At 66.5% G+C, this 56,199-nt stretch carries 50 protein-coding genes (2 of these 50 running past the window's edge); 23 read left to right on the plus strand and 27 right to left on the minus strand.

Features of this window, described 5'->3' with window-relative positions; translation table 11 throughout:
• The 3 genes in view from AC3WOB_RS20625 to AC3WOB_RS20635 are tightly spaced (at most 5 nt apart) and all read left to right on the plus strand, a layout consistent with a single transcriptional unit that may run on beyond the window.
• Window positions 1-71 carry the 3' portion of an efflux RND transporter periplasmic adaptor subunit gene (locus AC3WOB_RS20625; protein ID WP_492276038.1) on the plus strand. The gene continues 1,114 nt to the left of window position 1, outside the view, so 71 of the gene's 1,185 nt are visible here — the last part of the coding sequence; its start codon lies off the left edge, out of view; its stop codon occupies window positions 69-71.
• 1 nt (window position 72) lies between these two features.
• Window positions 73-2,031, plus strand: a complete 1,959-nt coding sequence (locus AC3WOB_RS20630) for a MacB family efflux pump subunit (protein ID WP_492276039.1) — start codon at window positions 73-75, stop codon at window positions 2,029-2,031.
• Between the two features lie 5 nt (window positions 2,032-2,036).
• Entirely contained in the window at window positions 2,037-3,473 is a 1,437-nt protein-coding gene (locus AC3WOB_RS20635; protein ID WP_013391667.1) for an efflux transporter outer membrane subunit, read from the plus strand.
• Window positions 3,474-3,840: 367 nt separating this feature from the next.
• Here AC3WOB_RS20635 and AC3WOB_RS20640 read toward each other — a convergent pair whose 3' ends face one another.
• Window positions 3,841-4,677, minus strand: coding sequence for an IclR family transcriptional regulator (locus AC3WOB_RS20640; protein ID WP_492276040.1), 837 nt, complete (start codon window positions 4,675-4,677; stop codon window positions 3,841-3,843).
• 62 nt (window positions 4,678-4,739) lie between these two features.
• Between AC3WOB_RS20640 and AC3WOB_RS20645 the strand changes: the two genes are divergently transcribed.
• The 4 genes from AC3WOB_RS20645 (at window position 4,740) to AC3WOB_RS20660 (ending at window position 9,343) form a co-directional block, all read left to right on the plus strand.
• The gene (locus tag AC3WOB_RS20645; protein ID WP_492276041.1) at window positions 4,740-5,987 is read left to right on the plus strand and encodes a CaiB/BaiF CoA transferase family protein; all 1,248 of its coding nucleotides are present in this window, start codon (window positions 4,740-4,742) and stop codon (window positions 5,985-5,987) included.
• On the plus strand, window positions 5,987-7,219 hold the full coding sequence (locus AC3WOB_RS20650) for a CaiB/BaiF CoA transferase family protein (protein ID WP_492276042.1): 1,233 nt from the start codon (window positions 5,987-5,989) through the stop codon (window positions 7,217-7,219). The genes AC3WOB_RS20645 and AC3WOB_RS20650 overlap by 1 nt, the downstream gene beginning before the upstream one ends.
• An 82-nt stretch (window positions 7,220-7,301) precedes the next feature.
• Window positions 7,302-8,078 carry an enoyl-CoA hydratase/isomerase family protein gene (locus AC3WOB_RS20655; protein ID WP_492276043.1) on the plus strand — a complete coding sequence of 259 codons (777 nt, stop codon included), beginning with the start codon at window positions 7,302-7,304 and terminating at the stop codon, window positions 8,076-8,078.
• Window positions 8,079-8,500: 422 nt separating this feature from the next.
• Entirely contained in the window at window positions 8,501-9,343 is an 843-nt protein-coding gene (locus AC3WOB_RS20660) for a tRNA threonylcarbamoyladenosine dehydratase (protein WP_492276044.1), read from the plus strand.
• 9 nt (window positions 9,344-9,352) lie between these two features.
• On the opposite strand, the gene AC3WOB_RS20665 is transcribed toward AC3WOB_RS20660, so the two are convergent.
• From AC3WOB_RS20665 to AC3WOB_RS20675, 3 genes are read right to left on the minus strand one after another with little or no spacing between them, the layout of a single operon-like run.
• Window positions 9,353-9,664: a non-heme iron oxygenase ferredoxin subunit gene (locus AC3WOB_RS20665; RefSeq protein WP_013391673.1), complete on the minus strand. Its 312-nt coding sequence runs from the start codon at window positions 9,662-9,664 to the stop codon at window positions 9,353-9,355.
• Between the two features lie 17 nt (window positions 9,665-9,681).
• Window positions 9,682-10,155 carry an aromatic-ring-hydroxylating dioxygenase subunit beta gene (locus tag AC3WOB_RS20670; protein WP_013391674.1) on the minus strand — a complete coding sequence of 158 codons (474 nt, stop codon included), beginning with the start codon at window positions 10,153-10,155 and terminating at the stop codon, window positions 9,682-9,684.
• Window positions 10,156-10,157: 2 nt separating this feature from the next.
• Window positions 10,158-11,417: an aromatic ring-hydroxylating dioxygenase subunit alpha gene (locus tag AC3WOB_RS20675; protein WP_492276045.1), complete on the minus strand. Its 1,260-nt coding sequence runs from the start codon at window positions 11,415-11,417 to the stop codon at window positions 10,158-10,160.
• Window positions 11,418-11,628: 211 nt separating this feature from the next.
• On the opposite strand from AC3WOB_RS20675, the gene AC3WOB_RS20680 reads away from it, so the two are divergent.
• Complete coding sequence (locus AC3WOB_RS20680; protein ID WP_013391676.1) at window positions 11,629-12,531, plus strand: LysR family transcriptional regulator; 903 nt, start codon at window positions 11,629-11,631, stop codon at window positions 12,529-12,531.
• Here AC3WOB_RS20680 and AC3WOB_RS20685 read toward each other — a convergent pair.
• The 3 genes from AC3WOB_RS20685 to uvrA form a co-directional block, all read right to left on the minus strand.
• Window positions 12,528-13,160 (minus strand): aminotransferase class IV family protein, encoded by a 633-nt coding sequence (locus AC3WOB_RS20685; RefSeq protein WP_013391677.1) that lies wholly within the window; start codon window positions 13,158-13,160, stop codon window positions 12,528-12,530. The two genes, AC3WOB_RS20680 and AC3WOB_RS20685, sit on opposite strands and share 4 nt — an antisense overlap.
• Window positions 13,161-13,249: 89 nt before the next feature.
• Entirely contained in the window at window positions 13,250-14,386 is a 1,137-nt protein-coding gene (locus tag AC3WOB_RS20690; RefSeq protein ID WP_492276046.1) for an aminodeoxychorismate synthase component I, read from the minus strand.
• A gap of 5 nt (window positions 14,387-14,391) precedes the next feature.
• Window positions 14,392-20,154 (minus strand): excinuclease ABC subunit UvrA, encoded by a 5,763-nt coding sequence (gene uvrA / locus AC3WOB_RS20695; protein ID WP_492276047.1) that lies wholly within the window; start codon window positions 20,152-20,154, stop codon window positions 14,392-14,394.
• 242 nt (window positions 20,155-20,396) lie between these two features.
• On the opposite strand from uvrA, the gene AC3WOB_RS20700 reads away from it, so the two are divergent.
• The 4 genes from AC3WOB_RS20700 to AC3WOB_RS20715 all read left to right on the plus strand — a co-directional run bounded on the left by AC3WOB_RS20700 (window position 20,397) and on the right by AC3WOB_RS20715 (window position 23,134).
• On the plus strand, window positions 20,397-21,182 hold the full coding sequence (locus AC3WOB_RS20700) for an IclR family transcriptional regulator (RefSeq protein ID WP_492276048.1): 786 nt from the start codon (window positions 20,397-20,399) through the stop codon (window positions 21,180-21,182).
• 22 nt (window positions 21,183-21,204) lie between these two features.
• Window positions 21,205-21,855 carry a bifunctional 4-hydroxy-2-oxoglutarate aldolase/2-dehydro-3-deoxy-phosphogluconate aldolase gene (locus AC3WOB_RS20705; RefSeq protein ID WP_207470297.1) on the plus strand — a complete coding sequence of 217 codons (651 nt, stop codon included), beginning with the start codon at window positions 21,205-21,207 and terminating at the stop codon, window positions 21,853-21,855.
• Window positions 21,848-22,780 carry a sugar kinase gene (locus AC3WOB_RS20710; RefSeq protein WP_492276049.1) on the plus strand — a complete coding sequence of 311 codons (933 nt, stop codon included), beginning with the start codon at window positions 21,848-21,850 and terminating at the stop codon, window positions 22,778-22,780. Before AC3WOB_RS20705 ends, AC3WOB_RS20710 begins: the two co-directional genes overlap by 8 nt.
• Window positions 22,781-23,005: 225 nt before the next feature.
• Window positions 23,006-23,134, plus strand: coding sequence for a hypothetical protein (locus AC3WOB_RS20715; RefSeq protein ID WP_006226408.1), 129 nt, complete (start codon window positions 23,006-23,008; stop codon window positions 23,132-23,134).
• A 122-nt stretch (window positions 23,135-23,256) separates the two neighbouring features.
• Here AC3WOB_RS20715 and AC3WOB_RS20720 read toward each other — a convergent pair whose 3' ends face one another.
• Window positions 23,257-24,225 (minus strand): LysR family transcriptional regulator, encoded by a 969-nt coding sequence (locus AC3WOB_RS20720; RefSeq protein ID WP_013391683.1) that lies wholly within the window; start codon window positions 24,223-24,225, stop codon window positions 23,257-23,259.
• A 223-nt stretch (window positions 24,226-24,448) separates the two neighbouring features.
• Between AC3WOB_RS20720 and AC3WOB_RS20725 the strand changes: the two genes are divergently transcribed.
• The gene (locus AC3WOB_RS20725) at window positions 24,449-25,384 is read left to right on the plus strand and encodes a glycosyltransferase family 2 protein (protein WP_013391684.1); all 936 of its coding nucleotides are present in this window, start codon (window positions 24,449-24,451) and stop codon (window positions 25,382-25,384) included.
• Between the two features lie 36 nt (window positions 25,385-25,420).
• On the opposite strand, the gene AC3WOB_RS20730 is transcribed toward AC3WOB_RS20725, so the two are convergent.
• From AC3WOB_RS20730 to AC3WOB_RS20795, 14 genes are all read right to left on the minus strand, one after another.
• Window positions 25,421-26,170, minus strand: a complete 750-nt coding sequence (locus AC3WOB_RS20730) for an ABC transporter ATP-binding protein (RefSeq protein WP_492276050.1) — start codon at window positions 26,168-26,170, stop codon at window positions 25,421-25,423.
• A complete protein-coding gene (locus tag AC3WOB_RS20735; protein ID WP_013391686.1) occupies window positions 26,170-27,963 on the minus strand; it encodes a branched-chain amino acid ABC transporter ATP-binding protein/permease in 1,794 nt (597 codons plus the stop codon). Before AC3WOB_RS20735 ends, AC3WOB_RS20730 begins: the two co-directional genes overlap by 1 nt.
• A complete protein-coding gene (locus tag AC3WOB_RS20740; RefSeq protein ID WP_207470307.1) occupies window positions 27,960-29,000 on the minus strand; it encodes a branched-chain amino acid ABC transporter permease in 1,041 nt (346 codons plus the stop codon). The genes AC3WOB_RS20735 and AC3WOB_RS20740 overlap by 4 nt, the downstream gene beginning before the upstream one ends.
• Window positions 29,001-29,256: 256 nt before the next feature.
• Window positions 29,257-30,408: an ABC transporter substrate-binding protein gene (locus tag AC3WOB_RS20745; RefSeq protein ID WP_013391688.1), complete on the minus strand. Its 1,152-nt coding sequence runs from the start codon at window positions 30,406-30,408 to the stop codon at window positions 29,257-29,259.
• A 176-nt stretch (window positions 30,409-30,584) separates the two neighbouring features.
• Window positions 30,585-31,313 (minus strand): SDR family NAD(P)-dependent oxidoreductase, encoded by a 729-nt coding sequence (locus AC3WOB_RS20750; RefSeq protein WP_013391689.1) that lies wholly within the window; start codon window positions 31,311-31,313, stop codon window positions 30,585-30,587.
• 50 nt (window positions 31,314-31,363) lie between these two features.
• Window positions 31,364-32,149 (minus strand): cyclase family protein, encoded by a 786-nt coding sequence (locus AC3WOB_RS20755; protein WP_013391690.1) that lies wholly within the window; start codon window positions 32,147-32,149, stop codon window positions 31,364-31,366.
• A gap of 45 nt (window positions 32,150-32,194) precedes the next feature.
• The gene (locus AC3WOB_RS20760; protein ID WP_207470320.1) at window positions 32,195-33,436 is read right to left on the minus strand and encodes an SDR family NAD(P)-dependent oxidoreductase; all 1,242 of its coding nucleotides are present in this window, start codon (window positions 33,434-33,436) and stop codon (window positions 32,195-32,197) included.
• Window positions 33,433-34,602, minus strand: coding sequence for a thiolase family protein (locus AC3WOB_RS20765; RefSeq protein ID WP_013391692.1), 1,170 nt, complete (start codon window positions 34,600-34,602; stop codon window positions 33,433-33,435). The genes AC3WOB_RS20760 and AC3WOB_RS20765 overlap by 4 nt, the downstream gene beginning before the upstream one ends.
• Window positions 34,599-36,233 (minus strand): AMP-binding protein, encoded by a 1,635-nt coding sequence (locus tag AC3WOB_RS20770; RefSeq protein WP_492276051.1) that lies wholly within the window; start codon window positions 36,231-36,233, stop codon window positions 34,599-34,601. Before AC3WOB_RS20770 ends, AC3WOB_RS20765 begins: the two co-directional genes overlap by 4 nt.
• A 9-nt stretch (window positions 36,234-36,242) precedes the next feature.
• Window positions 36,243-36,734 (minus strand): aromatic-ring-hydroxylating dioxygenase subunit beta, encoded by a 492-nt coding sequence (locus tag AC3WOB_RS20775; protein ID WP_492276052.1) that lies wholly within the window; start codon window positions 36,732-36,734, stop codon window positions 36,243-36,245.
• Window positions 36,731-38,050: an aromatic ring-hydroxylating dioxygenase subunit alpha gene (locus AC3WOB_RS20780; protein ID WP_013391695.1), complete on the minus strand. Its 1,320-nt coding sequence runs from the start codon at window positions 38,048-38,050 to the stop codon at window positions 36,731-36,733. Before AC3WOB_RS20780 ends, AC3WOB_RS20775 begins: the two co-directional genes overlap by 4 nt.
• Window positions 38,051-38,072: 22 nt before the next feature.
• Entirely contained in the window at window positions 38,073-39,050 is a 978-nt protein-coding gene (locus AC3WOB_RS20785) for a PDR/VanB family oxidoreductase (RefSeq protein WP_492276053.1), read from the minus strand.
• A gap of 26 nt (window positions 39,051-39,076) precedes the next feature.
• On the minus strand, window positions 39,077-40,621 hold the full coding sequence (locus tag AC3WOB_RS20790; RefSeq protein ID WP_492276054.1) for an indolepyruvate oxidoreductase subunit beta family protein: 1,545 nt from the start codon (window positions 40,619-40,621) through the stop codon (window positions 39,077-39,079).
• Between the two features lie 13 nt (window positions 40,622-40,634).
• Window positions 40,635-42,857, minus strand: a complete 2,223-nt coding sequence (locus tag AC3WOB_RS20795) for a thiamine pyrophosphate-dependent enzyme (protein WP_492276055.1) — start codon at window positions 42,855-42,857, stop codon at window positions 40,635-40,637.
• A 370-nt stretch (window positions 42,858-43,227) separates the two neighbouring features.
• Between AC3WOB_RS20795 and AC3WOB_RS20800 the strand changes: the two genes are divergently transcribed.
• From AC3WOB_RS20800 to AC3WOB_RS20825, 6 genes are all read left to right on the plus strand, one after another.
• Window positions 43,228-43,725, plus strand: a complete 498-nt coding sequence (locus AC3WOB_RS20800; protein WP_492276056.1) for a MarR family winged helix-turn-helix transcriptional regulator — start codon at window positions 43,228-43,230, stop codon at window positions 43,723-43,725.
• A 188-nt stretch (window positions 43,726-43,913) separates the two neighbouring features.
• A complete protein-coding gene (locus tag AC3WOB_RS20805; protein WP_013391700.1) occupies window positions 43,914-45,485 on the plus strand; it encodes an ABC transporter substrate-binding protein in 1,572 nt (523 codons plus the stop codon).
• An 84-nt stretch (window positions 45,486-45,569) separates the two neighbouring features.
• Entirely contained in the window at window positions 45,570-46,559 is a 990-nt protein-coding gene (locus AC3WOB_RS20810) for an ABC transporter permease (RefSeq protein WP_013391701.1), read from the plus strand.
• The gene (locus AC3WOB_RS20815; RefSeq protein WP_013391702.1) at window positions 46,559-47,473 is read left to right on the plus strand and encodes an ABC transporter permease; all 915 of its coding nucleotides are present in this window, start codon (window positions 46,559-46,561) and stop codon (window positions 47,471-47,473) included. Before AC3WOB_RS20810 ends, AC3WOB_RS20815 begins: the two co-directional genes overlap by 1 nt.
• 7 nt (window positions 47,474-47,480) lie before the next feature.
• On the plus strand, window positions 47,481-48,461 hold the full coding sequence (locus AC3WOB_RS20820) for an ABC transporter ATP-binding protein (protein ID WP_492276057.1): 981 nt from the start codon (window positions 47,481-47,483) through the stop codon (window positions 48,459-48,461).
• Complete coding sequence (locus tag AC3WOB_RS20825) at window positions 48,458-49,453, plus strand: ABC transporter ATP-binding protein (RefSeq protein WP_492276058.1); 996 nt, start codon at window positions 48,458-48,460, stop codon at window positions 49,451-49,453. The genes AC3WOB_RS20820 and AC3WOB_RS20825 overlap by 4 nt, the downstream gene beginning before the upstream one ends.
• A gap of 60 nt (window positions 49,454-49,513) precedes the next feature.
• Here the strand turns inward: AC3WOB_RS20825 and AC3WOB_RS20830 are convergent, their stop codons facing one another.
• Together AC3WOB_RS20830 and AC3WOB_RS20835 are read right to left on the minus strand one after the other, a co-directional pair.
• Entirely contained in the window at window positions 49,514-50,047 is a 534-nt protein-coding gene (locus AC3WOB_RS20830; RefSeq protein ID WP_492276059.1) for a hypothetical protein, read from the minus strand.
• Between the two features lie 137 nt (window positions 50,048-50,184).
• The gene (locus AC3WOB_RS20835; protein ID WP_013391706.1) at window positions 50,185-50,982 is read right to left on the minus strand and encodes an AraC family transcriptional regulator; all 798 of its coding nucleotides are present in this window, start codon (window positions 50,980-50,982) and stop codon (window positions 50,185-50,187) included.
• A 99-nt stretch (window positions 50,983-51,081) separates the two neighbouring features.
• On the opposite strand from AC3WOB_RS20835, the gene AC3WOB_RS20840 reads away from it, so the two are divergent.
• The 4 genes from AC3WOB_RS20840 to AC3WOB_RS20855 all read left to right on the plus strand — a co-directional run bounded on the left by AC3WOB_RS20840 (window position 51,082) and on the right by AC3WOB_RS20855 (window position 54,815).
• Window positions 51,082-52,002: a DMT family transporter gene (locus tag AC3WOB_RS20840; protein WP_492276060.1), complete on the plus strand. Its 921-nt coding sequence runs from the start codon at window positions 51,082-51,084 to the stop codon at window positions 52,000-52,002.
• A 106-nt stretch (window positions 52,003-52,108) separates the two neighbouring features.
• The gene (ettA, locus tag AC3WOB_RS20845; RefSeq protein ID WP_013391708.1) at window positions 52,109-53,782 is read left to right on the plus strand and encodes an energy-dependent translational throttle protein EttA; all 1,674 of its coding nucleotides are present in this window, start codon (window positions 52,109-52,111) and stop codon (window positions 53,780-53,782) included.
• A gap of 83 nt (window positions 53,783-53,865) precedes the next feature.
• A complete protein-coding gene (locus AC3WOB_RS20850) occupies window positions 53,866-54,399 on the plus strand; it encodes an isochorismatase family protein (RefSeq protein WP_492276061.1) in 534 nt (177 codons plus the stop codon).
• 191 nt (window positions 54,400-54,590) lie between these two features.
• Window positions 54,591-54,815, plus strand: coding sequence for a YMGG-like glycine zipper-containing protein (locus AC3WOB_RS20855; RefSeq protein WP_332014222.1), 225 nt, complete (start codon window positions 54,591-54,593; stop codon window positions 54,813-54,815).
• 87 nt (window positions 54,816-54,902) lie between these two features.
• Here the strand turns inward: AC3WOB_RS20855 and minE are convergent, their stop codons facing one another.
• The 3 genes from minE to minC form a co-directional block, all read right to left on the minus strand.
• Complete coding sequence (gene minE, locus AC3WOB_RS20860) at window positions 54,903-55,160, minus strand: cell division topological specificity factor MinE (protein WP_006217654.1); 258 nt, start codon at window positions 55,158-55,160, stop codon at window positions 54,903-54,905.
• A 3-nt stretch (window positions 55,161-55,163) separates the two neighbouring features.
• On the minus strand, window positions 55,164-55,979 hold the full coding sequence (gene minD, locus AC3WOB_RS20865) for a septum site-determining protein MinD (RefSeq protein ID WP_041652327.1): 816 nt from the start codon (window positions 55,977-55,979) through the stop codon (window positions 55,164-55,166).
• 140 nt (window positions 55,980-56,119) lie between these two features.
• Window positions 56,120-56,199: the 3' portion of a septum site-determining protein MinC gene (minC, locus tag AC3WOB_RS20870; protein WP_492276062.1), read on the minus strand. Its footprint extends 799 nt past the window's final position; the window shows 80 of its 879 coding nt (coding positions 800-879); the start codon falls outside the window, past its right edge; its stop codon occupies window positions 56,120-56,122.

Below are 56,199 nucleotides of genomic sequence, written 5' to 3' on the forward strand. Positions count from 1 at the left end.
TGGAAGGGCTGGAGGTGGGCGAGCGCGTCGTGGCGGCGGACGCCGCGCCGGCCGTGGCGCCGGGGGCCTGACATGAGCGGGCCTCTGATCTCGCTGACGGGCGTACGCCGCGAGTTTCCCGCGGGCGAGCAGACCATCGCGGTCCTGAAGGACATCAACCTGACCATCGAGGCCGGCGAGATGGTGGCGATCGTGGGCGCGTCCGGTTCGGGCAAGTCCACGCTCATGAACATCCTGGGCTGCCTGGACCGGCCGACCCGCGGCGAGTACCGGGTCGACGGGCGCAGCACGGGCGAGCTGGATCCGGACGAACTGGCTGAATTGCGCCGCGAACATTTCGGCTTCATCTTCCAGCGCTATCACCTGCTGTCCGACCTGACGGCGCAAGGCAACGTCGAGGTTCCGGCGGTGTATGCCGGCAAGCAGCGCGAGGCGCGCCTGGCGCGCGCCGACGAACTGCTCAAGCGGCTGGGCCTGGGCGACAGGTCCAGGCACCGTCCCGGCCAGCTGTCCGGCGGCCAGCAGCAGCGCGTGAGCATCGCGCGGGCGCTGATGAACGGCGGCGACATCATCCTGGCCGACGAGCCGACCGGCGCGCTGGACACGCACACCGGCCAGGAAGTGCTGCGCATCCTGGAAGAACTGAACGCCGCCGGCCACACCATCATCATCGTCACGCACGATATGAACGTGGCCCGCCATGCCCAGCGCATCATCGAGATCAGCGACGGCGAGATCGTCGCCGACAAGCGCAACCCCGATGCGCCGCGGACCGAGCGCATCAAGGAAGACGCGCCGGCGCTGGCCGCGCGGCCTGTCTGGCAGGCCTATCTGGACCGTTGCCGCGAGGCGCTGCGCATGGCGCTGCTGGCCATGAACGCGCACCGGCTGCGCACCTCGCTGACGATGCTGGGCATCATCATCGGCATCGCGGCCGTGGTGTCGGTGGTGGCCCTGGGCGAGGGCTCGCGCCGCAAGATCCTGGACGACATCAGCGAAATCGGTACCAACACGGTGGAGATCTTTCCCGGCAAGGATTTCGGCGACGAGAAGGCCGTCAACATCCGTACGCTGGTGCCAGCCGACGCCGATGCCCTGGCGCGCGAATCCTATGTGGACAGCGTGACGCCGGAAGTTTCCACCAGCAACACGCTGCGCTACCGCAACGTGTCGGTGAACGGCGTGATACAGGGCGTGGGCGAGCAGTATTTCCGCGTGCGCGCCATCAAGCTGGCCCAGGGCAAGTTCTTCGACGAAACCAGCGTGTTGCGGCGCGCCCAGGAAGTGGTGATCGACGACGCCACCCGGCGCAAGCTGTTCGGCTCGCATACCGAGCCCATCGGGCAGGTGGTGTTCCTGGGATCGATGCCGGCGCGCGTGATCGGGGTGACGCAGAAGAAGGACACCGTCTTCGGCAGCAACGACACGCTGAACGTGTGGGTCCCCTATACCACCGCGCTGTCGCGCGTGCTGGGCCAGCAGCATCTGAAGAGCATCACGGTGCGCGTCAATGACGCTTCGCCGCCCGCCGCGGCGGAACAGGCCATCGTGCGCGTGCTGACGCGGCGCCACGTGACCAAGGATTTCTTCGTGTTCAACACGGACGCGATCCGCAAGACCATCGAACGCACCACCGCCACCATGACTTTGCTGGTGTCCATGATCGCGCTGATCTCGCTGATGGTGGGCGGCATCGGCGTGATGAACATCATGCTGGTGTCCGTGACCGAGCGCACCCGCGAGATCGGCGTGCGCATGGCGGTGGGCGCGCGGCGCAGCGACATCATGCAGCAGTTCCTGATCGAAGCGGTGCTGGTGTGCCTGATCGGCGGCGCCATCGGCATCGTCCTGTCGCTGGGGCTGGGCGTGCTGGTGTCCAAGGCCACGCGCGGTTCGTTCCAGATGGTTTATTCCACGGCATCGATGGTGGCGGCATTCAGTTGCTCGACCTTGATCGGTGTGCTTTTTGGCTATTTGCCGGCGCGCAATGCGGCGCGCCTGGATCCCGTCGAGGCCTTGGCCCGGGAATGAGGAAGATGAAAGCGGTTTCCCCGATCTGCAAACCTGCCGTCCTGGCCTTGCTGCTGGCCCTGGGCGGCTGCGGCAGCCTGCTGCACACCGACTTCGAGCCGCCGTTGACCTCCACGCCCGCGGCCTGGTCCCATGCGCCGGCTGGCAGCGCCCAGCCTGAGCCGCTGGCCGATGGCGGCGAGTGGTGGCGCAACTTCAGCGATCCTACGCTCAACGGTCTGGTCGATGCCGCACTGGCGCGCAACAACGATCTGGCCGCCGCCGCGATCCGGGTGCGCCGGGCCCAATACCAGGCAGGGATTACCGAGGACAAGCTGTTGCCGCAACTGGGCGGCAGCGCCGATGTGACGCGCAACCGCAACCTGTACGGCGATCGAGCTATCTCCCGGACCAATGCGGCGCAGCTCACCGTCAGCTACGAAGTAGACCTGTGGGGCAAGCTGTCCAGCCAGCGCGACGCGGCGCAATGGGACGCGCTGGCGACCGAGCAGGACCGCCAGAGCGCCGCGTTGTCGCTGGTGGGCACCACCGCCACGCTGTACTGGCAGACCGCCTTCATCAACCAGCGTATCGCCAGCAGCGCCGAGAGCATCGCCTACGCGCGCAAGACGCAGGACCTGGTGCGGGCGCAATACGCGGCGGGCGGCGCGTCGGCGCTGGAAATGGCCGAGGCCGAACAGACCGTAGCCAGCCAGGAAGCCGCGCACGCGCTGCTGGTGCAGCAGCGGGTGGAATACGCGAATGCGCTGGCCATCCTGTTCGACGGCCCGCCGGACCGCATGATGGCCGATCCCGCACGGCTGCCGCAGTATCCGCTGCCGCAAGCCCGCGCCGGCGTGCCAGCGGAACTGCTGGGCCGCCGCCCCGATCTGCGCGCCGCCGAGCTGCGGCTGCGCCAGTCCCTGTCCACGGTCGACGCGACCCGCGCGAGCTTCTACCCGCCGTTGACGCTGACCGGCGCGTTGGGAAGTTCGAGCCCGACGCTGTCCGATGTACTCAAGAACCCGGTCGGTTCGCTGGGCGCGGCGCTGACGCTGCCGTTCCTGCAATGGAACCAGATGCAGCTCAACATCAAGATCTCCAAGGCCGACTACGAGGAGCGCGTGGTGAACTTCCGGCAGGCGCTGTACCAGGCGATGGCGGATGTCGAGAACGCCTTGTCGAACCGCACCCAGCTGCGCTTGCAGGGCGAGCAGCTGGACGCGTCGTTGAAGGCGGCGCGCGAGGCTGAGCGGCTGTACGAAGTGCGCTATCGGGCGGGGGCGGTGCCGTTGAAGGACTGGCTGGATGCGCAGGAGAAGCGGCGGGTGGCTGAGGTTTCCCGGGATGAGAATATGTTGAATCGGTTGGTGAATCAGGTGACGGTTTATCAGGCGCTTGGTGGGGATGATGATGGTCGAGGCGGTTCGGGAGTTGCTGCTGGCGTTGCGGCGGGTTCTTGAGCCGTCTGGCGCGTCGGGGGCCTGGGGCGCGCGGGGCAACGATTGCGGTCCGGAGCCTTCGCTCCGGACTGCCCCATCGTCATCCTCGTCCTCGCCTTCGGCGACTCCTACGGATTCCCTCGGGCTTATCGACGCCCCGCGCGCCCCAGGCCCCCGACGCGCCAGACTCCACTTTTGAAACTTCACGTCAACTGGGTCGGGCTGGTCTTCGTAGGGTTCTCGCCGACGGTGGGGATGGGCGAGGATCTTGCGGTGCCCGCCCCAGGCCGGCCGCCCGGGCGGCCTCTTGGGGCTTATGCGGTATCTTGCGGCGGGCGCTGCCGTTGCCGCTGCTAGTGATGTGGGCTCGTCTGGAGATTGGCGGCGACTAGCTGGCTCTGCCAGCTAGTTCGGCCTCGATCTGCGCGACTGCGTCGGTGAGGTAGCCGGCAACCAAAGTGCTGCGATTCTGGTCCAGGCGGGCTGCGATCGCCGTGACGCTGATCGCGCCGACGGGGGCGCCATCCGGTTGGCGTATCGGGACGGCCACCGTTCTGACGCCGGGGATCTCGAGCGCGTCCTTGATGACGTATCCGCGTGCGCGCGCTTCAGCCAGATCGCGCTGCAGTTCCTCGGGGCTGTAGCGCGGGAACCGTTCTTTACTGCGGGCGTCATTGATATCGCAGATTCTTTGCGCTTCGGACTCGGACAAGGCGGACAGGATTGCCAGGCTGCCGCCGCCCACCGTAAGCGGTCGGCGGCGGCCGACATCCAGGATCAGGGCCTTGATCGGAAAGCTTCCCTCGGCTCGATCCATGCAGACGCCGTCGAACTTGGAGCGCTCGATGAGAAAGACCGTATCGCCGGTCTGTTCCGCCAACACTCTCAAGTACGGATGGCATACGTCTCGAACGGCCATTCGCGGCGCGGCGGCAAGGCCCATTTCGTACATGGCGGCGCCAAGAAAATAGCGCTTGCTGGCGGCGTCCTGCCGCAGCATTCCTTCACTGAGCAAGCCTTGCAGGATGCGATGGACAGTGGGCTTCTCGATCTCACTCATTCTGTGCAGGTCGGTCAGTCGCAATCCCGTCCGGTTGTGCGTCGTGATCAGGCGCAGCAGCGCCATGGCGCGCCGGAGCGCTTGCGTGCCTGTGGCCGACTCGCGATCAGAAGGGGGCGGTTTTGGCATTTTCAATATATGGACCAAATTCCAAAGGCCAAGCATACCCAATCCACGAGGTACTGCGTAGAGTCTGCTCGTCCGCTCGTTAATGATGAGTCCAATATATGGAAAATAGAATTTCTAGGCAGACGGCCTTGCAAGGGCTGCGCGTCCTGGACTTCTGCACGCATGCGACGCAGTACTGCGGGAAGCTGTTAGCCCAACTCGGAGCAGAAGTGATCCTCGTCGAACCTCCGGCGGGGTCTGCAACCAGGCGCAACGGGCCGTTCATCGGCGATGCGCCTCACACGGAACGCAGCTTGTCGTACGCGTACCTCAACCAGGGCAAGAAGAGCGTCTGCCTGGACCTCTCCCGGCCAGAAGGTCGTGATCTGGCGCTGCGGCTGGCCCAGACTGCCGACATCATGATTGAGGACCAGGGCGTAGGCGTGCTGGAGCGCTTCGATCTGGGCTATGCAGACCTCTGCGCGGTACGCCCCAGCCTGGTTCTGACCCGCATCAGCCCTTACGGCCTGACAGGGCCGTATGCCACGTATGCCGGCGATGACCTCTCCACCTTGGCGATGGGCGGATTGCTGTATCTGGGCGGCTATCCCGATACGGAACCGCTAGCCGCATACGGGCAGCAAGCCTACCTGGCGGCGGCGCAATTCGCTGCGGTGGGTTCCTTGATCGCGCTGTGGGAATGCGAAACCCATAGTGGCAGCGGACAGTTGGTCGACGTGTCGATACAAGAGTGCGTATCGATGGCCTTGGAGAATGCGGCACAGTTCGTCGACCTCGAGGAGACCGTGCGGCGCCGGAATGGCGGCCAGCAACGCCAGGCGGGTACCGGCGTATTTTCGTGCCGCGACGGCATGGTCTACCTGATGGCGGGCGGAATCGCCGCCAATCGTTTTTGGGCCGCCACGGCCAAATGGCTCATGGATGCCGGCGCTCCCGGCGCTGCCTCGCTGCTGGAGCCCCAGTGGCAGGATCCCGAGTTTCTTGCGAGTGACGGCGCCAAGGAAAAATTCGAGCAAATTTTCCTGCCGTACGCCGCCACCAGAACAAAGGCGGAACTGTACGCGGACGGGCAGCAGAGACGAATTCCCATTTGCCCGGTCAGCACCAGCGCGGATCTCTTGGTCAATCCGCAACTCCGGCATCGGCATTTCTTCCAGATGACGGCACACCCGTACACGGGCGCGTCCTTTGCCGTGCCTGGCGCTCCCTATCGCCTGACTGAAACGCCGTGGCAGCTGGGCGCTCCAGCTCCCCGCCTCGGAGAACACACGGCATCGATCTTGAGTGAACTTGGAATTGAATTCATGGACCAGGAAATCTTGCTGCTTTCGGGGGTCACTGCGTGATGAGCGATAGCAAATCAGCGGGGCCGCTGAGCGGCATCACCATCATCGATTTCACCTGGATAGGCGCGGGCTCCTTCACCACCAAGCTGTTTGCGGATTTCGGCGCCGATGTCATCAAGATCGAGAGCGCCGATCGCCTGGACTCGTTGCGGCAAGCCAAGCCCTTCAAGGACGGCCTGCCGGGCGTGAATCGCAGCGGCTACTTCGCCGACCGAAACTCCAGCAAGCGCAGCATCACCTTGAACCTCAAGTCTCCAGAGGCCTTGTCGGTGGTCCTGGAGCTGATCAAGGGCGCCGATGTCGTCGCCAACAACTTCACCCCTGGCGCCATGGACCGTTTGGGCCTGGGATACTCCGCGGTACGCGACTGCAACCCATCCATCATTTACCTGGCAATGTCGATGCAAGGCGATGAAGGGCCGCAGGCGAGCTACCTGGGTTACGGCCTGACCATGGGGGCGCTAACCGGCCTGCAACACTTGTGCGGCCTGCCCGGCCGTCCGCCCGCGGGAACCGGCACCAACTTTCCCGACCATATTCCCAACCCCACACACGCCGCCGTCGCCGTGCTATCGGCATTGCGCCATCGCCGCCGCACAGGCCAGGGACAGTACATCGACCTCGCGCAGATCGAACCCACGATCGCGCTTCTTGGCACCGCGGTCGCCGAATACTCCGCCAATGGCCGGGTCGCGGCCGCACGCGGCAATCTGCACGAGCCGTTTTCTCCGCACGGAGTCTATCCATGCGCGGGAATAGATCGCTGGATCGCCTTGTCCGCCAAGAACGATCGCCAGTGGCATGGACTACAGACCGCGCTCGGCAACCCCGTCGCGCTGCAAAACGCCGACTACGGGACGCCTGGCCTGCGCCTGCGCCATCGTTCCCAACTGGACCAGGACATCGCCCGCCTGACCAGAGGCGAGGCCGGCCACGCCCTGATGGAACGAGCGCAGGCGCAAGGTGTACATGCCGGACTGGTCCAAGACGCGGCGGACGTTCTACGCAACGACCCCCAACTCGCGCATCGCGGCCATTGGCGCTGGCTGGATCATCTTGAGATGGGCGTGTCCGTCTACAGCGCGCCGCCCATGAAGCTTTCCCGGACGCCTGGTGATGCGAGGTCTCCAGCGCCTTTGCTGGGACAGCACACAGACCAGGTCTTGAAAGAGCGGCTCAGGCTGAGCGACGCCAGGATTGCGGAATTGCGCGGCATCGGAGCGCTGCGATGAATCCGGCACGGAAGGCGCCGGCCTACGCCGCGAATTCCATTGGAAAGCGGCTGCCGTCCAGGCCAGGAAAAGAGGATGCATCATGACAGTACATACCCATGTGGACGACGGCGTCGCAACCATCACGCTTGATCGCCCGGAGGCGATGAACGCCATAGACCCGGAGACGCGGGCAGAGCTCCGCACGGCATTGGCAGGCATCTCCAACGATGACACGATCCGTGTGGTGATCTTGACCGGGGCTGGTGACAAGGCTTTCAGCACGGGCTCCGATCTGAAGAAGACCATGCCCCCAAAAGAAAGCTTCGCGGAGCTGACTTTCGGCCGCAATCAATCCGACTCCATCATTGCGGCCATGAAAATCGCACAGCCGATCATCTGCGCCATCAACGGCCATGCGATTGGAGGAGGGCTGGAGCTCGCGCTCGCTTGCGACATCCGCATCGCTTCAAAAGACGCCAGCTTCGGATTGTCCGAAGTCCGCATCGGCAGCATACCCAGCGGCGGCGGAACGCAGCGTCTGCCACGGGCCATCGGATTATCCAGCGCAATGCTCCTGCTACTTACCGGTGACCGCATCGACGCCGACGAAGCTCTGAGAATAGGACTGGTCAGTCGTATCGCCCCGGCCGAGGACCTTCTGCCCATGGCTCAGGCCATAGCCCGCCGTATTGCATCGAACGCGCCGCTCGCCGTTCGAGCCGTCAAGCGATTGGTCCGGGAAGGCATGGAAATGCCGCTCGATGGCGCGATCGAACTTGAACGCTACGCCTTCGGCGTGCTGCGGGACACGCAAGACCGCATCGAGGGGCGACGCGCATTTCAAGAGAAGCGGGCGCCGCAATATCGCGGACGCTAAGCCATCACTTGGCCCCATCTGCTTCGAATGGCTCACCCGTCCGCAGCACCCCCCACATATCCACAGACGCCCCGCACAACACCCATATGCCAAAGCAGGCCGCCTGCGCGGCCGTCTTTGGCGTCCCCGCAAGATCTTTCGCTCCTTCTCGTCCGGGGGATGAGAACGTCAAGCACACCGTCCGTCCCTGCGGCCGGCAAGATTCAGCTGGCAGAGCCCGGCGCGGCGGCGCCCGGGGTGGGGTGGGGCGTCGATAAGCCCGAGGGAATCGGAAGGGAAGGCCGCAGGCCTGGACGACGATGACGACGGGGCAGTCCGGAGCGAACGCTCCGGACCGCAATCGTTGCCCCGCCCCACCCCGGGCGCCGCCGCGCCGGGCGTCTTAAGAACCAGAACACCCGCCTGCAATAAAATACGACTCCATGAGCATCCCCGACCCCATCCCGGACCCCGCCGCCGACCTCGACCGCCGCTTCGGCAGTCTCTCCCGTCTGTATGGCCCCGAAGCCCCAGCTCGTCTTCGCAACGCCCACGTGGCGATAGCAGGCCTGGGCGGCGTAGGTTCCTGGACCGTCGAAGCCCTGGCCCGCTGCGGGGTAGGCGCATTGACCCTCATCGACCTCGACCACATCGCCGAATCCAACGTCAACCGCCAGATCCATGCGCTGACCGCCACGCTGGGCCAGTCCAAGGTCGATGCCATGGCCGAACGCGTGCTGGCCATCAACCCGGAATGCCGGCTGACCCGGGTAGATGACTTTGTGTCGCCCGAGAACGTCGCCCAGGTCCTGCCCGGCCCTTACTCCGTCATCATCGACTGCACGGACCAGGCCGCAGCCAAGATCGCGATGATCCTGCATGCGCGGGAAATCGGCGTGCCCATGCTCTTGTGCGGCGGCGCCGGCGGCAAGACCGATCCGCTAGCCCTGCGCGCCGGCGACCTGTCCGCCGCGGTCAACGACGCCCTGCTGTCCAAGCTGCGCAACAAACTGCGCCGCGAACATGGTTTTCCGCGGGCCTCCGACCAGAATGGAAAAGCCTTGAAGCGCGTGCCGAAGATGGGCATCCACGCCCTGTGGTTCGACCAGCCCGCCATCCTGCCCGACGCCTGGACCCGCCCCACCGAAGGCGAGGACGACATGGGCGCCTCGGGCCAGGCCCTGGCGCCGCAAGGCCTGTCCTGCGCCGGTTATGGCTCGGTCGTGACCGTCACGGCCGCCATGGGCATGGCGGCAGCCAACGAAGCCCTGCGCCTGGCCGTCTGAACCGCTGCCCTACAACGCCACGAACACCACGCCGTCCTCGATCCTGACCGGATAAGTGGCAATGTTCTCGCGCAGCGGCGAACAGAGCGCGCGTCCATCGCGCACGTCAAAGCGTCCCTGATGCAGCGGACATTCGATTTCATGCCCCATCAGAAAGCCATCGCACAGCCGCGCATTGCCGTGCGTACAGAGGTTGGCGGTGGCGTAGACCTCGCCGTCCACGCCATACAGCGCGATTTCGCGGCCGCCGGCCTGCACGGCGATGACGTCTTCCTCAGGCACTTCGTCCCGCGCGATGGCCTTGATCCATTGCGTGCTCATAGCTGTCATGTCCTTGGTCAGATGGGATAGATAAGCGAATTCGGCACCAGCTCGCTGTCGAAGATGCACAACCGCGATTCGAACTTGAGCCCGTCCGGGCCGCGCCGAACCACGTCCAGGTAACGGCCCACGTTGAATACCGTGGTCAGCTGGCTGGGCTTGGTGCGGAACACGGCGTAGTTGGCCTCGGACTCGATGCGGTCGCCCTGCACCGACAGCACGCGCGGCGCGCCGACCACGTGGCGCTGGTAGTAGGGATCGTGGAAGATGGTGTCGGTGGCGCCGTAGATGCGGTCCTTCAGCATGCCGCGGCTTTCGAACGCCATGGTTGCCAGCGGATAGCCGCGCTCGTGGTTCTCGCGCGGCAGCACCTTGTACACGCAGTCCTCCAGGAAGAACTCGGGCCACTTCTCCCATTCTTCCGCGTCCAGTGCGGCGGCGTAGTCGTTGTACAGGCAGGTCAGTTGGTAGTAGAGGGAAAAGTCCAGCATCGTCAGGCCTCCATGACCCGCCGCCAATACGCGTACATGCCGCGGATCAGCGTTTCCGTGACCATGTGGTCGGTGTTCTCGGCGGTCTTGCCGCCCAGTTCCGCCACGCTGCGGTGCCAGGGCTTTTGTTCAAAGCCCGATTGCGAGAATTCGATGACCTCGCCATCGTCCGCCGACACGAAGCCCGCCGGGCCGAACAGATTGGCCTGGCGCAGGCGGCGGCGCGTCATCTCGGGCGTGTCCTCGGCGAAGCCGAAATGCGTCCACACGAAGTCGAAGGCGTCGTGGCCCACCGGCTGGATGTGGCGCGTGGACAGCGAGTTCACCTGCTGCTGGATGATGACGCTGGGGAACAGCGTCATCAGCACGGCGGTGGGGCCGTTCCACCAGGGTTCCGGCACGATGTCCAGGAAGCGGTCGTCGTTCAGCGACATCTGTTCCTTGAAGCTGGACACCCCGCTGGTCACGCTGCCCTTGCCCCCCTGGCCGCGCGTCGAGATCATGGCGGCGTGGCGCAAGTGCTGGTCCATCTTCAACTCGGAGCGGTTGTCCGCCCGCCACAGGCCGAAGGTGACGAACCAGGTGTGCAGCAGGCCAGGATGATAAGGATCCTTGATGTTCTCCTGCATCAGCTTCCAGTTGCCCGGGATGCGCTGGCGGCTGTAGCCATGGATCACCAGTTCGCGGCCATCGAAGACGCGGTCGAAGTAATGCAGGATGTCCGGACCCAGATAGTCCTCCAGCGGCTCCACGTCATGGTCGAACGAGGCGAACACCACGCCGTTGCGGCAGGCCACGGCCAGCTTGGTCAGGCCGTGCTCTTCCGGCTTGAAGTCGGGCGGCATGCCGCCATTGACCTTGCCGTCCTGCTTGACGCCGCGGCGGAACGGCACGCCGATCAGGTTGCCCTGCAGGTCGTAGTTCCACTGGTGGTACGGACAGACGAATTCGCTGCGGTTGCCGGAACGCTCGCGGCAGAACTGCACGCCGCGGTGGGCGCACACGTTCTCCACCACGCGCACCTGGCCGTCGTTGTCGCGCAGCAGGATGACCGAGCGTTCGCCCACGGCCGTGCGCTTGAAATCGCCCGGGTTGGGGATCTCGGCTTCCAGGCCCACATAGCTCCAGTGCGCGCGATAGAAGAACCGCTCCATTTCCCGCTGGTGCAGGGCGGCGTCGGTGTAGACGCCGAAGGGGATGCGGTGGGATCCGTCGGTTTGCCAGCGCGGGGCGAATTCGATCGGTTGCTCGGGGGCATTCATGATCCGCTCCGGCGACAGGGCGCGGCGGCGGGCAGCGTACAGGCACGCATGGCAGTCTCCTTGGTTCGGCGGACCGCGGGGGGCGGTCCGGCAGAGCCGGCGCGGCATGGGCGCTGGCGTTTGTTGCATCATCGGGCAGGCTGTGAAATAAATAAATAGAATCTGCATGATGAGATAAATCACCAGAATCAATATTGGTGGGGACAAGCCGATGAACCTGCAAGACGTGGACCTGAACCTGCTGGTGGTCTTCAATGAACTATGGAAGCACGGCCGGGTGTCCGCCGTGGCCGAGAGCCTGGGCATCTCGCAACCCGGCGTCAGCAATGCGCTGGGCCGGCTGCGCAAGCTGCTGGGCGACGAGTTGTTCCTGCGGACCTCGCGCGGCATGGTGCCCACGCCCTATGCGCAGGACCTGGCGCAGCCCATCGCCGCCGCGTTGGAAGCGCTGCACAGCACCCTGAACGCCCGCGCTGCGTTCGACCCGGCGCACAGCGGACGCGCCTTTGTGATCGGCGTGAACGACGTGGGCGAAAGCTACTTCCTGCCGCGGTTGATGCGCGCGCTGGACCGCGCCGCGCCGAATGTCACGGTGCGCACCGTGCGCACCACCTCGATCGACGTGAAGGACGAAATGGAGCGCGGCCGCATCGACTTGGCCATGGGCTTCCTGCCCGACCTGAATAGCGGCTTCTTCCAGCGCCTGCTGTTCCGCCAGCCCTATGTGTGCATCTTCCGCCGCGATCATCCCCTGGCGCGCACCGGCGTATCGGCCCGCCAGTTCCGTGCGGCCGAGCACGTGGCCATCGCATCGGAAGGCACGGGTCACGGCGTGGTGGATCAGGTGATAGGGCAGGCCGGCATCCGCCGGCGCCTGCGCCTGACGGTGCCGCACTTCATCGCGGTGGGGCCGGTGCTGGCCGCCACCGACATGATCGCCGTGGTGCCGCAGCGTTTTGCCGACTGCGCCTGCGGCCCGTTCGGCCTGGCGACCGCGCCCTGTCCGGTGAAGATCCCGGAGTCGGTCATCAATGTGTTCTGGCACGCCCGCAACCACCGCGAGCCGGCCAACCAGTGGCTGCGGCAGGTGGTGGTCGACGAGTTCGCGGACTAAGCCTCGCGCAGCGTGACGGGAAGCCAGCCGCGTAGCGCGTTGGAGAGGCGGATTTCCTCGGCGGCGTGCAGGTCGGCCAGGGTCAGCACGCGTTCCTCCACCTGGCCCGTTTCCAGCAGTTCGGCGCGCTGCACGCCCGGCAGGCAGCCGCTGTCGACGGGCGGCGTGTACCAGTCGCCGTCCAGGCGCAGATAGACGTTGCTGCGGCTGCCTTCGCAGAGCTCACCGCGCTCGTTCAGGTACAGCAGGTCGAAGATGTGAGGATGCGAGGGCAGCCATTCGATGGTCTTGGTGTACCAGGGGCGGTAGGTGGTTTTGTAGCGCAGCAGCGGCTCGGAAGAGCGCAGCGCTTCGGGCGCCAGCATGGCTTCCTGCACGGCCGGCAGGGGTGGCAGCGGCGCGGTCTGGATGTTGCGGCTGCCGTCGCGCGCCACCAGCAGGCGCAGCCGGTACGGCCCGGGGGTGGACAGGCCCAGCGCGGTGATCATGATGTCGGCCTCGACGGCCCGGCCGCCCCAGCCATAGCCCAGGGCCTTGCAGGAGGTTTCCAGGCGCTTGAGGTGGCGCGCCAGCAGCGGCACGCGGCGTTCGGCATCGACCAGGATGGTCTCGATCAGTTCGGGTTGCATGGGAGTCTCCTGGTGTGTAGATGCCGCGGGCGCGCTCTATCCTACTACCGATGTCCGCGCCGGTGGCGCGGGCGCCAGGACAGGTGGCTTCAGGTCCGCAGGATCCGGGCTTTCCAATGGCATTCCTGCCATTCCTCGGCCGGGTCGGAATCGTGCACGATGCCGCCGCCCACGCTGTAGATCCCATGTCCGGCCTGGTCCAGCACCAAGGTGCGGATCGCGACGTTCAGCGAGAAGTCGCCGTCGGGCGCCAGCCAGCCGATGCTGCCGCAATACAGGCCGCGCGGCGCCGTCTCCATCTGGCGGATGCGGCGCATGGCCGCCACCTTGGGGGCGCCGGTGATGGAGCCGCAGGGAAACAGCGCGCGCAGCACCTCTGCAAGCGTAGCCCGCGGCGCCAGCGCCGATACCGTGGAGGTCATGGTCCAGACCGTGGGGTAGCGCTCCAGCGAGAACAGGGCGTCGACCCGCACCGAGCCCGGCTCGGCCAGCCGGCCCAGATCGTTGCGCAGCAGGTCCACGATCATCAGGTTTTCGGCGCGGTTCTTTTCGCTGGCGAGCAGCGCCTGGCCCAGTCGTTCGTCCTCGGCCGGATCGGCGTGGCGTGGGGCCGTTCCCTTCATCGGGCACGTGGTCAGGCGGGGGCCGTCGCGGCGCACGAACAGTTCGGGCGAGAACGACAGCACCGTGCGCTCGCCGTCCTCGATGAACGCGCCGTGCGCCACCGGGTTGCGGGCCGCGATGCGCCGGTACAGCATGGCTGCGTCGCCCTGGAACTGCAGGTCCAGCGGCTGGGTGTAGTTCACCTGATACAGCTCGCCGTCGCCGATCAGGCCGCGGATGGCGTCGATCTGGCGCACGTAGTCGGCCTCGGTCATGCGCGGCGCGGGCAGGCTGAGGGCGGCGGGCGCACTGCCGGATTGCGGCGCGTCCCAGGGCGCTTCGTCCTGCTTGCGTTCGAACACCAGCGCCGTCAGGCGTGGCTTGCCGTCATCGCGCGGCGGCGTCCAGGGGCCGGCGGGCGGCGCCATGGCGGCCTCGGGCAGCAGCCATTCGCCCAGTTCGTAATCCAGCAAGAGGGCGATCCAGCGGCCCTGCCGCCGCTGCGCCTCGATGGCGGCCAGGGCGGGGGCGACCTCGGCGGCGCAGCGCGCCTCGATCCGCGAGCACAAGCCCTCGAACCGCAGCGCGCGGCCGGCCAGCCGGTCTTCAAAACGACATTGCATGCTTCTTACTGCTGTTGATGTGCCAGGAATTCCTTCAGGACCCGTCCGGTATGGGAGTGGTCGCTCAGGGTCATGACGTGTTCGGGCGAGCCTTCGCCCACCAGCTTGCCGCCGCCCGTGCCGCCTTCGGGGCCCAGGTCCAGCAGCCAGTCGGCCTCGGCGATCACGTCCAGGTTGTGCTCGATCACCACCACGGTATTGCCGGCTTCCACCAGGCGGTGCAGCACGTGGATCAGCTTCTCCACGTCGGCCATCGACAGGCCCACGGTGGGCTCGTCCAGCACGTAGAGCGTGTGCGGGATGCGCGAGGCGCGGCCGGTCTTGATCAGGCCGTCGGTCAGGCGGGCCTTGGACAGCTCGGTCACCAGCTTGATGCGCTGCGCTTCGCCGCCCGACAGCGTGGGCGAGGGCTGTCCCAGCGTCAGGTAGCCCAGGCCCACGTCCTGCATCAGCTGCAGCGGGCGGTGGATCTTGGGATGCGCCGCGAAGTAGCCGATGGCGTCGTCCACTTCCATGGACAGCAGCTCGCCGGCATTCTTGCCGCGCATCTGTGTGCTGAGCGTGTCGTGGTTGAAGCGCGCGCCGTTGCAGGCGTCGCAAGGCACCTTCACGTCCGGCAGGAAGTTCATCTCGATGGTGCGCATGCCCTGGCCTTCGCAGATCGGGCAGCGGCCGTCGCCGGTGTTGAACGAGAAGCGCGCCGCCGTCCAGCCGCGCATGCGCGCTTCACGGGTGTCGGCGAACTGCTTGCGCACGTCGTCCCAGAAGCCCACGTAGGTGGCCGGGCAGGAGCGTGGCGTCTTGCCGATGGGCGTCTGGTCCACTTCCAGCACACGGTCGATGGCTTCCCAGCCCTTGATGCTGTCGCAGCCCGCCCAGCCCGGCGACTTGCCTTGCGAGACGGCCTGCATCAAGTTGTCCAGCAGCACTTCGCGCGCCAGCGTGGACTTGCCCGAGCCCGACACGCCGGTCACCACGCTCAGGCGGCCCACTGGAATCTTCGCGTCCACGCTGCGCAGATTGTGCAGGCGGGCGCCCTTGATCTCGATCATGGGCGTGTCGGCCTCGACCGGCCGGCGGCCTTGCAGCGGATGCTGCAAGGGTTTGGCCAGATAGCGGCCGGTGACCGATTCGGGCGCGTCGATCAGATCCTGCGCGCTGCCCTGGGCCACTACGCGGCCGCCGCGGATGCCCGCACCCGGGCCGATGTCGATGATGTGCGAGGCGCGGCGGATGGTGTCGTCGTCGTGTTCCACCACCACCAGCGTATTGCCGTTGCCTTCCAGGCGCGCCAGCGCGTCCAGCAGGATGCGGTTGTCGCGCGGGTGCAGGCCGATGGTGGGCTCGTCCAGCACGTAGCAGACGCCCTGCAGATTGGAGCCCAGCTGCGCGGCCAGGCGGATGCGCTGAGCCTCGCCGCCGGACAGCGTGGGCGCGGCCCGGTCCAGCGCCAGGTAGTTCAGCCCCACTTCTTGCATGAAGTTCAGGCGTCCGCGGATTTCCGTGAGGATGTCGCGGGCGATCTCGCCTTCGCGGCCGCGCGCGACCAACCCCGTGAAGAAGGTATGCGCGTCCGACACCGGCAGCGAGGCCAGTTCGGCGATGGACTTGTCGCGCCAGCGCACGGCGCGGGCCACCCGGTTCAGGCGCTCTCCGTCGCATTGCGTGCAGGCTTTGGCCTCGCCTTCGTACCAGGCGTTCCAGGCGGTTTCCTCGCCGGTCTGCTCTTCGTCGAAGCCTTGCAGCTGCAGGCCCGTGCCGAAGCAGCCGGTGCACCAGCCATGCTTGGAGTTGTACGAGAACAGGCGCGGATCCGGCTCGGGGAAGCTGGTGCCGCAGGACGGGCAGGCGCGCTTGACCGAGAAGTGTTGCTGCTGCAGGTCGCTGTCCAGCGCCTCGTGCAGCTTGTTCACCGGCCAGACCACCGACATGACGCCTTGGCCGTTCTCAAGTGCGCTCTTGACCGCGGCGCGCAGCTCGGCCTCATTGGCGGGGTCCACCACCACGTCTGCTACCGGCAGTTCGATGGTGTGTTCCTTGTAGCGGTCCAGGCGCGGCCAGGGGGTAACGGGAATGAACTCGCCGTCCACGCGCAAGTGCGAGTGGCCCTTGGATCCGGCCCATTTGGCCAGGTCCGTGTAGTAGCCCTTGCGGGCCGTGACCAGCGGCGCCAGCAGGCCGATGTGCACGCCCCTGTGCTCGCGCAGCAGGCGCGCCACGATCTGGTCCGTGTTCTGCGGTTCCACCGCCACGTTGCAGTCGGGGCAGTACTGCGTGCCCAGCTTGACGTACAGCAGGCGCAGGAAGTGATGGATTTCGGTCATCGTGGCCACGGTGGACTTGCGTCCGCCGCGGCTGGTGCGCTGTTCGATGGCGACCGTGGGCGGGATGCCGAAGATGGCGTCCACGTCCGGCTTGCCGGCCGGCTGCACGATGGCGCGGGCATAGGCGTTGAGCGATTCCAGATAGCGGCGCTGCCCTTCGTTGAACAGGATGTCGAAGGCCAGCGTGGACTTGCCGGAACCGGACACGCCGGTGATGACGGTGAACTTGTCGCGCGGAATCTCCACGCTGACGTTCTTCAGGTTGTGCTCGCGGGCGTTGCGGATCTCGATCGCCATATTGGCTTGGCGGCGTTCGCGCATGAGGGACTGCAGCGGGCGGCCCACGTCCGCGGCGTAGGCTTCGCCCGGCTCGGCGATGCGGGCCGTCAGCCCGGCCTGTTCGACCTCCTGCGCATCGGCGTCGCTGCTCACGACCACGTCGGCCGGCAGGATGCTGACCTCGTAGTCGCGCAGGGCGGCGCCGGTGTGCGACTTGGGGTTGTCCATCAGGTCCTGCGGCGTGCCGGTGCCGATGACCAGGCCGCCGGCGTCGCCGCCTTCGGGGCCCAGGTCGATCAGCCAGTCGGCCGCCCGGATCACGTCGAGGTTGTGCTCGATTACCAGCAAGGTGTGGCCGGCGGCCAGCAGCTTGCGGAAGGCGCGCATCAGCCGCGCCACGTCGTCGAAGTGCAGGCCGGTGGTGGGTTCGTCGAACAGGAACAGGCTGCCCTTCTTGGCGACCTTGGCGGTCGAGATGCCGCTGCGCGCCGCTTCGGCCAGGTGGCCGGCCAGCTTCAGGCGCTGCGCCTCGCCGCCAGACAGGGTGGGCACGGGCTGGCCCAGCCGCACGTATTCCAGGCCCACGTCGGCCAGCGGCGCAAGACCGGTCTGCACGTCGCGCAGGCCCTTGAAGAAGTCCAGCGCCTCGCTGACGGTCATCTCCAGCACTTCGTCGATGGACGCGCTCTTGCCCAGGTGTTCGACGCGCACCTCCAGCACTTCGGGGCGGAAGCGCTTGCCGTCGCAGTCCGGGCAGCGCAGGTACACGTCGGACAGGAACTGCATCTCCACGTGCTCGAAGCCGGTGCCGCCGCAAGTGGGGCAGCGGCCGTCGCCGCCGTTGAAGCTGAAGGTGCCTGCGGTGTAGGCGCGCTCGCGTGCCAGCGGGGCTTGGGCGAACAGCTTGCGGATCGCGTCGAACGCGCCCACGTAGCTGGCGGGGTTGGAGCGGGCCGTCTTGCCGATGGGGGTCTGGTCCACCATGACCACGTCGGCGATCTGCTCCGCGCCCAGCAGGCGGTCGAAGGCGCCGGGCGCTTCCGAGGGCTTGCCTTTCTGCTTCAGCAGGGCGGGGTAGAGCACGTCCTGCACCAGCGTGGACTTGCCCGAACCGGACACGCCGGTCACGCACACCAGGCGGCCCAGCGGCAGTTCGACCGAGACGTTCTTCAGGTTGTGCGCGCTGACGCCTTCCAGCAGCAGGCGCGGCGTGTTCGCCGCCACCGGCATGGGCCGCGGCGCTTCCACGCGCTGGCGGCCGCCCAGGTAGTCGCCTGTCAGCGTGCGCGCCGCGCGCAGCTGGGCCGGCGTGCCGTCGAAGACGATCTGGCCGCCGCGTTCGCCGGGGCCGGGTCCGATGTCGATGATGCGGTCCGCGGCCACCATGACCTGCGGATCGTGCTCGACCACCACCAGCGTGTTGCCGGCGTTGCGCAGGCGGTGCATGACTTCGACGACGCGGTGCATGTCGCGCGGGTGCAGGCCGATGGACGGCTCGTCCAGCACGAACAGCGTGTTCACCAGCGAGGTGCCCAGCGCCGTGGTCAGGTTGATGCGCTGCACTTCGCCGCCCGACAGCGTGCGGCTCTGGCGGTCCAGCGTCAGATAGCCCAGGCCCACGTCGCACAGGAACTTGAGCCGCGCGCGCACTTCGGTCATGAGCAGGTCGGTGGCGGCGTCCAGCGCGCCCGAGAACGACAGCGTGTCGAAGAAGATCCGCACGCGTTCGATGGGCAGCAGCATCACGTCATGGATGGACAGGCCGCCCAGGCCTTCGAGCTGCTCGCGGCTCCAGTTGGCGCCCACGGGCATGAAACGCTTGTAGCGGCCGTCTGCCGGCGGCAGCACGGTGTCGGCTTCTTCCTTGGTGCCCAGGCGCCAGAGCAGCGCATCGGGCTTGAGCCGCGCGCCGTTGCAGGTGGGGCAGGGCGTGTAGCTGCGGTACTTCGACAGCAGCACGCGCACGTGCATCTTGTAGGCCTTGGTTTCCAGCCAGTCGAAAAAGCGCTGCACGCCGTACCACTGGTGCTTCCAGGCGTCGTTGCCGCCCTTCCAGTCGGGCGTGCCGTACAGCACCCAGCGCTTGTGCTCCTCGCTCATGCTCTTCCATGGCACGCCTAGCGGGATGCCGGCCTTGGGCGCGTACTTTTGCAGTTCGTCCTGGCATTCCTTGTACGACGGCGTGGTCCAGGGCTTGATGGCCCCTTCCAGCAGGGTCTTGTTTTCGTCCGGGATGACCAGGCCGAAATCGATGCCGATCACGCGGCCGAAGCCGCGGCAGGCCTCGCACGCGCCCAGGGGCGAGTTGAACGAGAAGCTGCTGGGCAGGGGATCGGTGTATTCGATGTCGCAATCGGCGCAATGCAGGCGGTCGCTGTACTTCCAGATGTGGGCGTTGCCGCCTTCGGCGTCCATCACATAGACCGCGAGGTGGCCGGCGCCCATGCGCAGCGCGGTGTCCAGCGCTTCCATCACGCGTTCGCGCTCGGTGCCGGCGAAGCGGAAGCGGTCCTGGATCACGTGCAGGATGCGGCGCGATTCGGTGCCGCTCTTCGCGGCCTTGGATTTCTTGGCGCCCTTGGCCGGGGCGGCCGCGCGCGGCGCCGCGGTTTCCTCGGCGTGCACGCGGGTGTAGCCCTGTTGCTCCAGGAAGCCGCGCACCTCTTCTTCGGTGAAGTTGGAGGGGACGGCGATGGGGAAGGTCACCACCAGCCGCGGGTCGCCCGCGGCGGCGGCGCGCTCGGCCAGCGAGTGGTAGACGGAATCCGGCGTGTCGCGCCGCACCACCTTGCCGCAGCCGCGGCAATACAGCTTGGCGCCGCGCGCGAACAGCAGCTTCAGATGGTCGTTCAGTTCCGTCATCGTGCCGACCGTGCTGCGCGAGCTGCGCACCGGGTTGGTCTGGTCGATGGCGATGGCGGGCAGGATGCCCTCGATGCGGTCCACCTGCGGCTTGTCCATGCGGTCCAGGAACTGGCGCGCATAGGGCGAAAAGGTTTCCACATAACGCCGCTGGCCCTCGGCGTACAGAGTGTCAAAGGCCAGCGAACTTTTGCCGGACCCCGACACGCCGGTCACGACGACCAGTTCGCCGGTGGCGATGGTCAGGTCCAGGTTCTTGAGATTGTTCTGGCGGGCGCCAACGATGCGAATTTGGGAGCTCATGGACGGTATCGTAGCCTGAGGGGAGAGGCCTGCCCGAGCGACAACCCATCGCTGGTTCCGAGCGCGGCGATATGGAATAATTGACTATATTGTGAGTCACGCGTCCAACATATGGACAACCTTGATACTCACTAGCTGTACAAATAAACAGTATCGCAGATTCGTCTGACATTCGCGCTGTTCGGCTTGCACATTCTGCTGATTCATTGCTAAAGGCTTGCCGCCCTTAGTTGGAGACATACTTGCTGGAAACCAAGGTCCCGGGCGCCGCGGCGTTCGCCAAGTTCATGACGGTGCTGCAGGCGGTGGCGGATGCGCCCCAACCGCCCACGGCCGCGTCGCTGGCGCGCAGCTGCGGCTATCCCCGGCCCACGGTTTACCGCATCGTCGCCGCCCTGGCCGAGCAGGGCATGGTGGCCGAAACCGGCGGCGCCTACCGCCTGGGGCCGCGCCTGATGTCTCTGGCCAGCCGGGCCTGGTCGCAGTTCGACCTGCGCGCGGCGCTGGCGCCCGACCTGCAGGCGCTGCGCGACGAAACCGGCGAAACCGTGCACCTGGCCGTGCCTGCCGGGCTGGAAATGACCTATATCGACAAGCTGGAAAGCCCCGGCCCGGTGCGCATGGCCTCGCGCGTCGGGGCCTCCGTGGCGCTGCACTCCAGCGCCGTCGGCAAGGCCTACCTGGCGGCACTGGACGCCGCCGCGCGCGAGCGCCTGCTGCACGATCTGCCCCTGACCGCCCGCATGCCCGGCACCGTGACCAGCCTGCCCGAACTGCGCGCCGTGCTGGACCTGGCCGCTGCGCGCGGCTACGCCACCGACGACGAGGAAAACGAGCCCGGCATCGTCTGCTATGGCGTGGCCTTGTGCGACGCGGCCGGGCGGCCCGTCGCTGGCGTCAGCGTCAGCACCTTGTTGTTCCGGCGGCGCGACGACCCGCAAGCCGCCTATATCGAACCCTTGCTGCGGCTGCGTGATGCCGCCGCAGCCAAACTCGCCGTCCTGCCGGTATCGCCCGGCGGCGCCTGACCGTCTGCCTTCAAGGAATGCCATGACCGCAACCGCAGCCCCTCTCGCCTCCAAGCTCTCCACCCTGTTGGCCGCCCGGGTCGTCCCCGTGCTGCGTTACACGGACGCCGCCACCGCCGCCTATGCCGCCGAAGTCGCCGTGGCCGCCGGCTGCACCACGCTGGAGCTGACCTGGACCATCCCCGGCGTCACCGATCTGCTGCGGGCGCTGCGCGACAAGCACGGCAGCGCGCTGCTGTTGGGCGTGGGCACGGTGCTGGACGAGCAGCAGGCGCGCGAGGCCCTGGTCGCGGGCGCGGACTTCCTGGTGTCGCCGGCGCTGGCCACCGACATCGTCGACCTGGCGCACGCGGCCGACGCGCTCTGCCTGCTGGGCGCCTTCACGCCCACCGAAGTGCTGGCGGCGCGCCGCGCCGGCGTGGACGTGGTGAAGATCTTCCCCGCGGACACGGGCGGCCCCAAGCACCTGGCGGCGTTGAAGTCCGTCTACCCGGACACCATCTTCTGCCCCACGGGCGGCGTCACCCAGGACAACATGGGCGCGTACTTTGCCGCCGGCGCCGCCATCGTCGGCATCGGCAGCAACCTCTATGACAAGGCGGCCTTCGCCGCCCGCGACACCGCCGCGCTGGTGGCGCAGATCGTCCGTACCCGGGAGGCCGCCCATGGCTGATTTCGACATCGTCGCGCTGGGCGAGCCGCTGGTCGAACTGAACCAGACGCACCAGGACCAGCGGCAATACCTGCAGGGCTTCGGCGGCGACACCTCCAACGCCGTCATCGCCGCGGCGCGGCAGGGCGCAAGCTGCGCCTATCTGACGCGTGTCGGCAACGACGCCTTCGGCCAGCAGTTCCTGGACTTGTGGGGGGCCGAGGGCGTGGACACCTCGGGCGTGCAGGTGGACGAGCAGGCGCATACCGGCCTGTACTTCGTGCAGCACGGCCCGGACGGCCATGCTTTCAGCTACCTGCGCCGCGGTTCGGCTGCGAGCCTGATGACGCCGGCCTGCCTGGACTCGGGCCTGATCGAACGCGCCCGCTACCTGCACGTGTCGGGCATCAGCCTGGCGATCAGCACCAGCGCCTGCGACACCGTCTTCGCCGCCATCGAGCGCGCGCATGCGGCCGGGGTCCAGGTCAGCCTGGATTCGAACCTGCGGCTGCGCTTGTGGCCGGTGGACCGCGCCCGGGCCGTGCTGCGCGAGACCATGCGCACGGCCGACCTGTTCCTGCCCAGCATGGACGACATGCAGCACCTGACCGGCAACGACGACCCGGAACGCACGCTGGACTGGATCCGTGACGCCGGCGCCACTGGCGTGGTGGTGCTGAAGCTGGGCAAGGACGGGTCCATCATCGACGACGGCCGCCAGCGTATCCCGGTGGCGGCCTTGCGCGTGGAAGCGGTGGACGCGACCGGTGCGGGGGACTGCTTTGCGGGCAGCCTGCTGGCGCGCCGCTGCCAGGGCGATTCCTGGGAGGATGCGGTGCGTTATGCCAATGCGGCTGCGGCCCTGTCCACCCTGGGATACGGCGCGGTGGATCCGTTGCCGCGCAAGGAGCAGGTCCTGGAACGGTTGAAGAGCATTTCGGGCTGACCAGGATGCGGTCTGGGCAGGGCTGCTGCTTGCCCAGGGCGGCAGGGGGAAGATGCGCCCCTTATTTCATTGCGTGGGGCGGAAGCGTGGCGGAAACGCTGCATTTTCGCGCCATTGGCGCGGCCTGCGCATTTCAGGCTAAAATGCCAAGTTACCCGAATTTTCCGCCAGCCCAGTATCCGGTTGTGCGGGCTTCACTACCGCAAATTCAACAGGAGAATCAACATGGCTGAACGCAAACGCGTGCGTCGCAACACCCTGGAACGTCGTTGCCTGGGCAAGGCTTTCAAGCGCTTGTTCGTCAAGTCGCCCAAGGGTGTGTTCAAGATGCTGGAAAAGATCAAGCGCGTCTAATCGACGTGTCCGGCCGGGGCCAGCCCCGGCCCGATCGAAAAAACCCGCCGGTGCGCCGCGCGGGTTTTTTTTCGTCTTGCTCCCGGTTCTGGCCCGGGGCTTGCCGCAAGCGCCGATCCTGCTTACTTCTTGTCCTGCGGCGGACCGAGCTTGGGCCGGATGAAATCCATGAAGGCCCGGGTCTTGGCCGGCTGGATGCTGGAAGGGTAGACCACGAAGATCGAGATTGGATCCACCGACCAGCCCGGCAGCACCCGCTTGAGCGAATTGCGCTCGATGATGGGTTCCAGCGCCAGGCAGTGCGGCATGCGCGTAATGGCCAGGTCCAGGCCGGCCAGCGTGCCCGCGATGCTCATATTGTTGGCCGCCAGATGGCCGCTGACCGGCACGCGTTCGCTGACCGCGCCGCGCCGCAGAGTCCAGTGCGAATGCGCCTCGTCGATGGTGGTGCGCAGGCATTGGTGCTGGGTCAGATCGGCCGGGGTCTTGGGTTCGCCATGGCGTTCCAGGTAGCGGTCAGAGGCATACAGGAAGTTGTCCAGGGAGACCAGTTCCTGCACCACCGCCCCGCCATGCAGGCCGCGGTTGCCGTTGAGGTCGGCCGCGCCAGCCGTCGCCAGCGGATAGTCGGCGTTGCTGCCGAAGCGCAGCACGATGTCGAACGGCGTGCCCTGCGCGTCGGAGGCCGTCATCATGCTCAGATCGAACTCGCACTCCACTTCGGGATAGCGATCCGTGAAGTCATTGATGGTTTCCGGCAACAGCCAGATCGCCAGGCTGTAAGGCATGGATACCCGCAGGTTGCCGGACGGACCGCCGGACAGCGATTGCAGTTGCTCATGCGCCAGGCGGGCCTCGTCGATCAGGCCCTGGCAGCGCCGCATATAGGCGGCGCCGGCTTCCGTGAGATCCAGGCGGCGCGTGTTGCGGTTGATCAGACGCAAGCCGATGGCGCGTTCCAACTCATTGATCCGACGCGACAAAGTCGAGGTCGGCATGTTCAGCGCGCGCGCCGCCAGGCTGAAGCTTTTACGCTTGGCGACCTCGACGAACAAGGCGATGTCATTGAGCTGGACGGTCGACGCTTCCATGGGCATTCCGGTTTTGGCCGCCCGAGTGTACGCCACTACGGAACGCGTTCCCAAGATTGACGCGGCTCCCGATGTTGTACGAATCTCGGTTTTGTCAGATTTGATTGCAAATTTGAGCGTCTCGGGGCCGGTTCGCGCGGGCATATCCCCTAAACTTCAGGCGAAAACACCAAAACCAAGACCGCAGCGCTTGCATGACGCATCGCAAAGGGGCTCAGTGGGCATGACCGACACACCAACTTTTTTCACTGTTTTAACGCCCACCTACAACCGGGCGGGCACGCTCCATCGGGTATATGAATCCCTTTCCCGGCAGACGTTCCGGGATTTCGAATGGGTGGTGGTGGACGACGGTTCCACCGACAATACCCACGAATCCATCCTGGAGTGGCAGGCGCGCGCCGATTTTCCGATCCGTTATTTCTGGCAGAACAACCGCCACAAGAAAACAGCCTTCAACCGCGGCGTGCGCGAGGCGCACGGCGAACTCATCGTCGGCCTGGACAGCGACGACGAAATGCCGCCCGACGCCCTGGCCACGTTCAAGGCGGCCTGGGACAGCATTCCGCCGGCACGGCGCGAATCCTATGTGGCCGTGACCGGCCTGTGCGCGCGTCCTGACGGCAGCATCGTCGGCGACCGCTACCCGCAGGACGTGTTCGACAGCACGGCCGTGGACGTCTATTTCCGCTATCGCATCAAGGGCGAGAAGTTCGGCTGTATGCGCACCGACATTCTCAGGAAATATCCCTTCCCCGAGGATGTCGCCGGCTTCGTGCCCGAAAGCCTGGTGTGGTGGGCGATCGCGCGAGCGGGTTATCTCAGCCGCTTCATCAACCGCGTGGTGCGTACCTACCACGACACGCCTGGCGGCCTGAGCCAGGGCGCGGTCTCGGTGGGCAACAATGCCCAGGGCTTGTACCTGCTGGCCTGGGACATGCTGCAGCACCATCTGGAATTCTTCCGCTACCGGCCGCGCGAGTTCATCATGGCCGCGGCGCGCTATACCCGCTTCCGGCTGCATCTGAAGCACTCCGGGGTGGCGACGGCGGTGCAGGCCTACAAGCTGACCAACCCTGCGGCGAAGTTCATGGTGGCGGCCATGTGGCCGCTGGGTTACGCCCTGTACCGTCGCGACCGGCGCCGCGGCGTCGCCTAGGGGCCGCCGCGCAGGCAGGCCCCCGCAGGCGTTGCATTACGCAGGCGCCGCGGCGGACGCCCCATGCCCCAGTCCCAGATACACCTCGACCACGCGCGGATCCTCCGCCACCTGAGCGGCCGGGCCTTCCAGCGTGACGGCGCCGGTTTCCAGCACATAGGCGTAATCGGCCACCTGTAGCGCGGCGCGGGCGTTCTGTTCGATCAGCAAGATCGACACGCCCATTTCGCGCAGGCGCGCGACAATGCGGAACACTTCGCGCACGATGCGCGGCGCCAGGCCCAGGCTGGGCTCGTCCAGCATCAGCAGCTTGGGCTTGGCCATCAGTGCGCGGCCCACCGCCAGCATCTGGCGTTCGCCGCCGGACAGCGTGCCGGACAGCTGGGCGCGGCGTTCCTTCAAGCGCGGAAACAGTTCAAAGACCTCGGCCAGCGTCTGGTCCTGGTCGCGCAAGCCGCAGCGGAAACGATGGAAGGCGCCCAGCATCAGGTTGTCTTCCACCGTCATCTCGGCAAACAGTTCGCGCTTTTCGGGCACCAGGTTCATGCCGGCCGCCACCATTTCCTCGATCTCGGCGTGCTCCTGCGGCTTGCCGCCGAAGACGATCTGGCCGCTGGACGGCAGCACGCCCATGATGGCCGACAGCAGGGTGGTCTTGCCGGCGCCGTTGGGGCCGATCACGGTCACGATCTGGCCTTCGCCCACTGCCAGGCTGACGCCCGATATGGCTTCGATCTTGTCGTAGGCCACGCGCAGGTCGCGCACTTCCAGCAAATTCGCGCTCATCATTCCACTCCGCCCAGATAGGCTTCAAGCACCGCGGGGTTGTTCTGGATCTCGCCGGGCAGGCCCTCGGCGATTTTTTCGCCGAAGTCCATGACCACCACGCGGTCCACCAGCCCCATGACGAAGTCCATGTCGTGCTCGACCAGGAGGATGGCCATACCCTCGGCGCGCAGCTTCTTCAGCAACTCGGCCAGCTCGCATTTTTCCTGGTAGCGCAGGCCGGCGGCGGGCTCGTCCAGCAACAGGATGCAGGGATCGGACGCCAGCGCGCGGGCGATCTCCAGGATGCGCTGCTGCCCCAGGGCCAGCGAACCGGCTTCATCGTGCAGATGCTTGCCCAGGCCCACGCGCTCGACCTGGCGCGCGGCTTCGGCCAGCAGGCGCGCCTCTTCGGCGCGGTCCAGCCGCCAGGCGGCCGGCAGCACGCCGCGGTGGCCGCGCAGGTGCGCGCCGATGGCCACGTTTTCCAGCACGCTCATGCGGCCCAGCAGGCGTACATGCTGGAAGGTGCGCGACAGGCCCAGCCGCGCGATGCGGCGCGCGCCGGCGCCGGCCACGGAATGGCCCAGCAGCGTCACCGTGCCCGAGGTCGGCGTGTCCACGCCGGAGATCTGGTTGAACATGGTGCTCTTGCCGGCGCCGTTGGGGCCGATCAGCGCCAGGATCTCGCCGGCGCGGATTTCCAGGTTCATGGCGTTGTTGGCGACCAGGCCGCCGAACTTGCGGGTCACGTCCACGGCCTTGAGCACCACTTCGCCGCGTGGCGGCATGGGCTTGCGCGGCAGCGGCTCTGCGTTCAGGTCCAGCTTGCGCTGCTGCTTCTTCACTGGCACGCAGCGTGTCAGCACCGGCCACAGCCCGCTGCGGGCGCGATGCAACAGCAGCACCATGCCGAAGCCGAACACGATGACCTCGAAGTTGCCGGTCTGGCCCAGCAGCTTGGGCATCCAGTCCTGCAGCCATTGCTTGAGCACGGTGAACACACCCGCGCCGACCAGCGCGCCCCAGACCTGTCCCGCGCCGCCGATGACGGTCATGAACAGGTACTCGATGCCCATCTGCAAGCCGAACGGGTTGGGGTTCACGAAGCGCTGCATGTGCGCATACAGCCAGCCCGAGGCGCAGGCTTGCAGCGCCGCGATGATGAAGATCACCATGCGCGAGCGGGCGGTGTCCACGCCCATGGATTCGGCCATCACGCGGCCGCCCTTGAGCGCGCGGATGGCGCGGCCCTCGCGCGAATCCAGCAGGTTCTGAGTCGACCACACGGCCACCAGCAGGAAGGCCCAGATCAGGTAATAGATGTTGTCGCCCTGGTTCAGCGTCCAGCCGAACAGGCTGATGGCGGGAATGTCCGGAATGCCGGTATGGCCGCCCAGGCCCTCGACCGAGCCGAAGACGAAGTACAGCGACAGGCCCCAGGCGATCGTGCCCAGCGGCAGGAAATGGCCCGACAGCTTCAGCGTGATCGCGCCCAGCAAGTAGGCGATGACCACGGTCAGCGCCAGTCCGGCCAGCAAGGTCAGCCACGGCGATGCGCCCAGCCAGGCCAGCCAGGAGGGCAGCGTGTCCGCGCGGGTGGTCAGCAGTGCGGTGGTGTAGGCGCCCACGCCCACGAAGGCGGCCTGTCCGAAGCTGGTCAGGCCGCCGACGCCGGTCAGCAGCACCAGGCCCAGCGCCACCATGGCGTACAGGCCGATGTAGTTCAGCAGCGTGACGTAGAATGGCGGCAGCGCCAGCGGCGCCAAGGCCAGCAGCGCCAGGAAGGCGAGGAGGATGTGGCGCGGGTTCATTCGTCTTCTTCCTCGACGTGATGGCTTTTCAGTGAACGCCAGAGCAGCACGGGGATGATCAGCGTGAACACGATGATTTCTTTGTAGGCGCTGGCCCAGAACGAGGAGAAGGCTTCGATCAGGCCGACCAGGATGGCGCCGGCCGCAGCCAGCGGATAACTCACCAGGCCGCCGATGATGGCGCCCACGAAGCCTTTCAGGCTGACCATGAAGCCGGAGTCGAAATACATGGTGGTGATGGGGGCGATCAGGATGCCCGAGACCGTGCCGATCAGCGCGGCCAGGAAGAACGTAGCCTTGCCGGCGAAGATCGGCGAGATGCCCATCAGCCGCGCGCCCAGCCGGTTGAAGGCAGCCGCGCGCAGCGCTTTGCCGTACATCGAGCGTTCGAAGAACTGGTAGAGCACGATGATGAGCAGGGCCGACACCGCCACCACCCACAGCGCCTGGCTATTGACGTTCAACGGTCCTAGCGCCAGGCTGGCGTCGCTGAACGGCGCGGTGCGGGCGCCTTCCGCGCCGAAGGCCAGCAGCCCCAGGCCGACCAGCGCCAGGTGCACGGCAATGGAGACGATCAGCAGCACCAGCGTCGAGGCCGACGCGATGGGCTGGTAGAAAAGGCGGTACAACTGCGGCCCCATCGGCACCAGCAACAGCAGCGTCAGCAGCGCCTGCGCCGCCATCGGCAGCTGGGCCAGCGGCAGCTTGTAGAACAGCGCGGCCAGCACCAGCGGATAGGCCAGCTTGACCGCCATGCGCCAGGCACCGCGGTTGCGGCCAGGCCGCTTGCGCCGCGCCAGCAGATCGGCGCCGACCTCGGCCACTGCGAAGGCGAACAGCAGCCACACCAGCAGCACCGGCTTGCCGGCCTGCAGCGCAGCCATGGTCAGCGCGCCGAACGCGACGAACTCGCCTTGCGGGATGAACAGCACGCGGGTGACGGTAAAGACCAGCAGGATGGACAAGGCCAGCAGCGCATAGATGGCGCCGTTGGTTATGCCGTCCTGCCCGAGTATCAGGGCAATCTGAGCATTCATGCGAAATTCCGGGTAAGACAGACAAGCACGCCAGGCACCTCACCCCCTCTATCCACGCGCGCCCGCCAGGTTGCTACGGAGCAGACTCTGCGCACCCCATCGGGATGCCGCGGAGCCGGCTCTGCCGGTCCGCAGGCATGCCCCCTTGGGGGGAAGCGCGCAGCGCTTCGGGGGGAGCCCACCTTGCGGAGCCGGCTTTGCCGGTCCGCAGGCATGCCCCCCTGGGGGGGAAGCGCGCAGCGCTTCGGGGGGGGAACTACTTCACCAGTGTCCAGGCCCCGTCCTTGACGGTGATGAGTTCGCGGCCGCGGTCGTCGAAGCCGCTGTGGTCGGCGGCCGTCATGTTGTAGACGCCCTGGGTGCCCACCAGCTCCTTGGTCTGTTCCAGCGCATCGCGCAACGCGTTGCGGAACTCCTTGGTGCCCGGCTTGCCAGCCTTCTCGGCGATCGGCACGGCCTTTTCCAGCAGCAGGCCGGCGTCGTAGACGTTGGCGCCGAAGGTGGCCGGCTTGGAGCCGTTGAGCTTCTCGTAGGCCGCGATGTAGTCGGCCGCGACCTTCTTGGACGGATTGCTGTCCGGCATTTCCGGCAGCACCAGCATCAGGCTGGCGGCCAGCACCGTACCTTCGACCTTCTTGCCGCCCAGCTTCAGGAAGTCGGGCAGGGCCGCGCCGTGGGTCTGGTAGAACTTGCCCTTGTAGCCCTGATCGAACAGGGTGGTCTGCGGCAGCACGCTGGCGGCGCCGGGGGCGGCCACCAGCACGGCGTCCGGCTTGGCGGCCAGGATCTTCAGCGCTTGGCCGGTGACCGAGCTGTCGAAGCGCAGGTAACGCTCGTTGGCCGTGATCTTGATGCCCTTTTCAGCGGCCAGGCCCGCGAAGACCTTGGACCAGTTCTCGCCGTAGGGATCGTTCAGGCCGATGAAGCCGACCGTCTTGATGCCGGTCTTGACCATGTGGTCGACCAGCGCGCGCGCGATGATGTCGTCGTTCTGGGTGGTCTTGAAGACCCACTTCTTCTGTTCGTTCATGGGCAGCACGACCGCGGCGGTGCCTACCGGCGCCAGCATCGGCACGCCGGCCTCGGCCGCGAACTGGATCACGCCCATGGCGTTGGGCGAACCCGACGGCCCGATCAGCGCGTCGACGTTCTGCTCCGAGATCAGCTTCTTGAAGGCCGTCACGGAGTTGGTGGAATCGCTGGCGTCATCCAGCGAGATGTATTCCACGGTCAGGTCGCCGATTTTCTTCGGCAGCAGCGGCACGGTGTTCTTCTGCGGAATCCCCACCAGGGCCGTGGGGCCGGTGGACGAGGTGACGACGCCGACCTTGACTTGGGCCAGGGCGGGCAGGGCGAACAGCGCGGCTACCGCGGCGGCAGCGGCCAGGGGGAGTTTCTTCGACAGCATGGCAAAACCTCCGGATAGGGAGCAGGGTGGGGGTGCGGCTGGAAAACGGAGAAAACGGGTGCTTCTGTGCTTGCTTGATTTGCTTTAATACTTGTTGCTTAAACTTTCTGTGCGCAGGCTACGCACTGTAGACCCGGTCCGCAGTGCTTACCTATCCGTCAAAACCCGAAGCGTGTTCAGATGGTGATGGAGCTGACGCTGGCGCCGCCGCAGACGAACAGCGTCTGGCCGGTGACGAAGCTGTTGGCCGGATCCGAGAAGAACATGACGGCGCGCGCGACGTCGTCCGAACGGCCCAGGCGCTTGACCGGGATGCCGGCGGCCAGCTGCTTTTCGCGTTCGCTGCCGGGCTCGATCACTTCGTAGAACATATCGGTCTGGATCGGGCCGGGGGCCACCACGTTGACCGTGATCCCATAAGGCGCCAGCTCCAGCGACCAGGTGCGCGCCATGCCCACCATGCCGGCCTTGGTGGCCGAATACGCCGTGCGGGTCGGCAGGCCCAAAGCGCCGCGCGAGGACATCATCACGATGCGGCCGAACTTGCGTTCCTGCATGCCGGGCAGGGCGGCCTGCACCAGGCTGATGGCCGCGCCCAGGTGGATCTGGGTCAGGCCGTGCAGCTCTTCCTGCGTGACCTGCGGCAGCAGGTTGGGCCAGATGACGCCGGCGTTGTGGATGACGTGGCTGACGGGAAACCTGGCGGCGGCTTCGGCGCCCGCTTGCGCGGTGGCCTCGGCGTCCAGCAGGTCCACCTGCACGTTGTGCAGGCGCGGGTGGCTGAAGTCGGCGGCGCGGCGCGCCATGGAAATCACTTCGTAGCCCGCGTCCAGCATGCTGCGGCAGATTTCGGCGCCGATGCCGGCGCTGCCGCCGGTGACGATGGCGACGTTGGTGTGCGTCATGGATATCCCCCTGTTGTCGTTGTGGTGCGGCCGGCTCAGGTGCGGCCGGCTCAGGCCTTCGGCGCCAGCGCCAGCACGCGCAGCGGGCTGCCCGAGCCGCTGCGGATCTTGAGCGGCGCCGAGAAGATCACCGCGCCGGTGGGCGGCAACTGGTCCAGGTTGGTCATGCATTGCAGGCCGTAGCGGTTGTTGCCGTGCATGTAGTAGTGGCAGGGATAGGGGGGATCCAGGTGTTGCGCCTGGCCCGCGTCGGTGCCGACCGACTCGGTGCCGAAACCGTGCACGTCGCGTTCCTTGATCAGCCAGGGCACCACTTCAGCGTCCGGGCCGGGCGAGTGCGCGCCGTCTTCCTGCAGGTTCAGGTAGTCGGCGGGCTTGGCGCGCTTGGACCAGTCGGTGCGCATCAGCACCCAGGAACGCGCGGGGATGCGGCCGTGCCGCTCTTCCCATTTCTTCACGAAATCTATGGTCAGCAGGAAGTCCGGGTTGTCGCGGGATTCGGCCGAGCAGTCGATGACGCACGCGCTGGCGATGAAGGCCTCGACCGGAATGGTGTCGACGGTGTTGTCAGGCTGGTCTTTGCCCGTGACCCAGTGGGCCGGCGCGTCGAAGTGGGTGCCGGTATGCTCGGAGCACGAGAAGTTGTTCCAATACCAGGCCGGGCCGCGCTCGTCGTAGCGCGAGATCTCCTCGATGCGGAACGGCCAGGCCTGGCCGAATTCCGGCGGCAGTACGATGGTCGGGAACTCCGGCGTCAGCGTCTCGGTCAGGTCCACCACGCGGATGCGGCCGGACATCAGTTCGGCCATGAATTGGGCAAGAATGTTTTGGCTCATGTGCTGTTCCTCTAGGTTCGTGCGTTGTCGGGGCGGGGCGGGCCGTCAGGCTCCCAGCTCCCGTTCCAGTCCCTTGGGGTTTTCCGCCAGCCGGGCGCGGAATTCCTGCGCGACATCGCCGACATAGACGTCCTCGATGCCTTCCTTCAGTGCGCGCACAATGGCGGCGGCGATCGCCGCGGGCGCCACGCGCGGGGGCGGCGTGCGCTGCTCCCATTCGTGGTCCACCGGCCCGGGGAACACGTTCACTACCCGCACGCCCGCGCCGCGCATCTCGGCGCGCAGGCATTGCGCCAGGGACAGCGCGGCGGCCTTGGACGCCGACCACATGCCGCGCGAGGGCAGGTTCATGTGGGCGTAGATCGACAGCACGTTGACCCAGGCGGTGGCGCTGTTGACGCCGTCCGCGGCGCGGCCGCACAGCGCCGGGCCGAAACTCTGCGCCAGGCGCATCAGCCCCAGCACGTTCACGTCCATGGCGTCGCGCGCCGTGTTCACGTCCTTGCGGTTCAGCAGCCCGCCTTCGCGTTCCAGGTCGGCGGTGTTCACCAGGATCTCGACCTTGCCGCCGATGGAGGCGGCGACGCGTTCGACCGAATCGGTATCGGTCACGTCCAGCACCACCGCCTGCACGCGCGGGTCGGCCGCCAGCGCATCGTAGGCGGCGTCGCGCTTCCAGGCTTGCGGGTCTCCCAGGAACACGCTCGGGCAGCCCGCGTCCAGCAGGGCGCGCGCCACGGCCTGGCCCACCGCCGACTTGCCGTCGGTGACCAGCGCGCGGCGGAATTTCGGATCGCACGAGGTTTCGCGCAGGGTCTTGTCGTCTTCCATGTTCGGCGTGTTCCTTTCAGGCAGGGCGATCATCACGGCCTGGCCGCTGCGGTCCAGCTTCAGCGCCAGGCGCACGCGGGCGCCGTCGGCGCAGTCTTGGTGCACGTGCGCCACCACCGAGGGGCCGGCGGTCATGCGCACCGTGCCCACGCGCCAGGGCAGGCGTTCGCGGAAATACAGGTCGTTGCTGTGATGCAGGGTGGTGCTGACCAGCAGTACGCCGCTCGGATCGGCGGGGCGCCAGGGCAAGCGCTCGGACAGGCAGTGGCCGCAGACCTCGCGCGGCGGGTACTGGACCGCGCCGCAATCGGCGCAGGTCTGCAGGTCGAAGCGGCCCTCGGCGGCGGCGGCGGTCAGGCCTAGCGCGCTGCGGCTGCGCCAGCCCGGCGGCAGGGTCGGCTGGCGGGTGCGGGCAATCGGATTCTTGCGGGGCGGCTTGGCCAAGGGTTCGGTCATGCGTCGCTCCTAGCCAGGATGGCCGCGGCGGTGCACAGGCCGCGGTCGTAATTGATCATGCCGAAGCCGCTGACCATGCCGAGGCGGGCATCAGCCACCTGCGTGCCGCCGGCCGTGCCGCTCAGCTGGCGCAGCGCTTCGATCAGCCCCAGATAGCCGCCGGCCGCGCCGGCCTGGCCCACCGATAGCTGGCCGCCATTGGTGTTGAAGGGAAAGCTGCCGTCCACGGTGAAGGTGTTGCTGCGCACGAATTCGGGAGCCGCGCCTTTCTGGCAGAAGCCCAGGTCTTCCATCTGCATCAGATTGATGACCGGATAGTCGTCATAGGCTTGCAGGAAATCCATGTCGGCCGGCTGGGCGTTGGCCTGGCCATACAGCTCGTCCAGATCCATGGTCCAGCCGCCACGGGTCTGGATCGGGTCTTCGATCCAGGCGTTGTGGCGTTCGATGGTGGAGAGAATGCGCGCGTAGGGCAGGTTCAGCGCGCGCGCCCGGTCCTCGCTCATGACCAGGAAGCCGTCGGCGCCGGCGCAGGGCATCACGCAATCGAACAGATGGATCGGATCGGTGATGACGCGGGCCTCCAGATACTGGGCCAAGGTCAGCGGTTTTTTCATCAGCGCGTGCGGATAGCGCAGGGCGTTGTCGCGCTGCGCCACGCACAGCTTGCCGAAGTCTTCGCGGGTGGCGCCGGTCGTGCGCATGTAGTTGGCCGTCAGCAGCGCGAAGCTGGCATTGGGGCCGCCTGCGCCGTAGGGGTAGACCGCGTCCTGCGCGAAGCGCGAGAACTGGCTGACCGTGTTGCGGAACGAGTCCACGTGGTTGGTGTCGCCCGCGATGCAGGCAACGATGTTGGCGTCGCCCGCCTGCACGGCGCGGGCCGCGCGGCGCAAGGCCGCCACGCCGCTGGCGCCGCCCATGGGGATGTGGTCCAGCCAGCGCGGGCTCATACCCAGGTGCTGCACCAGGCCGACGGCGGTGTCGGGCGCCAGGGTGAAGCTGGACACGCAGAGCCCGTCGACGTCGGTCTTGGCGATGCCGGCCTGGCGGATCAGCGCGCCCAGCGCGCGTCCCAGCCACCAATGGGCGGCGTGGGTCGAATAGCGTTCATAGGGAATCGTGACGGGCAAGGCCGCCACCACGCCGTCGTAGCCCAGGCGGCTCATCGCGCGGGCTCCTGGCGCTTCTTCATGTGGCCGGTGTCCACGCAGCGGGCCGTGCCGGGCAGCGTGGGCGCCAGGGCTTTCATTTCGCCGCGCTGGATCTTGTTGGTGGTGGTCAGCGGCAGGCTGTCGACGAAGGCGACGTAGCCGGGCGCCTTGTAATACGCCAGCTGTTCCAGGCTCCATTGCACGATGCTGCGCGCGGCCTCGGCCATTGCGGCGCCCTCGGCCGGCAGGCTCTCGGGCACCACGCAGGCCAGCACTTCGTCGCCGCGCACCGCGTCGGGCACGGCGGCGACCGCCACGGCCTTGACCAATGGGTGCTGCAGCAGCACGCTTTCCACTTCCACCGCGGAGATGTTCTCGCCGCTGCGGCGGATGACGTTCTTCTTGCGGTCCACGAAGCGCAGCGCGCCGTCGGCGTCGCGGCGCACGATGTCGCCGGTATGGAACCAGCCGTCTTCCCAGGCCTGGGAAGTGGCTTCCTCGTCCTTCAGATAGCCGGCAAAGAAGCCGTAGCGCGGGTCGTCGCCGCCATGGCGCACCAGCAGTTCGCCCGGTTCGCCCGCCGCGGCCTCGGCGCCCGTGTCGGTGACGATGCGCACCAGCACGTCGTCTTCCTCGCGGCCGAAGCAGCTGGTGCCGATGTGGCGCGGTTCGTGGTTGGCGATGATGACCGCGCCGGCGCCGGTCTCGGTCATGGCCCAGGCTTCCAGCAGCGGAAAGCCGAAGCGCTCTTCAAAGGGTTGGTGCAGCTTGCGGTCCACGCCGGCGCCGAAGCCGAAGCGGATGGCGGGCTGCTTGTCCCGGGCGGAGGGTTCGGCCTTCATCAGGATGGCGGGCATGACGCCCAGGTAGTGCAGCACCGTCGCGCCGGAGTCGCGCACGCTGTCCCACCAGGTCTTGGGATGGAAGCGGTCCAGCGGGATCAGGCAGCCGCCGGTCAGCACCATGGCCATGGCCGAATACGCCATGGCGTTCATGTGGACCAGGGGCAGCGGCGTCAGCATGCGTTCCTGGCCGGGGCGCAGTTCGCACAGGCCGCCGATGCGGGCGTACCAGCCGCCGGCGTGCAGGAAATAGCGGTTGGGCAGGATGCAGCCCTTGGGCCGTCCGGTGGTGCCGGACGTGTAGAGCAGGGCGCATTCGGTCAGGACATCGGGTTCTCTGTCCGCCCGCGGCGCGGCGAAGGGCGCGGCGGGCGGCGCATCGTCCGGTCCCATCACGCGCAGTTCGCGGCCGGCGCGTTGCGCGGCGGCCAGCAGGTCGGCATGGCGTTCGGGCAGCGCCACGGCCAGCGCGATTTCGGAGTGTCCCGTCAGGTATTCGAGTTCGGCCGCGCGCAGGTCGGGATTGATGGGCACCACCGACACGCCCAGCGCGTTCAGCGCGAACCAGTGCAGGAAGAAGGCGGGGCGGTTCTCCAGCAGCAGGCCGGCGCGGTGGCCGTGGCCGTAGCCGGCGCGGGCATAGGCCGCGCGCAGGGTTTCGATGGCCGCATCGGCCTGGGCGTAGCTCAGTTCGCCGGCGGCGATGCCGTAGGCCTGCGCCGTTTCCGGCAGGATGCACAGAAAGGGCTGTGCGCCGTAGCGGGCCGCGGTATCGCGGAAAGCCTGATGGACCGTGGTGCTCACAAGCCGCTCCTACATGAACAATTGGATATTGCCGAAGGCCGAATCGCAGTTGACGAGGTCGACGCGCTTCAAACGGATGCGCAAGGCGCCATCCTGTTCCACCAGGTGGTGGGTGGCCCAGCCGGCGTACAGCGTCTGCGCGTCCTGCCGCGTTTCGACGTAGTGGAAGGCCGTGCGCACCACGTGGCGGCCTTCGGCGGGGGCGGCGTCGGGATGGCCGTGCTCCACCATGGGCGCTTGCAGCAGGTGATGGCAGCGGCTCTTGGGCTGCTGCGAGAAGGTGCGTTGGCCGGCCAGCCGCTCCACGCGCACGCGCAGCAGCAGCTTGTCTTCGTACATGAGCGAGGCGTGCAGCTTCGGGTCGGTCTGGCCGTGGGCCAGCGGCATCCAGTAATAGCCGTCCTCGGTGTACAGGTTCAGCCAGTCCTCGAAGCGCAGCTCGTCCAGCATGCGCGCCTCGGCGTAGACAAAATCGATCAACTCGCGGTCGCTTGCGCTCATACCGACTCCGGTCCGGTCATGTAGCGGCCCCATGCGCGGTACTGGTTGCGCATCTGCCATTCATTGGTGCCATTGGTGGCGACGTTCTTCTGGCCGAGCTCATCGGGCGAGTACAGCCGGCCCACGTTGACCCAGTCCCGCGCGCGCGATTGCAGGCCGTCCTGTGCGCGCTCGTACATTTCCAGGTCGTCGTGGCCGACCACCGAGGTCGGCGCGTTGATCAGGCGGTTGTACATGAGCGTGCGTTCCAGCAGCAGGTCGGGCGCGCCCACCAGGCGGAAGGTCCAGGACTCCACCAGCGTGCGGTCGGCGGCGATGGGCTTGAAGATGCGCAGCGTCTGGATCGGGCCCTTGACCATGATGTTGGGGAAGTACACGGTGTTGTGGCGCACGTCGCCCAGGATCTGCTTGGCGCGCTCTTCGCCATAGGCGGCGACCATGGAATCCCAGTAGCCCGGCACGCCCGAGTACGAGGCATGGATGGAATCCGCCACGCCGGTATGGCCGTGGCCGTTCTCCCACACGCGTATGCCCATGTTCTCGAAGAACTCGTAGGGCGAGATGAAGGGCGCGAACAGTTCCACCGCCATGGGCTTGGGCGTGCCTTCCGGCGCCTGTTCCCAGACCTTGACGGCCGTGCCTGCGGAAGATTCGTGCGCCACCATCGGGTGGCAGGTGTCGGTCTGGTTGTCGACCAGCATCTTCCAGTTGCAGCGGTGCATATAGCGCAGCACGCCGCCAGCGACTTCCAGCCGGCCCTCGGGCGAGCGGTCCACCATGTTGTCCAGGGTGGACAGCGATTCGCCGAAGAAGTCCTCGAAGGACTGGCCTTCCGGGTTCAGGCGGCAGAACACGAAGCCGCGATGGTTCTTCACGTCCTTCACGGCGGCCATGCCTTGGCTGGCTTCGCAGTTTTCCAGGCCGGTGTTCTCGTAGCCCTTCTTCAGTGGGATGGACAGCAGGCTGCCGTCGGTCTTGAAGGTCCAGGCGTGATAGGGGCAGCGGAAGAACTTGCCGGTATTGCCGCAGGCATCGCCCGCTACCATGGTGCCCTTGTGCGGGCAGCGGTTGTGCAGCACCCGCACCGAGCGGTCGCTGTGGCGCACCATCACCACCGGCTGGTTGCCGACCGTGGTGGTGACGTAGTCGCCCGGGTTGGGCACCTGGCTGTCGTGGCCGACATAGGCCCAGGTGTTGGCGTACAGGCGTTCCATCTCCAGCTCGAACAGCTCCTGGTCGATGAACAGGTCCTTGTGCACCTCGGTGTCGCGCAGCAGGGCGCGGATGGCGTCGGGATTGTCGCGGTATTTGGCCATGGTGGCGCTTCCTTGCGTCGGGCTACAGGTCCAGCACCAGGCGCGCCGATTTCGCGCGCGAGATGCAGATCTGGATGATCTTGCCGCTGGCTTTCTCGGTGTCCGAGAGGTAGTAGTCGCGGTGGTCGGGTTCGCCTTCCAGCACGGTGGCCTGGCAGACGCCGCATTCGCCGCGCTTGCAGTCGTACATCGGGTCGCAGCCTTCTTCTTCCATCACGTCGATGATGGTCTTGTCGGCGGGGATGGTCAGCACCCGGCCGGATTGGCGCAGCTCGACTTCGAAGGGCTGGTCGCCGGCCTGCGGCGCGGCGGTGGCGAAGAGTTCGAAATGGATATGGGCATCGGGCCAGTGGCGCGCGTGGGCGCCCTGGATGACGGCGTCGATCAGTCCCTTGGGGCCGCAGATGTACAGGTGCTGGCGCGGCGACGATGATTCCAGCAGCGCCTGCAGGTCGAAGCGACAGGACGGATCGTCGTCGGCGTGCAGGCTCAGGCTGTCTCCGGCCAGGGCCTGCAGCTCGGGCAGGAAGGCCAGCTGGTCCTTGCTGCGGCCGCAATAGTGCAGATGGAAGGCGCGGCCGGCGGCCTTGAGCGCGGCCGCCATGGACGCCACCGGCGTGATGCCGATGCCGCCCGCGATCAGCACCACCGGCTCGTCGCCGGCGGGCGATTCGTGCAGCGGGAAATCATTCTTTGGACCTTCGACCGTGAGCGTGTCGCCCGCGGCCAGCGCGTGCATGTGGCGCGATCCGCCCTGGCTGGTTTCTTCCAGACGCACGCCGAGCCGGTATTCGGCCGGCTGGGCGAACTTGCCGGCTTCGGGCGCCAGTTGCACCAGCGAATAGCAGCGCGGCTCGCGCAGGCCCGGCACCGTCACCTTCAGATGCGCGCCCGGTCCGAAGGCGGGCAGGGGGCCGGCGTCCTCGCGCGCCAGCCGGAACGAACGGATCAGCGGCGATTCCTGCCGGACTTCCCGGACGATGAGTTTCAGTGTCTGCACGGCGTTTGTCCCTATCTTGACTTGTCTCAGGCCGCCAGCTTGTCAGCCAGCTGGCGTTCCATGGGGCCGCATTTTTCATTGGCCAGCGCGGTTTCGCGCAGCGCGCGCAGCGTTTCGGCGGCGTCGGGCCGGCCGGCCAGCTGTTCCGCCGCGGCGAGCAACTGGCGGTACTTGCCGCCGCCGCGCACATGGGTGTCGCTATAGCCCTTGACCAGGCGGCGGCAATTCACGGTTTCGACGGCCAGCGCGTAGTCGCGCGGGGCCAGTCGGGCGATCAGGTCCAGCCACTGCACCAGGCCGGCGGCTTCGGCCTGGTGGCGCAGCGTGCTGCGGCGGAAGCGCCGCATGCCGGCCAGCGTGTACAGCATCAAGAAGCCGCCCAGCGTGCCGCTCTGCATGCGGCGGCCATGGCCCAGGCGGCGCTCGACGAAGCCGCCGAAGGCCTTGGAGCCTTCGAGCCAGCGGCCCAGCCCGGCGGGCAAGGTGCCGCAGATCTCTTCCAGACGCGGGTGCATGAATTCCGTGGTGTAGACCAGCTGGTCCGGGCGCGCGCCCACTTCCTGGCGCACGCGGTCGAAACGCGTGGCGCGGGTCTTCAGGTCGGCGACGCGGATCACGTCGTCGTAGGCCATGGCCGTGGCCACGTAGCGCGCGGCGGCACAGGTCAGCGCCCATTGCCGGGCCTCGCCGCCGTGGGCGGCGTCGAGGTCGCGGATGGCCTTCATGCGGCGCAGGTATTCGGTGGCGTAGGCCAGGTCCTGGAATTCGATCTGGCGGCGCACGCCCACGGCCAGCATGGGCTGGGCACAGGCCGGGAAGTCGCGCTTGATCGTGTCCAGCAGGGCTTGCGCCTTGGGGCTGGCGGCGCGTTCGGGCACGGCGGGAACGGGGCGCGCCAGATCGATGGGGGCCGGTTGCGCGGGCGCCTGGTCGGCGGATTCGTAGCCCAGCGCAAAGGCGCGCAAGCTGGCTTCCACTCCCAGTCCGGCACGGCGCACCGTGGCTTCGAAATCGTCGCGCGAAAAGGGCAGGGCGCCGCTGCCGGCGACCGCGCCGAACAGGCTGGCGCTGATGACGCTTCCCGCGCGGTCGGCCAGGTCCTGCAGGTCGAAGCAGAGGAAGCGCTTGGCCGCGGCGCGGCCGGCTTCCAGCACCTTGTTCGGATCGGCGATGCCGTTGCCGGGCGCGGATTTTTCGCTGACCGCGTAGCTGCGGTGGGAAGAAGTCAGTAGCACCGTGCGTTCCGGCGTGACCAGGCCGCGCTGGATGGCGCGGCCGCCTTCCATCAGTTCGGCGGCGACCACCAGGTCGACGTCGCCCGGGGTCGGCATCAGCGCCAGGGCGGGTTGCCGTCCGGCGCGTTGCACCTCCGATTCGGGCAGCAGCTCCAGGTAATAGATGGTGGCGCCGGTACGCTGGGCCACGCCCGGCACCGAAGTGGTCTGGGCCCACCAGCCGGCGTGCTCGGCCATGTCGACGATCCAGTCGGCCAGTACGCCGCCGCCCTGGCCGCCCATGGCCAGGATGGCGATCTTGATCGGGTTGGCTTGTTGCATAGCGGCCGGGTTCATGGAACGGTTGTCCTCAGAGGGCGTAGTGGGCCAGGCGCGCGGCGCGGCGGCGTTGCAGGAAGCCGATGACGGCGGTGCGCATGCGCGCCAGGAAGCGGTCGCGGCCGGTCGGGTTGTGGACGATGTCGGCGCGGTAGAAGGATGGGCAGAGCACGGCCGCGTGCGCGACCTCGCCGCAATTGCCGCAACCTACGCAGCTGCTTTCGACGTGAGCCACCGGGTCTTCCTTCAAGGGGTCGCCGCTGTCCTTGACCGTCAGCGAGGGGCAGCCCGACAGGCGGATGCAGGCGTGGTCGCCGGTGCAGACGTCCGGGTCCACGCCGAAGCGTTCCTTCACCACGCGCTTGCCTTCCTTGACTGCCTTGTTGAACAGCGGCTTGATGCGGCGCTGCTTGTTCAGCATGCATTCCGACTGCGCGATGATGACCTTGGGGCCCTTGATGTCGGTGGTCAGCGCTTCCTCGATGGTGGCGCGCACCTTGGCCACGTCATAGGTGCGGTCCAGCGTGCGCACCCATTTCACGCCCACGCCGCGCACGGCCTGGTCGATGGGGTTGTTGGTGGAGCGGTCCGGATTTTCGGCGCGCGAGGACAGGATGTCCTGGCCGCCCGTGGCCGAGGCGTAGAAATTGTCGACGATGACGATGACGCCGTCGTACTTGTTGAACACCGCGTTGCCGATGCCCGAGGACAGCCCGTTATGCCAGAAGCCGCCGTCGCCCATGATGGAGATGGGACGCTTGGCGGCGGGCACGTTGAAGGCCGCCGCGCTGGAGGCGCCCAGGCCGTAGCCCATGGTGGTGGCGCCCAGGTTGAACGGCGGCAGGATGGAGAACAGGTGGCAACCGATGTCGCAGGAGATGTGGTGCTGGCCCAGCGTCTCCTGCGCCAGGGTCAGGGCCGAGAAGATCGGCCGTTCCGGACAGCCCGTACAGAAGCCGGCGGGGCGCGGCGGCACCACGGCGGCCAGGCCCTCGACGTGCTTGTGGAAGGTGATGGGCTGTTCGGCCGGGCGGGCGGGCTTGGGCCGTGCCACCTCGGTGATCTGGAGCTGGCTGGCGGCGGCTTCGGCGTCGGCCGCGGCGGCGGGATGCGTCTGCAGCGATTCCGGACGCTGACGCTTGAGGAATTCGCGCAGGCCGTCGCGCATGACCTGGGTGGTGTATTCGCCCGCCATCGGCAGCACGTCCTTGCCGGACAGCTGGGTGTCGATGCCGGCGCGGCGCAGCACGGCGTGCAGGTTCTGTTCGATGTAGTCGGGCTGGCCTTCTTCCAGCAGCAGCACGGCGCGCTTGCCGCGGCAGAAGGCTATGACCTCGTCCTCGATGACGGGGTAGGTCACGTTCATGACATAGAGCGGAATGCGGCTGTTGCCGAAGTTGTCGGCCAGGCCCAGCAGCTGCAATGCGCGGATCACGCCGTTGTAGAGCCCGCCTTGCAAGATCAGTCCGATATCGTCCTGGTCGCCGTCGAAGTGCTCGTTGAGCTTGTGTTCCTTGATGTAGCGGATGGCGGCGGGCCAGCGCTCCTTGATCTTTTCCTGCTCGTGCAGGAAGGAGGCGGGCGGCAGCACGATGCGGCTGGTGTCGCGCGCCGGGCTTTCCAGCGCCTGCGCCAGCGAGAAGGCGGGACGCTTGTTTTCCTTGGCGATGAAGCGGCCGTGCACGTGGCAGCCGCGGATGCGCAACTGCAGCATCACGGGCGTCTTGCTGGCCTCGGACAGCTCGAAGCCGTCTTCCACGGCCTTGACCATGCTTTCGAGGTTGGGGCGCGGGTCCAGCAGCCAGATCTGCGACTTCATGGCGAACGCGTGCGAGCGTTCCTGCATGATGGACGAGCCTTCGCCGTAGTCCTCGCCCACGATCACGAGCGAGCCTCCCGTGACGCCGCCGGAAGCCAGGTTGGCCAGCGCGTCGGACGCGACGTTGGTGCCCACCGTGGATTTCCAGGTGACGGCGCCGCGGATGGGGTACATGACCGACGCGGCCAGGGTGGCCGCCGCCGTGGCTTCGGAGGCGCTGGCTTCGAAGTGCACGCCCAGTTCCTGGAGGATGTCGTTGGCGTCGGCCAGCACGTCCATCAAGTGCGAGATCGGCGAACCCTGGTAGCCGGCCACGTAGCCCACGCCGGATTGCAGCAAGGCCTTGGTGACCGCAAGAATGCCTTCTCCGCGGAACTCTTCGCCCGCGCCGATGCGCAATTGCTGGACTTCTTTTTTGAAAGACCTTTCAGCCATCTGGCACTCCTTCGCGGCCCGGCCTGCGGGTCCTCAATGGTTGCTGCTGCGCAGCATCGTCACGTCAGGAAATTCTCGTCTTAAAAATACTTTAGGAGTCAACGTTTTAGCTGTCAACAAAAAAGATGAAATTTCATGGAAAACAAAAAATATCACGCTAAAACAATGACGTATATACTCGTTGTTCTCTAGTTCGCAGCGCGATTCAGGCGCTGCGATGGTGCAAAAACGGGTTGCGATTCCGGGTATACCCTGTGCTGCGCAACAGCATTGCGGCACATCATGGCGCGTGGTTGCGCCAGCGTGGTGCAATGCGCATTTCGTCGGGCCGGCGCAGGCCCTGGATTCCGGTGCGTGGGAGCAAAGCAACATGCGGTTGGACAAGCAGCGGGACACGGACGCGGCGGCGCACAAGGCCCGCTTCGTCGATGGTTATCTGGCCTATCTGCTGGCGCAGGCCAGCCAGCGCATTTCTGCGGAATTCCATCTGCAGGTGAATGCGGCCGGCCTGTCGGTGACCGAATGGCGGGTACTGGCCAGCCTGCAGGGCAGCCCGGGCGAAACCATAGGCATGCTGGCGGTGCTGGCCATCACCAAGCAGCCGACCTTGAGCAAGGTGGTGCAGCGCATGGAGGCCGAAGGCCTGGTGGCGCGCACCGGCGTGCGCGCCGACCGGCGCCAGACCCGGGTCTGCATCACCGCCAAGGGCAGCAACCTGATCGCCGCGCTGTGCGATCAGGCCTTGCAGCACCAGAAGGCCGTGCTCGCGCCTTTCGGCGAGGAAAAGGCCGCGATGCTGATCGACATGCTCGAGGTACTGATGACGGAGCACGTGCCGCTGGAACTGTCGGTGCCGGACGACGAATAGCTGGGCGGACGCCCTCCGGACATACCCAACGCTGTTTGCTTCGATTATTTTGTTACAAGCTTATGTGTCCCCAATAGGTTTTCCCTCTGTGAAAACCCCCTACGGTACGCATAAACCCTCAATTGACGGAGGTCTTGCGGCTAGGCAATATCGCGCCGGTATTCAGACTACAGTCAGGAGTTGAACCTATGCGCCGCACTTTGATTGCTATCGCGATCGCCGCCGCCGTCGCCTTGCCCACGATCGGGCAGGCCAAGACCTTCCGCTGGGCCGCCCAGGGCGACATCCTCACCTTCGATCCGCACTCGCAGAACGAAGGCATGACGATCGCCGCCAACAGCTATGTCTACGAACCGCTGGTGGACTACGACAAGTCCTTCAAGATCAACCCGCGTCTGGCCACGGAATGGGAGCAGGTGTCGCCCACGCTGTACCGCTTCAAGCTGCGCCCCGGCGTGAAGTTCCATGACGGCGCCGCCTTTACCGCCGACGACGTGGTGTTCTCGATCCACCGCGCCATGGCGCCCACCTCGAACTACAAGGCCTACACCACCGGCATCAAGGAAGCGCGCAAGGTCGACGACCTGACGGTCGAGATCGAAACCTCGGCGCCCAATCCCGTGCTGCTGCGCCAGCTGACCAACGTGTTCATCATGAACAAGGCCTGGTCGGAAAAGAACAACGCCGCCAAGCCGCAGGACTTCGTCAACAAGGAAGAGACCTACGCCGCGCGCAACACCAACGGCACCGGCCCCTACAAGCTGAAGTCGCGCGAAGTGGACGTGCGCACGGTGTTCGAGGAAAACAAGGACTGGTGGAACAAGGCTGGCAAGGTCGGCAACGTGACCGAGGTCGTGTTCACGCCGATCAAGCAGAATGCCACGCGCACCGCGGCGCTGCTGTCGGGCGAAATCGACTTCGTGCTGGATCCGGCGGCCCAGGACCTGGAGCGCCTGCGCCAGTCGGCCAAGGTCGTGGAAGGCAACGAGTACCGTACCATCTATCTGGGCCTGGACCAGAAGCGTCCGGAACTCCAGTACTCCAACATCAAGGGCAAGAACCCGTTCCAGGACATCCGCGTGCGCGAGGCGCTGTACCGCGCCATCGACGTGGACGCGATCAAGCGCGCCGTGATGCGCGGCCTGTCCGCACCCACCGGCACGATGATCGCGCCGCAGGTGCACGGCTGGGCCCAGTCGCTGCAGGCCCGCGTGCCCTACGACCCGGAAAAGTCGCGCGCCCTGCTGAAGGAAGCCGGCTATGACGGCACGCTGAACTTCACGCTGGATTGCCCGAACAACCGCTACATCAACGACGAAGCCATCTGCCAGGCGGTCGTCGGCATGTGGGCCAAGGTGGGCGTCAAGGCCACCATGAACGCCATGCCGCGCTCCACCTATTTCCCCAAGGTGCAGTCGTTCGACACCAGCGCCTTCCTGTTCGGCTGGGGCGTTCCCACGTTCGACGCCATGTACACGCTGCAGAACCTGATCCGCACCAAGGGCGAGGGCGCGGACGGCATGTACAACCTGGGCAACTACAGCAACAAGGAACTGGACGTCATCATCGACCGGATCAAGACCGAAACCGATCCGGCCAAGCGCGACGCCGACATCATCACCGTGCTGCAAGGGCACGCCAAGGACTTCGGCCACATCCCGCTGCACGACCAGGTCATTCCCTGGGCCATGCGCAAGAACGTCACGGTCGTCCACCGTGCCGACAATCGCCTCGTTGCCGATTGGGTCAAGGTTGACTGATCCAGGCTAATCAAACGGCGCAGCCCGCCGGCCTGTTCATGCTGAACAGGCCGGCGGGCTTTCGCTGTTACGCCTTTTCCGCCTATGTTTGCTTTCATACTGCGTCGCCTGTTGCAGGCCGTAGCGGTGATGCTCACCGTCGCGCTACTGGCCTTTGTGCTTTTTCAATACGTCGGCGACCCTGTCACCATCATGCTGGGACAGGACGCCACCGATGCCGAGCGCATCGAACTGCGTGAGCGCCTGGGGCTGAACGAGCCCGCCATCGTCCAATTCGGCCATTTCGTGGCCAACGCCCTGCAGGGCAATTTCGGCATCTCCCTGCGCCAGAGCGAACCCGTTTCCACCCTGCTGAAATCCCGCCTGCCAGCCACGCTGGAGCTGTCCATGGTGGCTGCCTTGCTGGCGCTGCTGGTGGGCGTGCCGCTGGGCGTGTACACCGCGCTCAAGCGCAACAGCCTGGTGTCGCAGCTGTTGCTGGCCGGCTCCTTGCTGGGGGTGTCGCTGCCCACCTTCCTGATCGGCATCCTGTTGATCCTGGTGTTCTCCGTGCAACTGGGCTGGCTGCCCAGCTACGGGCGGGGCGACACCGTCAGCGTGGGCTGGTGGTCATCGGGACTATTCACCGCCACGGGCTGGAAGCACCTGATCCTGCCGTCCATCACCTTGTCGCTGTTCCAGATGACCCTGGTGCTGCGGCTGGTGCGTTCGGAAATGCTGGAGGTGCTGCGTTCGGACTACATCAAGTTCGCTCGTGCCCGCGGCCTGAAGCGCCGCGCCATCCACTTCGGCCATGCGCTGAAGAACACGATGGTGCCGGTCATCACCATCACCGGCCTGCAGCTGGGCGGCATCATCGCCTTCGCCATCGTCACGGAAACCGTGTTCCAGTGGCCGGGCATGGGGTTGCTGTTCATCCAGGCGGTGCAATTCGCCGACGTGCCGGTCATGGCGGCCTACCTGTGCCTGATCGCGCTGGTATTCGTGGTGATCAACCTGATCGTTGATCTTTTGTATTTTGTCGTGGACCCGCGCCTGCGTTCCGGGCTGACCCGCGGCGGGGGGGCTCACTGATGCGCGCCGTACTCAAACGCTGCTGGGACAGCGACATCGCCTGGGCCTGGCGCCGGGCGCCCGTGGCCATCATCGCCACCGTGATGCTGGCGCTGCTGCTGATCGGCTCCTTCGGGGCCGGCTGGGTGGCGCCGCACAACCCGTTCGACCTGACCAAGGTGGAACTGCTGGACGCGCTGCTGCCGCCGGCCTGGGAGGCCAACGGCCTGCCGACCTATCTGCTGGGCACCGACAGCCAAGGCCGCGACCTGTACTCGGCCATCCTGTACGGCACCCGCGTGTCGCTCTTGATCGGCTTGGCGTCGGTGCTGCTGTCCATGCTGATCGGCATCGTGCTGGGGCTGATCTCGGGTTACGCGGGCGGGCGCATCGACGCCTTCATCATGCGTATCGCCGATGTGCAGCTGTCGTTTCCTGCGATCCTGATCGCGCTGCTGATCGACGGCGTGGCGCGGGCGGCTGTGCCGCGCGAGCTGCACGAGCTGATCGCGTTCCCGGTGCTGATCGGCGCGATCGCGTTGGCGGGCTGGCCGCAGTACGCGCGCACGGTGCGCGGCTCTACCCTGGTGGAGAAGAACCGCGAGTACGTGCAGGCGGCGCGCGTGATCGGCGTGGCCTCGCCCGTCATCATGTTCCGCCACGTGCTGCCCAATGTGCTGGGACCGGTGCTGGTGCTGGCCACGGTGCATCTGGCCACGGCCATCATCACCGAAGCCACGCTGTCGTTCCTGGGCGTGGGGGTGCCGCCGACGGCGCCGTCGCTAGGCACGCTGATCCGCATCGGCAACGACTTCCTGTTTTCAGGGGAATGGTGGATCACCATCTTCCCGGGCGCGGCGTTGGTGCTGCTGGTGCTGTCGGTCAACCTGCTGGGCGACTGGCTGCGCGATGCGCTCAACCCGCGTCTGAATTGAGGTTTACATGAGCGCACTTCTAGAAGTCCGCAATCTGCGCGTGGAATTTCCCACGCGCCGCGGCACGCTACGCGCCCTGGACGACGTGTCGTTTTCCATCCAGGCTGGCGAAGTCCTGGGCGTCGTGGGCGAGTCCGGCGCCGGCAAATCCTTGACCGGCGCATCCATCATCGGTCTGCTGGAGCCTCCCGGGCGCATCGCCGCGGGCGAGATCCTGCTGGCGGGCCGCCGTATCGACAACCTGCCCGACGAACAGATGCGCCGCGTGCGCGGCCGCGAAATCGGCGCGGTGTTCCAGGACCCGCTGACCTCGCTGAACCCGCTGTACACGGTAGGCCGGCAATTGGCGGAAACCATCGTGACCCACCTGGACCTGAACTGGTCCCAGGCGCGCAACCGCGCGGTGGAATTGCTGGCATCGACCGGCATCCCGGCCGCGCGCGAGCGCATCGACCACTACCCGCACCAGTTTTCCGGCGGCATGCGGCAGCGCGTGGTGATCGCGCTGGCGCTTGCGGCCGAACCCAAGCTGGTGGTGGCGGACGAACCCACGACCGCGCTGGACGTGTCGATCCAGGCGCAGATCATCGAGCTGCTCAAGCGCCTGTGCCGCGAAAACGGCACGGCGGTGATGCTGATCACGCACGACATGGGTGTGATTGCCGAAACCGCCGACCGCGTGGCGGTGATGTACGCGGGCCGCGTGGCCGAGATCGGCCCGGTGGCGGACGTGATTCACAAGCCGCGCCATCCCTACACGACAGGACTGATGGGATCGATCCCGTCGCTGGAAGGGCATGCTGAAAGACTGGTGCAGATCGACGGCAGCATGCCGCGCCTGAACGCCATTCCGCCGGGCTGCGCCTTCAATCCGCGCTGCGGCCAGCGTCTGCCGCGTTGCGTCGTGGAACGTCCGGAGCTGATGGCGGCCGGCACCTCGCGCGCGGCCTGTTGGCTGCACGACAACAACGATAAGGTGGCCGCATGACGACGCCCTTGGTAGAAGTAAAGGACGCCGCGCGCTGGTTCGATGTGTCGCCGCCGTGGCTGGAGCGCAAGCTCGCGGGCAAGCCGCGCGTGATGCTGCGCGCCGTGGACGGGGTCTCGTTCGAGATCGCGCGCGGCGAAACGCTGGCGCTGGTGGGCGAATCGGGCTGCGGCAAGTCGACCGTGGCGCGCATGCTGGTGGGCCTGTACGGCCTGACTCGCGGCGACATCCGTTTTGACGGACAGCCCTTGTCGCGCATGTCGGAGCCGGGCGGCCGCGCCCTGCGCAAGCGCCTGCAAATGATTTTCCAGGATCCCTATGCCAGCCTGAATCCGCGCTGGCGCGTGGGCCGCATCATCGCCGAGCCCATGCTGACCCACACCGCCATGACGGCCGAGGAGCGCAGCGCGCGCGTGGGCGAACTGCTCAAGCAGGTAGGCCTGGATCCGGCCGACCAGGGCCGCTATCCGCACCAGTTTTCAGGCGGCCAGCGCCAGCGCATTTCGATTGCGCGGGCGCTGGCGGTGAATCCCGAGTTCCTGGTGTGCGACGAGCCGACCTCGGCGCTGGACGTGTCGGTGCAGGCGCAGGTGCTGAACCTGATGAAGGACCTGCAGCGCAACCTGGGGCTGACCTATCTGTTCATTTCCCACAACCTGGCGGTGGTACACCACGTGGCCGACCGGGTAGGGGTGATGTACCTGGGCCGCATGGTGGAAGTGGCGCCGCGCGACGAGTTGTTCGCGCGGCCGCGCCATCCGTACACGCGCATGCTGCTGGAAGCCATTCCCGACATCAACGGCGCGGGCAAGCCGCGCACCGCGGTGGCGGGCGAAGTGCCCAATCCCTTGAACCCGCCTTCGGGCTGCACCTTCCATCCGCGCTGCCCGCATGCGAATGAGCGCTGCAAGGCCGAGGCGCCAGCGGCGATGGCGGCGGGCGTGTCGGTGGTGGCCTGCCACGCCGTGCAGGAAGGACGGATCTCCGTCTGATCCGTGGACGGCGCGGTTGCCTGGCGCCAGGCCAGCCGCAACGCGCCGTCCGGCGCCGCTTCAGTGGCGGTGGTTGTGGTCGTGAGGGTGATCGTGATCGTGGCCGTCCGCCTCGTCCTCATCGTCCTCGTCTTCCTCGTCCTCGTCATCCTCCGCGTCCGGATCCTCCGGCACGGGCTCTTCCGTCAGGGCGAACGGCAGCACATCTTCCAGATTGTCGGACCAGGCGGACTCTTCGCCGTCGTGGTCCAGCTTGATGAAGCGCTCGCCTTCGTTCAGCGATATCTCGACGGCCCAGAGGTAGAGGCAATCGTAAGTGTCGTCGTCGGACTGGGGCAGGCCGCCGCGATTGCCCAGCAGGCGGGCGCCCGGGCCGCCCAGTTGGACGTGGGTCTGGTCTTCGTCGGGCTTGGCGTTTTCATCCATGGGCACGCCAAAGGTCACCCATTCGGTGCCGTCATCGCCCAGTACCACTTCGGCCAGCACGGGCTTGCCCAGATAGGCGCTCAAGGCGTCGGCGGTCTTGGCCAGCATGTCCAGTTCGGCGGTACTGAAATGGGTCAAGGAGGCGGGGGGAGTGGCGGAGGCAGACATGAAGAGGGTTCCTGGGCGCGATGAAGCCGCGACGGCACGGCAAGATACGGGCCCGCTACAGGCCCTGGCTACAGCCGTATTGTCTCGCGATCGGCCGCGCCTTGCATCAGGCGCTTGGATGACGCGGTTTCCCGGGGTCATGGCGCCGGCGCGCCGCCCTGGCTGCGCCTGCGCGCGTTGTCGGGCGATTCACCCGTAAGCCGCTGGAACATGGCGATGAAGGCCGAGGGCGTGCTGTAGCCCAGCTCGCGCGCGACGGCCTGTACCGGCCGGCCCGCGTCCAGCATGCCCAGGGCGCTGACCACGCGCAGCCGCAGGCGCCATTCATTGAACGACATGCCCAGGTGCTGCTGGCAGTGGCGCAGCAGCGTACGTTCAGTGATGTTCGCGGTGGCGGCCCAGTGCGCGGCGCCGCGCTTGTCGCCCGGGCTGTGCTGCAGCGCCGACAGGATGGGCGCGAGCAGCGGATCGGAGGTGGCGGGCAGGTAGCTGGCGTAGGCCCGCGCCTGGCGGGCCTGGTCGATGACGATCTGCGCCATGCGCCGGTCTTCCGGCGTATCCGGATAGCTGATGCCGCGCCGCTCGAAGTCGCCCAGGATGGCGCGCATGACCGGGCTGATCTCCAGCGTGCACGGTTCCTTCGGCAGGCCGGCACAGGCCGCGGCGGGGATGTCGATACAGGCGTAGTGCACCTCGCCCTCGTTCTGGCAGCAATGCTCGACATGCGGCGGTATCCAGATGGCGTACTGCGGCGGCGACAGATAGGTGATGTCGCCGATGCCGATTTCCATGATGCCGGAGATGGCGAGGTTCAGTTCCGCCCAGGGCGAGCTGTGGCGCTTCATGCGCGAGTTCGGCGTGAAATGCAGGATGCGGCAGGCCAGCGGATAGGGCAGGTGGCTGGCCAGGGCGGGCGCGGAATCGGCGGCTGACATGTCGGAACTTCGTCTGATTTTGTCTGTTTTTCATTATATACATCGAGTCGGACAGAACCTACACTGCTCTCCTCTTCTCCTTGCCTGTGCATTGCCCTTATGACGCGCGTCTCCACCCCGCATATTCCTGCCCGTTATCTGCTGTACCCGCTGCTGGCAGCCCTGATCTGGTCGGTCAACATGATCGTCACCAAGATGGCGGCCAGCGCCATCGCGCCGGCCGCCATCGGCTTCTACCGCTGGGCCCTGGCCGGCGTGGCGCTGACGCCCTTCGTGCTGCCGGGCGTCTGGGCGCAGCGCCGCCAGATTCTGGCGAACTTGCCCAAGCTGGCGGTGCTGGGCGGGTTGGGCATGGCGCTGTACCAGGGCCTGGCCTATGTGGCGGCGGCCAGCACCACGGCCACCAATATGGGCATCATCACCGCGATGATTCCGCTGATGACCATTGCGGTGGTGGCGCTGCTGCTGCGCGAACTGCCCTCGGTCATGGCCATGCTGGGCGGCCTGCTGTCGCTGGCGGGCCTGGCCCTGCTGATCGGCGAGGGCGATCCCGCGCGCCTGCTGGAAGTGGGCGCCAACCGTGGCGACCTGCTGATGGGCATAGGCGCGCTGGCCTACGCGCTGTACGGGGTGCTGCTGCGCCGCTGGGCCTTGCCGGTGGGGCCGTGGCAGTCGCTGTATGTGCAGGTGGCGTTCGGCGTGCTGTTCCAGCTGCCGGCCTTCCTGATGGCGCCGCCTTCGCCGCTCAATGGCGACAACCTGCCGCTGGTGCTGTATGCGGCGGTGTTTCCGTCGCTGTTCGCGCCCTTCCTGTGGATGCAGGGCGTGAAGCACCTGGGACCCAACCGCGCCAGCATCTTCCTGAATGTCATGCCGGTGGCCACGGTGGCGATCGCGGCCGTGTTCCTGGACGAAAAGCCGCATCTGTTCCACATCGTTGGCGGGGCGATGGCGCTGGCCGGGGTGATGCTGGCGCAGACGGGTACAGGGGCCAGGGCGGCGCGCCCCAAGGCCGCTTGAAGGCCGGGACAGGCGACGCAGGCCGGGTATCCGGCCACGGACACACGCGGGTCAGGGTTCCGGCCTACAATCAACGGTTCATCAGCTATATCACTCCTACGAGCCCATGGCCCAATACGTCTACACCATGAACCGCGTCGGCAAGATCGTGCCGCCCAAGCGGCAGATCCTGCGCGATATCTCGCTTTCGTTTTTTCCTGGCGCCAAGATCGGCGTGCTGGGCCTGAACGGCTCGGGCAAGTCGACGCTGCTGAAGATCATGGCCGGCGTCGATAAGGAAATCGAGGGCGAAGCCATCCCCATGCCGGGCCTGAATATCGGCTACCTGCCGCAGGAACCGCAGCTCAACCCCGAGCACACGGTGCGCCAGTCGGTGGAAGAGGGCCTGGGCGCCGTCGTCACCGCCAAGAAGCGCCTGGACGAGGTCTATGCCGCCTACGCCGAGCCGGACGCCGATTTCGACGCGCTGGCCGCTGAGCAGGCCGAGCTCGAAGCCATCATCGCCGCCGCAGCCTCCAGCGGCGCGGACGATATCGAACACCAGATGGAAATCGCGGCCGACGCGCTGCGCCTGCCGCCCTGGGACGCCATCGTCGGCAAGCTGTCCGGCGGCGAAAAGCGCCGCGTGGCGCTGTGCCGCCTGCTGCTGTCCAAGCCCGACATGCTGCTGCTGGACGAACCCACCAACCACCTGGACGCCGAAAGCGTGGAATGGCTGGAGCAGTTCCTGCACAAGTTCCCGGGGACCGTGGTGGGCGTGACCCACGACCGCTACTTCCTGGACAACGCGGCCGAATGGATCCTGGAACTGGACCGCGGCTACGGTATTCCCTGGAAGGGCAACTACAGCTCGTGGCTGGAGCAGAAGGAAGACCGCCTGAAGCAGGAAGAGTCGTCCGAATCCGCCCGCCAGAAGACCATCAAGAAGGAACTGGAGTGGGTGCGCCAGAACCCGAAGGGCCGCCAGGCCAAGGCCAAGGCGCGCCTGGCCCGCTTCGAGGAACTGTCGTCCTACGAATACCAGAAGCGCAACGAAACCCAGGAAATCTTCATTCCGGTGGGCGAGCGCCTGGGCAACGAGGTCATCGAATTCAATAACGTCAGCAAGGCCTACGGCGACCGCCTGCTGATCGACAACCTCAGCTTCAAGGTGCCGCCTGGCGCCATCGTCGGCATCATCGGTGCCAACGGCGCCGGTAAGTCGACGCTGTTCCGCATGATCGCGGGCCGCGAGCAGCCCGATTCGGGCGAGGTCAACATCGGCCAGACCGTCAAGCTGGCCTACGTCGACCAGTCGCGCGATGCGCTGGAAGACAAGAAGACCGTGTTCGACGCGGTGGCCGACGGCGCCGACCTGCTCACCGTGGGCAAGTTCGAAATGTCGTCGCGCGCCTATCTGGGCCGCTTCAACTTCAAGGGCGGCGACCAGAACAAGGTCGTGGGCCAGTTGTCCGGCGGTGAACGCGGCCGCCTGCACATGGCCAAGACGCTGATCGCCGGCGGCAACGTGCTGCTGCTGGACGAACCGTCCAACGACCTCGACGTCGAAACGCTGCGCGCGCTGGAAGACGCGCTGCTGGAGTTCCCCGGCAGCGTCATGGTCATCAGCCACGATCGCTGGTTCCTGGACCGCATCGCCACGCACATCCTGGCCTTCGAAGGCGACTCGCAAGTCGTGTTCTTCGACGGCAACTACCAGGAATACGAGGCCGACAAGAAGCGCCGCCTGGGCGAAGAGGGCGCCAAGCCCAAGCGCCTGCGCTACAAGGCCCTGAAGTAATCAGCGCCTGACAAGAATCCCGGCTCCGCCGGGATTTTTTTTGCCGGCGTTATGCTAGAGACTTCTTCCAGGAGTTCCGCGCCATGCTGCTGTCCGCTACCGATTCCACCCTGCTGATCGTCGACATGCAGGGCCGCCTGATGCCCGTCATCCACGAAGGCGAAGCCGTGCTCCAAGCCGCGCACAAACTTGCGCAGGCCGCACGCCTGCTGGATGTGCCGGTGGTCGCCACCGAGCATCACGCCAAGATGCTGGGCGCGACCGTGGAGCCGCTGCGCGAGCAGATCCAGACCACTTTCCAGAAGATGCACTTCTCGTCGGCGCTGGAGCCGGGCTTCGAGGCCTGGCTGCCGGCCGCGCGCAAGACCATCCTGGTGGCGGGCTGCGAGGCGCATATCTGCGTGCTGCAGACCGTGATCGGTTTGATCGACCTGGGCTATCACGCGGTGCTGGTGTCGGATGCGGCCGGCTCGCGCAAGCCCGCCGATCATCACGCGGCGCTGCGCCGCGCGCGTGCGCATGGCGCTGAAATCGTCACGTCCGAGATGGCGATATTCGAGTGGATGCGTACTTGCGAACACCCGCGCTTTCGCGAGGTGTTACGTCTGGTCAAATAGCGGCAGCGTGCTGCAACAATGTCCCTGGGGCGCGCAAAGATTAACTCGCCCTTTGACACAATTCATGGGCAAACTTCACAGCCAGGGCAAGAATATTTTGCGATCCTGAAGGTTCCAGACCCTTATGGGCGCCGCGCGCTCGCATTCAGTTTCATTCGCGGCGCCCGGGTACGAGAATAGGAACCACAAATATGAAAATCGCATCCCTCTCCAAAATCTGTGTTGCGTTGGCAATGACCGCCGCGATGGCTGGCTGCTCTTCCTGGGACGGCATGAGCCATCGCCAGAAGAGCACAGTCGGCGGCGCCGCCCTGGGCGGCGTGGCAGGCGCCGTGATCACCAACGGCGGCATCCTCGGAACGGTGGGCGGAGCGGCGATCGGCGGCGTCATCGGCGACCAGGTCGGCAAACGTTAAGGCTTGCGCTGCTCCAGAAACCAAATGCCCGGCATCGCCGGGCATTTTTTTGACCATGGTGCACGCCAGTGATGGCGCACAGCCGCATCAGGTCTCGTTCTGCGGCATTTCGATCTTTACCTCCAGGACCTCCAGCGTGTCCTGGCGTTCCAGGTGCACCTTGATGTCCTCGGGGTTGATCTTCACGTACTTCGAAATGACGGCGATAAGCTCCTGCTGCAGCTGCGGCAGGTAATCGGGCGAGTCGCCACGGCCCCGCTCGTGGGCCAGGATGATCTGCAACCGTTCCTTGGCGACGGATGCGGAGGTCTTCTTTTGACCAAGCAGAAACGACAGGAAGGACATTGCTTACTTGCCTCCGAACAGGCGTTTCAGGAAACCGGGCTTTTCGTAGTCGGTAAAGCGCAGGGCCTTGTCTTCGCCAAGGTAGCGGGCCACGACGTCTTTGTACGCTTCGGAGACGTCGGTGTCTCGCAGGTGGATGGCCGGCAGGCCTTGGTTCGATGCCTGCAGCACCGCTTCCGATTCGGGGATCACGCCGATCAGCTTGATGCGCAGGATGTCCTCGATGTCGCCCAGCGACAGCATTTCGCCGTCGACCACGCGCTTGGGGCTGTAGCGCGTGAGCAGCAGGTATTCCTTGACCGGCTCGTCGCCTTCCACGGCGCGCTTGGACTTGGCGGCCAGAATGCCCAGGATGCGGTCGGAGTCGCGCACCGACGAGACTTCCGGGTTGGTCACGACCAGTGCGTCGTCGGCGAAGTAGGCGGCCATCAGCGCGCCCGTTTCGATGCCGGCGGGCGAGTCGCAGACGATGTAGTCAAAGCCCATGCCCTTGAGGTCGTTGATGACCTTTTCCACGCCTTCCTGCGTCAGCGCGTCTTTGTCGCGCGTTTGCGAGGCGGGCAGGATGAACAGGTTTTCGAGCTGCTTGTCCTTGATGAGAGCCTGGTTGAGCGTGGCTTCGCCCTGGATCACATTGACGAAGTCGTACACGACGCGCCGTTCGCAGCCCATGATCAGGTCGAGGTTGCGCAAGCCGACATCGAAGTCGATGACAGCGGTCTTGTGGCCCCGCATCGCGAGTCCTGCAGAAAAACTGGCGCTGGTCGTGGTTTTGCCCACGCCGCCTTTGCCGGAAGTCACCACAACAATGCGTGTCATGACGATCAAACCCTTATGTTCGAATAAATCGCGTTATCGTAAAGCAAAAAGCCCTTGTAAGGCTTCTTACAGGATGTGTGGAAATTTGCGCGGGTATCCGCGCATCCGACCGGCCGCTGTTGGCGGTTGCCAGCTGGATATCAAGCCTTGAGGGCTTCGATGCGCAGCGTCTCGCCGTCCAGGCGGACCAGCGCGGGCTGGTTATGCAGCGTGCGGTCCA

Source organism: Achromobacter sp. FW305-C-30-7 (genome assembly GCF_058783105.1).

Bases quoted from the DNA above. Each gene is read 5' to 3' on its own strand.
- AC3WOB_RS20630 (WP_492276039.1), top strand. From the start codon at position 73: ATGAGCGGGCCTCTGATCTCGCTGACGGGCGTACGCCGCGAGTTTCCC.
- AC3WOB_RS20635 (WP_013391667.1), top strand. From the start codon at position 2,037: ATGAAAGCGGTTTCCCCGATCTGCAAACCTGCCGTCCTGGCCTTGCTG.
- AC3WOB_RS20640 (WP_492276040.1), bottom strand. From the start codon at position 4,677: ATGCTTGGCCTTTGGAATTTGGTCCATATATTGAAAATGCCAAAACCG.
- AC3WOB_RS20645 (WP_492276041.1), top strand. From the start codon at position 4,740: ATGGAAAATAGAATTTCTAGGCAGACGGCCTTGCAAGGGCTGCGCGTC.
- AC3WOB_RS20650 (WP_492276042.1), top strand. From the start codon at position 5,987: ATGAGCGATAGCAAATCAGCGGGGCCGCTGAGCGGCATCACCATCATC.
- AC3WOB_RS20655 (WP_492276043.1), top strand. From the start codon at position 7,302: ATGACAGTACATACCCATGTGGACGACGGCGTCGCAACCATCACGCTT.
- AC3WOB_RS20660 (WP_492276044.1), top strand. From the start codon at position 8,501: ATGAGCATCCCCGACCCCATCCCGGACCCCGCCGCCGACCTCGACCGC.
- AC3WOB_RS20665 (WP_013391673.1), bottom strand. From the start codon at position 9,664: ATGAGCACGCAATGGATCAAGGCCATCGCGCGGGACGAAGTGCCTGAG.
- AC3WOB_RS20670 (WP_013391674.1), bottom strand. From the start codon at position 10,155: ATGCTGGACTTTTCCCTCTACTACCAACTGACCTGCCTGTACAACGAC.
- AC3WOB_RS20675 (WP_492276045.1), bottom strand. From the start codon at position 11,417: ATGAATGCCCCCGAGCAACCGATCGAATTCGCCCCGCGCTGGCAAACC.
- AC3WOB_RS20680 (WP_013391676.1), top strand. From the start codon at position 11,629: ATGAACCTGCAAGACGTGGACCTGAACCTGCTGGTGGTCTTCAATGAA.
- AC3WOB_RS20685 (WP_013391677.1), bottom strand. From the start codon at position 13,160: ATGCAACCCGAACTGATCGAGACCATCCTGGTCGATGCCGAACGCCGC.
- AC3WOB_RS20690 (WP_492276046.1), bottom strand. From the start codon at position 14,386: ATGCAATGTCGTTTTGAAGACCGGCTGGCCGGCCGCGCGCTGCGGTTC.
- uvrA (WP_492276047.1), bottom strand. From the start codon at position 20,154: ATGAGCTCCCAAATTCGCATCGTTGGCGCCCGCCAGAACAATCTCAAG.
- AC3WOB_RS20705 (WP_207470297.1), top strand. From the start codon at position 21,205: ATGACCGCAACCGCAGCCCCTCTCGCCTCCAAGCTCTCCACCCTGTTG.
- AC3WOB_RS20710 (WP_492276049.1), top strand. From the start codon at position 21,848: ATGGCTGATTTCGACATCGTCGCGCTGGGCGAGCCGCTGGTCGAACTG.
- AC3WOB_RS20715 (WP_006226408.1), top strand. From the start codon at position 23,006: ATGGCTGAACGCAAACGCGTGCGTCGCAACACCCTGGAACGTCGTTGC.
- AC3WOB_RS20720 (WP_013391683.1), bottom strand. From the start codon at position 24,225: ATGGAAGCGTCGACCGTCCAGCTCAATGACATCGCCTTGTTCGTCGAG.
- AC3WOB_RS20725 (WP_013391684.1), top strand. From the start codon at position 24,449: ATGACCGACACACCAACTTTTTTCACTGTTTTAACGCCCACCTACAAC.
- AC3WOB_RS20730 (WP_492276050.1), bottom strand. From the start codon at position 26,170: ATGAGCGCGAATTTGCTGGAAGTGCGCGACCTGCGCGTGGCCTACGAC.
- AC3WOB_RS20735 (WP_013391686.1), bottom strand. From the start codon at position 27,963: ATGAACCCGCGCCACATCCTCCTCGCCTTCCTGGCGCTGCTGGCCTTG.
- AC3WOB_RS20740 (WP_207470307.1), bottom strand. From the start codon at position 29,000: ATGAATGCTCAGATTGCCCTGATACTCGGGCAGGACGGCATAACCAAC.
- AC3WOB_RS20745 (WP_013391688.1), bottom strand. From the start codon at position 30,408: ATGCTGTCGAAGAAACTCCCCCTGGCCGCTGCCGCCGCGGTAGCCGCG.
- AC3WOB_RS20750 (WP_013391689.1), bottom strand. From the start codon at position 31,313: ATGACGCACACCAACGTCGCCATCGTCACCGGCGGCAGCGCCGGCATC.
- AC3WOB_RS20755 (WP_013391690.1), bottom strand. From the start codon at position 32,149: ATGAGCCAAAACATTCTTGCCCAATTCATGGCCGAACTGATGTCCGGC.
- AC3WOB_RS20760 (WP_207470320.1), bottom strand. From the start codon at position 33,436: ATGACCGAACCCTTGGCCAAGCCGCCCCGCAAGAATCCGATTGCCCGC.
- AC3WOB_RS20765 (WP_013391692.1), bottom strand. From the start codon at position 34,602: ATGAGCCGCCTGGGCTACGACGGCGTGGTGGCGGCCTTGCCCGTCACG.
- AC3WOB_RS20775 (WP_492276052.1), bottom strand. From the start codon at position 36,734: ATGAGCGCAAGCGACCGCGAGTTGATCGATTTTGTCTACGCCGAGGCG.
- AC3WOB_RS20780 (WP_013391695.1), bottom strand. From the start codon at position 38,050: ATGGCCAAATACCGCGACAATCCCGACGCCATCCGCGCCCTGCTGCGC.
- AC3WOB_RS20790 (WP_492276054.1), bottom strand. From the start codon at position 40,621: ATGAACCCGGCCGCTATGCAACAAGCCAACCCGATCAAGATCGCCATC.
- AC3WOB_RS20795 (WP_492276055.1), bottom strand. From the start codon at position 42,857: ATGGCTGAAAGGTCTTTCAAAAAAGAAGTCCAGCAATTGCGCATCGGC.
- AC3WOB_RS20800 (WP_492276056.1), top strand. From the start codon at position 43,228: ATGCGGTTGGACAAGCAGCGGGACACGGACGCGGCGGCGCACAAGGCC.
- AC3WOB_RS20805 (WP_013391700.1), top strand. From the start codon at position 43,914: ATGCGCCGCACTTTGATTGCTATCGCGATCGCCGCCGCCGTCGCCTTG.
- AC3WOB_RS20810 (WP_013391701.1), top strand. From the start codon at position 45,570: ATGTTTGCTTTCATACTGCGTCGCCTGTTGCAGGCCGTAGCGGTGATG.
- AC3WOB_RS20815 (WP_013391702.1), top strand. From the start codon at position 46,559: ATGCGCGCCGTACTCAAACGCTGCTGGGACAGCGACATCGCCTGGGCC.
- AC3WOB_RS20820 (WP_492276057.1), top strand. From the start codon at position 47,481: ATGAGCGCACTTCTAGAAGTCCGCAATCTGCGCGTGGAATTTCCCACG.
- AC3WOB_RS20825 (WP_492276058.1), top strand. From the start codon at position 48,458: ATGACGACGCCCTTGGTAGAAGTAAAGGACGCCGCGCGCTGGTTCGAT.
- AC3WOB_RS20830 (WP_492276059.1), bottom strand. From the start codon at position 50,047: ATGTCTGCCTCCGCCACTCCCCCCGCCTCCTTGACCCATTTCAGTACC.
- AC3WOB_RS20835 (WP_013391706.1), bottom strand. From the start codon at position 50,982: ATGTCAGCCGCCGATTCCGCGCCCGCCCTGGCCAGCCACCTGCCCTAT.
- AC3WOB_RS20840 (WP_492276060.1), top strand. From the start codon at position 51,082: ATGACGCGCGTCTCCACCCCGCATATTCCTGCCCGTTATCTGCTGTAC.
- ettA (WP_013391708.1), top strand. From the start codon at position 52,109: ATGGCCCAATACGTCTACACCATGAACCGCGTCGGCAAGATCGTGCCG.
- AC3WOB_RS20850 (WP_492276061.1), top strand. From the start codon at position 53,866: ATGCTGCTGTCCGCTACCGATTCCACCCTGCTGATCGTCGACATGCAG.
- AC3WOB_RS20855 (WP_332014222.1), top strand. From the start codon at position 54,591: ATGAAAATCGCATCCCTCTCCAAAATCTGTGTTGCGTTGGCAATGACC.
- minE (WP_006217654.1), bottom strand. From the start codon at position 55,160: ATGTCCTTCCTGTCGTTTCTGCTTGGTCAAAAGAAGACCTCCGCATCC.
- minD (WP_041652327.1), bottom strand. From the start codon at position 55,979: ATGACACGCATTGTTGTGGTGACTTCCGGCAAAGGCGGCGTGGGCAAA.